At 39.8% G+C, this 57,671-nt stretch carries 47 protein-coding genes and 1 riboswitch (2 of these 48 cut by a window edge); of the genes, 20 read left to right on the top strand and 27 right to left on the bottom strand.

From position 1 onward, the window contains the following. On the bottom strand, positions 1-570 hold the beginning of the coding sequence (locus tag BN997_RS02395) for a cation:proton antiporter (protein WP_042529341.1). The gene continues 1,236 nt to the left of window position 1, outside the view; the window shows 570 of its 1,806 coding nt (coding positions 1-570); the start codon lies at positions 568-570; its stop codon lies off the left edge, out of view. A gap of 519 nt (positions 571-1,089) precedes the next feature. Here BN997_RS02395 and recQ point away from each other — a divergent pair. Further along, a complete protein-coding gene (recQ, locus tag BN997_RS02390) occupies positions 1,090-3,252 on the top strand; it encodes a DNA helicase RecQ (RefSeq protein WP_042529339.1) in 2,163 nt (720 codons plus the stop codon). A gap of 69 nt (positions 3,253-3,321) precedes the next feature. On the opposite strand, the gene BN997_RS02385 is transcribed toward recQ, so the two are convergent. After that, positions 3,322-4,560, bottom strand: coding sequence for an aminopeptidase (locus BN997_RS02385; protein ID WP_042529336.1), 1,239 nt, complete (start codon positions 4,558-4,560; stop codon positions 3,322-3,324). 225 nt (positions 4,561-4,785) lie between these two features. On the opposite strand from BN997_RS02385, the gene BN997_RS02380 reads away from it, so the two are divergent. From BN997_RS02380 to BN997_RS02370, 3 genes are all read left to right on the top strand, one after another. Beyond that, positions 4,786-5,118: a winged helix-turn-helix transcriptional regulator gene (locus tag BN997_RS02380; RefSeq protein ID WP_042529334.1), complete on the top strand. Its 333-nt coding sequence runs from the start codon at positions 4,786-4,788 to the stop codon at positions 5,116-5,118. A 794-nt stretch (positions 5,119-5,912) separates the two neighbouring features. Then, a complete protein-coding gene (locus BN997_RS02375) occupies positions 5,913-6,395 on the top strand; it encodes a PH domain-containing protein (RefSeq protein WP_042529332.1) in 483 nt (160 codons plus the stop codon). Beyond that, entirely contained in the window at positions 6,385-7,848 is a 1,464-nt protein-coding gene (locus BN997_RS02370) for a PH domain-containing protein (RefSeq protein WP_052484870.1), read from the top strand. Before BN997_RS02375 ends, BN997_RS02370 begins: the two co-directional genes overlap by 11 nt. A gap of 65 nt (positions 7,849-7,913) precedes the next feature. Here the strand turns inward: BN997_RS02370 and BN997_RS02365 are convergent, their stop codons facing one another. The 3 genes from BN997_RS02365 to megL all read right to left on the bottom strand — a co-directional run bounded on the left by BN997_RS02365 (position 7,914) and on the right by megL (position 11,263). After that, entirely contained in the window at positions 7,914-8,429 is a 516-nt protein-coding gene (locus BN997_RS02365) for an acyl-CoA thioesterase (protein ID WP_042529327.1), read from the bottom strand. Between the two features lie 29 nt (positions 8,430-8,458). Then, entirely contained in the window at positions 8,459-9,898 is a 1,440-nt protein-coding gene (gene cls, locus BN997_RS02360; RefSeq protein WP_042529325.1) for a cardiolipin synthase, read from the bottom strand. Between the two features lie 186 nt (positions 9,899-10,084). Then, positions 10,085-11,263: a methionine gamma-lyase gene (megL, locus tag BN997_RS02355; protein WP_042529323.1), complete on the bottom strand. Its 1,179-nt coding sequence runs from the start codon at positions 11,261-11,263 to the stop codon at positions 10,085-10,087. A 251-nt stretch (positions 11,264-11,514) separates the two neighbouring features. Here megL and rarD point away from each other — a divergent pair, with 251 nt between their 5' ends. The 4 genes from rarD (at position 11,515) to BN997_RS02335 (ending at position 16,422) form a co-directional block, all read left to right on the top strand. After that, positions 11,515-12,426 (top strand): EamA family transporter RarD, encoded by a 912-nt coding sequence (gene rarD / locus BN997_RS02350; protein WP_042529321.1) that lies wholly within the window; start codon positions 11,515-11,517, stop codon positions 12,424-12,426. Between the two features lie 196 nt (positions 12,427-12,622). Then, positions 12,623-12,721, top strand: a riboswitch (SAM riboswitch). 93 nt (positions 12,722-12,814) lie between these two features. After that, positions 12,815-14,473 carry an O-acetylhomoserine aminocarboxypropyltransferase/cysteine synthase family protein gene (locus BN997_RS02345; RefSeq protein ID WP_042529319.1) on the top strand — a complete coding sequence of 553 codons (1,659 nt, stop codon included), beginning with the start codon at positions 12,815-12,817 and terminating at the stop codon, positions 14,471-14,473. Between the two features lie 372 nt (positions 14,474-14,845). Beyond that, positions 14,846-15,745 carry an SGNH/GDSL hydrolase family protein gene (locus tag BN997_RS02340; RefSeq protein ID WP_244882322.1) on the top strand — a complete coding sequence of 300 codons (900 nt, stop codon included), beginning with the start codon at positions 14,846-14,848 and terminating at the stop codon, positions 15,743-15,745. 17 nt (positions 15,746-15,762) lie between these two features. Beyond that, positions 15,763-16,422 carry a YpmS family protein gene (locus BN997_RS02335; protein WP_042529315.1) on the top strand — a complete coding sequence of 220 codons (660 nt, stop codon included), beginning with the start codon at positions 15,763-15,765 and terminating at the stop codon, positions 16,420-16,422. A gap of 65 nt (positions 16,423-16,487) precedes the next feature. On the opposite strand, the gene BN997_RS02330 is transcribed toward BN997_RS02335, so the two are convergent. After that, positions 16,488-17,066, bottom strand: a complete 579-nt coding sequence (locus tag BN997_RS02330) for a hypothetical protein (protein WP_042529313.1) — start codon at positions 17,064-17,066, stop codon at positions 16,488-16,490. Between the two features lie 689 nt (positions 17,067-17,755). On the opposite strand from BN997_RS02330, the gene BN997_RS02325 reads away from it, so the two are divergent. Beyond that, a complete protein-coding gene (locus BN997_RS02325; RefSeq protein WP_042529311.1) occupies positions 17,756-19,381 on the top strand; it encodes an ABC-F family ATP-binding cassette domain-containing protein in 1,626 nt (541 codons plus the stop codon). 264 nt (positions 19,382-19,645) lie between these two features. On the opposite strand, the gene BN997_RS02320 is transcribed toward BN997_RS02325, so the two are convergent. Then, positions 19,646-20,794 carry a DUF418 domain-containing protein gene (locus BN997_RS02320; protein WP_042529308.1) on the bottom strand — a complete coding sequence of 383 codons (1,149 nt, stop codon included), beginning with the start codon at positions 20,792-20,794 and terminating at the stop codon, positions 19,646-19,648. 205 nt (positions 20,795-20,999) lie between these two features. Between BN997_RS02320 and BN997_RS02315 the strand changes: the two genes are divergently transcribed. Further along, positions 21,000-21,587 (top strand): TetR/AcrR family transcriptional regulator, encoded by a 588-nt coding sequence (locus tag BN997_RS02315; protein WP_042529306.1) that lies wholly within the window; start codon positions 21,000-21,002, stop codon positions 21,585-21,587. Positions 21,588-21,741: 154 nt separating this feature from the next. Here BN997_RS02315 and BN997_RS02310 read toward each other — a convergent pair whose 3' ends face one another. Together BN997_RS02310 and BN997_RS02305 are read right to left on the bottom strand one after the other, a co-directional pair. Beyond that, a complete protein-coding gene (locus tag BN997_RS02310) occupies positions 21,742-22,692 on the bottom strand; it encodes an L-threonine 3-dehydrogenase (RefSeq protein ID WP_042529305.1) in 951 nt (316 codons plus the stop codon). Between the two features lie 474 nt (positions 22,693-23,166). Further along, positions 23,167-24,357, bottom strand: a complete 1,191-nt coding sequence (locus tag BN997_RS02305; RefSeq protein WP_042529303.1) for a glycine C-acetyltransferase — start codon at positions 24,355-24,357, stop codon at positions 23,167-23,169. Positions 24,358-24,674: 317 nt separating this feature from the next. Between BN997_RS02305 and BN997_RS23035 the strand changes: the two genes are divergently transcribed. After that, positions 24,675-24,812: a hypothetical protein gene (locus tag BN997_RS23035; RefSeq protein ID WP_175296993.1), complete on the top strand. Its 138-nt coding sequence runs from the start codon at positions 24,675-24,677 to the stop codon at positions 24,810-24,812. A 562-nt stretch (positions 24,813-25,374) separates the two neighbouring features. Here the strand turns inward: BN997_RS23035 and BN997_RS02295 are convergent. Together BN997_RS02295 and BN997_RS02290 are read right to left on the bottom strand one after the other, a co-directional pair. Further along, a complete protein-coding gene (locus BN997_RS02295) occupies positions 25,375-26,259 on the bottom strand; it encodes a 3D domain-containing protein (protein ID WP_042529300.1) in 885 nt (294 codons plus the stop codon). Positions 26,260-26,516: 257 nt separating this feature from the next. Beyond that, positions 26,517-27,398, bottom strand: a complete 882-nt coding sequence (locus BN997_RS02290) for a DUF1002 domain-containing protein (protein WP_042529298.1) — start codon at positions 27,396-27,398, stop codon at positions 26,517-26,519. Between the two features lie 980 nt (positions 27,399-28,378). Here BN997_RS02290 and BN997_RS02285 point away from each other — a divergent pair. Both BN997_RS02285 and BN997_RS02280 read left to right on the top strand, forming a co-directional pair. Then, positions 28,379-29,587 carry an MFS transporter gene (locus BN997_RS02285; protein ID WP_042535674.1) on the top strand — a complete coding sequence of 403 codons (1,209 nt, stop codon included), beginning with the start codon at positions 28,379-28,381 and terminating at the stop codon, positions 29,585-29,587. Positions 29,588-29,663: 76 nt separating this feature from the next. After that, positions 29,664-29,909, top strand: a complete 246-nt coding sequence (locus BN997_RS02280; protein WP_042529296.1) for a YuzB family protein — start codon at positions 29,664-29,666, stop codon at positions 29,907-29,909. A 44-nt stretch (positions 29,910-29,953) separates the two neighbouring features. Here the strand turns inward: BN997_RS02280 and BN997_RS02275 are convergent, their stop codons facing one another. From BN997_RS02275 to BN997_RS02240, 8 genes are all read right to left on the bottom strand, one after another. Further along, the gene (locus tag BN997_RS02275) at positions 29,954-31,123 is read right to left on the bottom strand and encodes an iron-containing alcohol dehydrogenase (protein WP_042529294.1); all 1,170 of its coding nucleotides are present in this window, start codon (positions 31,121-31,123) and stop codon (positions 29,954-29,956) included. Between the two features lie 11 nt (positions 31,124-31,134). Next, on the bottom strand, positions 31,135-31,512 hold the full coding sequence (locus BN997_RS02270; RefSeq protein WP_042529292.1) for a RidA family protein: 378 nt from the start codon (positions 31,510-31,512) through the stop codon (positions 31,135-31,137). A 174-nt stretch (positions 31,513-31,686) separates the two neighbouring features. Further along, positions 31,687-32,349 (bottom strand): lysozyme family protein, encoded by a 663-nt coding sequence (locus tag BN997_RS02265; RefSeq protein WP_042529290.1) that lies wholly within the window; start codon positions 32,347-32,349, stop codon positions 31,687-31,689. Then, positions 32,339-32,770, bottom strand: coding sequence for a hypothetical protein (locus BN997_RS02260; RefSeq protein ID WP_042529288.1), 432 nt, complete (start codon positions 32,768-32,770; stop codon positions 32,339-32,341). The genes BN997_RS02265 and BN997_RS02260 overlap by 11 nt, the downstream gene beginning before the upstream one ends. A 17-nt stretch (positions 32,771-32,787) precedes the next feature. After that, entirely contained in the window at positions 32,788-34,128 is a 1,341-nt protein-coding gene (locus BN997_RS02255) for an MATE family efflux transporter (RefSeq protein ID WP_042529286.1), read from the bottom strand. A 171-nt stretch (positions 34,129-34,299) separates the two neighbouring features. Continuing rightward, entirely contained in the window at positions 34,300-36,294 is a 1,995-nt protein-coding gene (locus tag BN997_RS02250; RefSeq protein WP_084612813.1) for a TRAP transporter permease, read from the bottom strand. Continuing rightward, the gene (locus tag BN997_RS02245; protein ID WP_042529282.1) at positions 36,287-36,829 is read right to left on the bottom strand and encodes a DUF1850 domain-containing protein; all 543 of its coding nucleotides are present in this window, start codon (positions 36,827-36,829) and stop codon (positions 36,287-36,289) included. The genes BN997_RS02250 and BN997_RS02245 overlap by 8 nt, the downstream gene beginning before the upstream one ends. A 92-nt stretch (positions 36,830-36,921) precedes the next feature. Further along, positions 36,922-37,911 (bottom strand): TAXI family TRAP transporter solute-binding subunit, encoded by a 990-nt coding sequence (locus BN997_RS02240; protein WP_042529280.1) that lies wholly within the window; start codon positions 37,909-37,911, stop codon positions 36,922-36,924. A 271-nt stretch (positions 37,912-38,182) separates the two neighbouring features. Here BN997_RS02240 and BN997_RS02230 point away from each other — a divergent pair, with 271 nt between their 5' ends. Both BN997_RS02230 and BN997_RS02225 read left to right on the top strand, forming a co-directional pair. Further along, positions 38,183-38,971 (top strand): serine hydrolase, encoded by a 789-nt coding sequence (locus BN997_RS02230; RefSeq protein WP_042529276.1) that lies wholly within the window; start codon positions 38,183-38,185, stop codon positions 38,969-38,971. A gap of 57 nt (positions 38,972-39,028) precedes the next feature. Continuing rightward, complete coding sequence (locus BN997_RS02225) at positions 39,029-40,291, top strand: hypothetical protein (protein WP_042529274.1); 1,263 nt, start codon at positions 39,029-39,031, stop codon at positions 40,289-40,291. A 69-nt stretch (positions 40,292-40,360) separates the two neighbouring features. Here the strand turns inward: BN997_RS02225 and BN997_RS02220 are convergent, their stop codons facing one another. The 3 genes from BN997_RS02220 to BN997_RS02210 form a co-directional block, all read right to left on the bottom strand. Then, entirely contained in the window at positions 40,361-43,513 is a 3,153-nt protein-coding gene (locus BN997_RS02220) for a DEAD/DEAH box helicase (protein WP_042529273.1), read from the bottom strand. Between the two features lie 5 nt (positions 43,514-43,518). Then, positions 43,519-44,712: an MFS transporter gene (locus BN997_RS02215; RefSeq protein WP_139088981.1), complete on the bottom strand. Its 1,194-nt coding sequence runs from the start codon at positions 44,710-44,712 to the stop codon at positions 43,519-43,521. 166 nt (positions 44,713-44,878) lie between these two features. Then, positions 44,879-45,394, bottom strand: a complete 516-nt coding sequence (locus tag BN997_RS02210) for a DoxX family protein (protein WP_042529269.1) — start codon at positions 45,392-45,394, stop codon at positions 44,879-44,881. Positions 45,395-46,066: 672 nt separating this feature from the next. Between BN997_RS02210 and BN997_RS02205 the strand changes: the two genes are divergently transcribed. The 5 genes from BN997_RS02205 to BN997_RS02185 all read left to right on the top strand — a co-directional run bounded on the left by BN997_RS02205 (position 46,067) and on the right by BN997_RS02185 (position 52,014). Beyond that, on the top strand, positions 46,067-46,993 hold the full coding sequence (locus BN997_RS02205) for an ABC transporter ATP-binding protein (RefSeq protein ID WP_042529268.1): 927 nt from the start codon (positions 46,067-46,069) through the stop codon (positions 46,991-46,993). Position 46,994: 1 nt separating this feature from the next. Next, positions 46,995-48,224 carry an ABC transporter permease gene (locus BN997_RS02200; RefSeq protein ID WP_042529266.1) on the top strand — a complete coding sequence of 410 codons (1,230 nt, stop codon included), beginning with the start codon at positions 46,995-46,997 and terminating at the stop codon, positions 48,222-48,224. Between the two features lie 470 nt (positions 48,225-48,694). Beyond that, complete coding sequence (locus BN997_RS02195; protein ID WP_042529265.1) at positions 48,695-49,237, top strand: flavodoxin family protein; 543 nt, start codon at positions 48,695-48,697, stop codon at positions 49,235-49,237. Positions 49,238-49,476: 239 nt separating this feature from the next. Then, positions 49,477-50,631 carry an N-acetylmuramoyl-L-alanine amidase family protein gene (locus tag BN997_RS02190; RefSeq protein WP_042529262.1) on the top strand — a complete coding sequence of 385 codons (1,155 nt, stop codon included), beginning with the start codon at positions 49,477-49,479 and terminating at the stop codon, positions 50,629-50,631. Positions 50,632-50,754: 123 nt separating this feature from the next. Further along, positions 50,755-52,014, top strand: coding sequence for a hypothetical protein (locus BN997_RS02185; protein ID WP_042529260.1), 1,260 nt, complete (start codon positions 50,755-50,757; stop codon positions 52,012-52,014). A gap of 90 nt (positions 52,015-52,104) precedes the next feature. Here the strand turns inward: BN997_RS02185 and BN997_RS02180 are convergent, their stop codons facing one another. The 5 genes from BN997_RS02180 to BN997_RS02160 form a co-directional block, all read right to left on the bottom strand. Next, entirely contained in the window at positions 52,105-53,148 is a 1,044-nt protein-coding gene (locus tag BN997_RS02180) for a ribonucleotide-diphosphate reductase subunit beta (RefSeq protein ID WP_042529258.1), read from the bottom strand. Beyond that, positions 53,129-53,575 (bottom strand): flavodoxin, encoded by a 447-nt coding sequence (locus BN997_RS02175; RefSeq protein ID WP_042529256.1) that lies wholly within the window; start codon positions 53,573-53,575, stop codon positions 53,129-53,131. The genes BN997_RS02180 and BN997_RS02175 overlap by 20 nt, the downstream gene beginning before the upstream one ends. Further along, the gene (locus BN997_RS02170; RefSeq protein WP_042529254.1) at positions 53,560-55,788 is read right to left on the bottom strand and encodes a ribonucleoside-diphosphate reductase subunit alpha; all 2,229 of its coding nucleotides are present in this window, start codon (positions 55,786-55,788) and stop codon (positions 53,560-53,562) included. The genes BN997_RS02175 and BN997_RS02170 overlap by 16 nt, the downstream gene beginning before the upstream one ends. Before the next feature lie 1,220 nt (positions 55,789-57,008). After that, entirely contained in the window at positions 57,009-57,533 is a 525-nt protein-coding gene (locus tag BN997_RS02165) for a hypothetical protein (RefSeq protein ID WP_042529252.1), read from the bottom strand. A gap of 12 nt (positions 57,534-57,545) precedes the next feature. Beyond that, positions 57,546-57,671, bottom strand: the 3' portion of a protein-coding gene (locus BN997_RS02160; RefSeq protein WP_042529250.1) for a ParM/StbA family protein. It continues 1,041 nt past the right edge of the window; only the last 126 of its 1,167 coding nucleotides appear in the window; its start codon lies off the right edge, out of view; the stop codon is at positions 57,546-57,548.

Raw genomic sequence — 57,671 nt, 5'->3', positions numbered from 1 at the left:
GAAGAATAATAAAATCTGACTAGCTTCGGGATTAGATGCGGTGATAAACGTAATAATTTCAAAAGCAAAAACCGCAAGCAACGCTCCAATTGGATCAACAATAATCCCTTCCCACTTTAAAACCTTCGCCGGACGTGCTTTCAGCTTCGCCTGACGTAAAAGAGGCATAATAACGGTCGGACCAGTCACAACAAACAAACCGCCAATCACAAAGGCAACTGCCCAGGATAATCCGGCAATATAATGAGCGGTCAGCGACCCTAAAATCCAGGCAATAAATGCTCCTACCGTAGATATCCGGAAGATTGGTTTTCCAATTCCGCGTAATTCTTTAAAGCTTAAATTTAAGCTTCCTTCAAATAATATAATTGCTACAGCAACAGAGATAAGCGGACTGTACAAGTCCCCAAAATCCTGTTCTGGGTTAATTAATCCGAAAACAGGGCCAATGATTAGTCCTGTAGCAGCCATCACAACGATAGCCGGCATACGAAAGCGCCATGCGACCCATTGGGAAGCGACACCTAATAAGCCAATCAACATTAATTCAAACAGCAAAGAAGGTACCATATATCCTCCTCCTTTTCAAAAAGATATAGCATATTTTAAAGATGAAACAGGGAAATGTAAATTCATATGAAGTTGTCCATCGAAAAATTAACATTTCCTTACGTCATATTTGCTTTTTGACAGCATTTCCAGCTGTTATTTGCCCTTTTTCCTTACTTTACTTTCGGGCTAAAACGTTCTAGGATAGAAAGTAGAATAATGATGTAATTATCTAACATATACAAACTCGAAATAATAAACTCAAGCTATTCTTTCCTATATCAGCAATTCATGCTACAGCGGTTTTAATGGGGCTAGTAATCGTAGCAACGGTTTTAATAGACCGAGTAATCGCAGGTCTCAATGTTTTCAGGTTAATGCGGCCGCTGTGGAAAAACACTACGCTAGATAGGTTTTATTACTATCTAAATAATATTTAAGAAAATTCATTAACCTGACAACAATGGTAATCCCAGCCCCAGCGGTTTAATGGGATGAATATTCGCATCCTCAACCAACCTCAATAAGGGAGATTTATCTATGGAAAAGTATTTAAATATTTTACAGAATTACTTTGGTTACTCCAGTTTTCGGCCTGGACAAGCTGAAGTTATTGATACAATTGATCAAGGTGAAAATGTCCTTGCTGTGATGCCGACCGGTGGCGGAAAATCACTCTGTTATCAAGTACCCGGGCTTGCGATGAACGGAACAGCAATTATCATTTCACCGCTTATTTCACTGATGAAGGACCAAGTTGACGGACTGCATGCCCTCGGGGCAGCAGCAACTTATATTAACAGCTCCATTTCTGCAGGTGAGCAGTATCAGCGTTTAATGGCGATGCAGCAAAATCGCTATCAATTTGTTTATGTTGCTCCAGAGCGTTTTGAATCAGGGGCTTTTATTCAAGCCTTGCAGCAGACTAATATATCTCTGATTGCCTTTGATGAGGCGCACTGTATATCCCAGTGGGGTCATGATTTCCGTCCAAGCTACCGCTCTATCGTTCCTATTCTCCAGGAGATTGGCGGCAATCCAACGGTTATGGGGCTTACCGCGACAGCGACCCCTGAAGTAATTGAAGACATACAGGCTCTTTTACATATCGCTCCTGCAAATACAGTGCATACTGGCTTTGAAAGAAAAAATCTTTCCTTCTTTATCGAAAAAGGGGTAAATAAAATAGATTATATTCTTTCCTATCTGAAAAAACATCAGGGAGAAGTCGGTATTATTTATGCAGCAACACGAAAACAGGTCGAACATGTCTATGATGTCCTAAAAGGGAAAGGTTATGCTGTATCCAAGTACCACGGCGGATTGTCCGAGCAGGAACGGCAGGCTGCGCAAACGGCCTTTATCTTTGACCAGACAGAGTTGATGGTTGCTACGACTGCGTTTGGAATGGGGATTGATAAATCAAATGTCCGCTTTATTATTCATTATGCCATTCCGATGAATATGGAATCGTATTATCAGGAAGCAGGAAGAGCAGGACGCGACGGCGAGCCGAGCAACTGTGTCCTGCTTTTCTCTCCTCAAGATATCCATACTCAAAAATTTTTGATTGAGAAATCCGATTTGGATGAAGAAGGAACACAGCGGGAATATCAAAAATTGAATAAAATGGTGAACTACTGTCGTACACAAAACTGCTTATACAGTTATATTTTAAACTATTTCGAGATGGGGTCGGCCGCATCTTCTGTATCTTGCGGACGCTGCAGCAATTGCCTGAAGCAAGGAGAGTTAGAGGATATTACCGAAGAAGCGCAAATGATTTTATCCTGCGTGAAGCGCATGCGTGAACGCTTTGGCGCTTCCATGACAGCGAAAGTTTTAAAAGGTTCAAAGGATAAAAAGCTGATTCAGTTTGGCTTATCGAAATTATCTACTTACGGCATCTTATCCAAATATACGGAGAAGGAAATTACAGAAAGAATCCACTTCTTAATCGCTGAGGAATGCTTATCCGCAGAGGAAGGGCAGTTTCCTGTTTTAAAACTAAACCAGAAGTCCATGGACATCCTGACCGGAAAAGAGAATGTTACCATGTTTATCCAGGATGTCCCTGCTGTCAGTGAAACAGATTACAGTGATGATCTCTTTGAGTCACTGCGCCAGTTAAGAAGATCGATGTCTCAGGAGCTGGATTTGCCACCTTATGTGCTGTTTTCAGATATGACATTAAAAGAAATGGCCCGCTATCTTCCAGAAGATAAGGATGAATTCTTACGGTTAAAAGGAGTAGGACAAAAGAAATATGACCTCTATGGAGAAGCCTTCCTGGAAGCTGTTGCCGAATGGAAAGAAAAAAACCCGGATTACAAAGCCCCTACTGCCATTCATTATCAAAAGGCTGCGAAAGCAAAGGATGCGGATGACCGGCCGTCCTATCAAATATCATATGAGCTCCTGCAAAAAGGAAAAACGATTCGAGAAATTGCTTCCATCCGGGATTTAAAAGAGCTGACCATTGAATCACATATTTTTCAGGCTTTCCAAAAGGGATATACGCTGAATTGGAATCTATTCTTTAATACCGAGGAAGAAGGCAAAATTTTATCCAAGCACGAAGAAATTGATCCAACTGGATTGAAGGAGCTGAAAGAGGCTCTGCCGGAAGATTACACCTATCGCAAAATCAAAGCAGTTCTAGTAAAGAATGATAAGTTTATGGCGAAAGAAAAAAGCTCTTAAGCCATTAAAAAAGGCAGCAAGATATTTTAAAAAATCTTGCTGCCTTTTTTTGATTACTATTTTGTTTAATTACTTCATATCAAGCGCCCAAGTCCCGTTACGGAAAACCGGCTCTGATTTCCCATCTGCAGTAATTCCGTCAATGTCCATTTTATCTGATCCAATCATAAAATCGACATGGACCAGACTGTCGTTCACGCCATGCTTGTCTAACTCCTCTAAGTCCATTGTAGCTCCGCCTTCGAGATTCGTTGGGTAAGCTTTCCCTAACGCAATATGACAGGATGCATTCTCATCAAATAACGTGTTATAGAAAATAAGCCCGGATTGCGATACTGGAGATTCGTCCGGAACCAGCGCAATTTCCCCCAAACGGCGGGCTCCTTCATCCGAATCCAGTAAATGCTTCAAGACCTCTTCTCCCTGCTCTGCTTGAAAATCAACTACTTTTCCATCCTTAAAGGTTAAGGAGAAGTTATCAATTAAGCTTCCGCCATAGTTTAATGGTTTTGTGCTGGATACGGTACCATTAACCCCATATTTATGCGGTACGGAGAAAACCTCTTCTGTCGGCATATTCGGGTTAAAGGTGACTCCCGTCTCTGCTACGGCCGATCCGCCTTTCCAGATATGCCCCTCCGGCAGCTCCATTTCTAGGTCTGTACCAGGTGCTTGAAAAATTAATTTTTGATAGCTTTTCTTATTTAACACTTCTCTGGCGGTTCTTAATGTTTCATTATGCTTGTCCCATGCTGCAACAGGATCGTCCTGGTCAACACGGACAATTTTTAAGATAGCTTCCCAAAGGCTGGCAACCGCATCCTCTGCTGATTTATCAGGGAAGATTTTCTTTGCCCAATCCTTTGAAGGGATAGAAATAATCGTCCATGGAATCCGGTCATTCATTGTATATTTACGGAAGTTCACCATTGCTTCAGCGGCAGCTTTAGTTGCTTTGGCAACACGGGATGGATCAATATCCTTTAATAAATCCGGATTGGTGGAGCGAATATTTACAACGGCAGCGCCGTCTTCTGCAAATGTATCATGCAATTTCACTTTCCATTCCGGATAATTCGTAATTACTTCATCCGGTGCATTCTCGTATTTTAACAAGGTAAGCTCATCATCCACCCAGTTAATATGGACATCCTTTGCTCCCATTTCATATGCTTTACGGGCCACAATCCGTGTAAATTCTGCTCCTTCAATCGGGGCATTGATCATGACAGCTTGTCCTTTTTGTAAATTAACCCCTTTTTTCAATGTTAATTCTGCATATTTTTCTTGTACCTGTGCCTGAACCATTTATGCGTCCCTCCATATTTACAAATTTATTTTTCTTTCTTATCATACCCTATTATTTCATATCCCTTTGAATATTTCTAAAGAAAACATGGAATTCGTTATCCCCCATTCCGGCTTTCATTTACTACCTCTCCTATTTATGATACCCTATCATTAGATTACTTTTCGTAACTAATGTATATATCACGCATTTTAGATACAAGATTGTTTTATGGGGGTGGAAAAATGGATCAATTATGTCCACGTTTTGAAAAAGCAATGGTCTTATTAAGTACACGCTGGGTCGGTCTTATTTTATTTGAACTATTAAAAGGGGCAAAACGTTTTTCAGAGATGGAAGCAGATCTCCCAATCAGCGGCCGTTTACTATCGGATCGTTTGAAATTACTGGAAAAAGAAGGGATTGTCGAGCGGAATATCTATTCGGAATTTCCAGTTCGTATTGAATACACCTTATCAGAGAAAGGAAAAGCACTGGAGCCTGTTATTAAAGATATTCAGCGCTGGGCGGAAGAATATGTCTCAGCAGATGATGCAGCCGATAACGAAGTGAAGTAAACCTTTCTCTTATATCTAGAAATCTTTTATTTTATAAGAAATACAAGAACACCGCTTTGTCTTTAAATCACTAGTGTTCTTGCCAAAGAGATGTCCGCTCCGGAAAGTCGCTTTCCGCGGGCAACGGATCAGTCTCCTCGGAAGAAAACCACTTCCTGCTCAGGTCTACCTGTTGCCTTTCCCGCAGGAGTCGACTTCCCTCCGCTCCCATCTTTGAAGAAATATGCTTCATTTGCTTTCTTTCAAAGAAATAACGCAAATTCTAGCGACGGGTTTGATGGGGCGAGTAATCGCAAAAGCTCTTCGATGGGACGAGTAATCGCAGTCCCAGGCCCAGGGTGAAGACCTCCTAGAAAAAAGCGTACTTCTTTTTTTCTACCCGCGGGGCATAAGTGCGACTATGCTTCTGTCTGCGCCTGTCGGCTTGCCAATCAGCAAGTCTTCTTTAAAGGAGATGAGCTCGGGGCCCATGGAAAGCGTAGTGTTTTTCTGGGGTTGCGATTACTCACCCCACCATAACCCGTCGCAGCGGTCGCATTATCCTGACAACATTGAAGATTACTCCCTCCATGAAACCCGTTGGAGCGGCTATTTATATAAACATTCTTTTCTTTTTCTTTTAAAAAATCCAAATGTATGATGAACCTCTGTCCTATACTTCCTAAAGTAATCTCTATGGATAGACGGCGGTTCACTGATATATTTGGATTTTCTTAAGCTATTCTTAAATTTTTTTCTAAACCTCCCCATCTGTTGTATGATAGAAGCAGTCAAAAAACAAGGAGTGGAAATGCATGCGGGAACAGCCTAATGTAAAAATTGCTACAGATGCTATCAAAGCATGGCAGCTTACAGCACATATATATGCACTCATCTTTTTATTGATAACCATTGGAGCAATTGTTGTGTATATTATTTTCGATTTTCTGCCGCTCTGGATTGTTTTCATCATTGCCGGTCTTACCGTGGCGGAATGGATCATCACCGCTTTGATTATTCCAAAATTAAGATGGCGCAGATGGCGTTATCAGGTCTACGATCAGGAGATTTACATACAACATGGGATTCTTATAGTAACGCGGACAATTGTACCAATGATTCGTGTCCAGCATGTCGATACACAGCAAGGGCCCGTCTTGAAAAAATATAAGCTGGCCACCCTGGAAATATCAACGGCAGCGACAACACATCAGATACCTGCTTTATTAGAAGAGGAAGCATATGATTTACGCGATCAAATTTCTGAATTAGCAAGGGTGGAGCAAGATGATGTCTAATCCGAAACGACTGCACCCCGCTGCAGTAATATTTAATATTATTCAATCATTGAAACAATCTATCATTGGGCTTTTACCTATTGCTATTGTCATTATCAGAAACAGTAATACCTTTTATCTGATAATCGGTTTGCTTGTAATCATCGGATTAATTATTTTATTCAGCTTTTTATCATGGCTTCGTTTCACCTATCAATTAGAGGAAGACCAGTTACGTATCGAACGCGGAATTCTCATTCGTAAAAAACGCACGATTTCCAAGCATCGGATTCAGTCTATTGATTTATCACAGAATGTTATTCACCGCATCTTCGGGTTAACCAAAGTAGCCATTGAAACTGCAGGGAATGACTCCTCTACAGATGCCGCGCTGTCTGCGGTCCGTATGGAGGACGGGCGCATGCTGCATGATGAATTAAAATACAAGAAACACGTACCGGAAACCGGGGAGCTGGAAACCGAGGTATCAGATAACGAACAGCAGGAGCAGGATGAAGCTCACCTCCCTAAACGGACAATAACAATTCAAGCCCTGTTGATTACCGGCTCCACCTCAGCAAGCTTCGGAATTTTAATCGGGCTCTTCGGGGTTGCCTTTTCTCAGGTTGAAACTTTGATTCCAGACCAATTTTACGATGATGCGACACGCTGGCTTCTGTCTCTCGGCATGCAAATTATCATTATTTTAGCGATTATCGTTCTCATCTTTTTATGGTTATTAAGTATTCTATATACGGTGATTAAAGATTGGAATTTTACCATTACCCGTTATGAAAAAGAACTATTTATTACCAGAGGGTTATTAGAGAAAAAACAAACAACCATTCCATTAAAAAGAATACAGGCAGTGGGGATGAAGGAATCCCCTATTCATCAACTATTTGGCTTTGCCAGACCTTATGTTGAAATTGCAAGCGGAGAGATAAATAGCAGTCAGGAAGTAAATACGATTATTTTCCCGCTGCTCCGCAAGAAAGAATTTGCAGCTTTTCTAAGTGAATTTTTACCGGAGTATAGCTATCGTACGGAGAATCTGATTCATCCGCCGAAAAAAGCCTTACCTTATTATCTATGGCGGTCCATCAATCTTCCGTTATTAGCTGTTATCATTACAGGTATTTTCTTCGTATCCTATATCTGGATACCTGCAATTATTATGCTGGTCCTCGGGATAATGGGGTTTGCTGTATTCAAATCCATCGGCTATGCGATTGATGAACAGCAGATAACGATTCAGACACGAACAATCAGCAAGGATACTGCGATTATTCCGCATCGAAGGATCCAGGCCTTGCAGCAGAAACAGCATCTGCTTCACCGAAAGCAGTCCCTTGCAACGCTGGACATGGCTATTTTAAATAAAGGCGCAGGACGCCATTTTGTCATTAAAGAGCTGCGAACAGCGGATAGTTATTCAATTGCTGACTGGTATTCTTATCGGGAAAAAGTGTAATACAATATATAAAAAGCCGGTTAAAATCATATGTTGTGATTTTAACCGGCTTTTTACGATCTATCTTATTTTTCTGTTCCATAGACGGTTCCAAAGGTTTCTGCAAGCTGCTTAGATTGCTTTCTCCGCTCCGCACGGCGGTTGGCACGCAGCGGTGCACTTTCATGAAGCATCTTTTCATCGTCGGTTTCCGGATAAACGGATGGCACTTTAATCGGTTTGCCCGCTTCATCAATCGCTACAAACGTCATAAACGCTGTTGTACATGCTGTTCTTTCCCCGGTCCGGATATCTTCGGTGATTGCCCGGATAAATACCTCCATGGAGGTGTGATGTGTCCAGGTCACAAATGCTTCAATCGAAATATATTGGCCAACTTTTACAGGCGCTAAGAAATCTACAGAATCCGTAGAAGCTGTTACCACCGGGCTATTTGCATGCTTTACTGCTGCAATCGCACCGATATCATCAAGATGCGCCATTAATTTTCCGCCAAATAACGTATCATATTGATTCGTATCCGGCGGAAGGATATGTGTTGTTTTTAAAGCTAATGATGCGGAACAAGGTTTTGCTTTCATTTATATTGCCTCCTGCTGTCTAGTTTGTCTTATAAAACTGGTGATATTAAACGCGAGACGGATTCCTTAAAACGAATTCCGATAGAACGTTTGTCATATAACTTTTTCGTCATTTGTGTAGAATGCGCCAAATCTTTGTCGAAATCGACCATCAGCCGACGCACAACTTCAATATCATATAAAAATGCATTGACTTCAAAATTGAGCCGAAAGCTTCTTACATCAATATTTGCCGTACCGACAGAAGCTATTCTTCCATCGACAATAATGGTTTTAGCATGCAGAAATCCATTCTGGTAAATAAAAATCTCTGCACCGGCGCCAAGCAGATCCCCGCAATAATACATGGTTGCCCAGTAAACAAAGGGATGGTCCGGTTTATTGGGAATCATAATTTTGACATCTACTCCGGATAGCACGGCAATACGCAGTGCATCACGCAAGCTTTCATCTGGTATAAAATAAGGTGTCTGAATATAGATATACTCTTCTGCTTCCATAATCATCTTAATATATCCGTTTTTGATTTGCTCATACTCCGAATCGGGTCCGCTGGAGACAATCTGCATCCCTATATTCCCTCCAGAGATAGTTTGAAAATGCTCTTCTTCGTAAGGAATTTTCTGCTTCGAGGCCTGATTCCAATCCAATACAAAGCGTGTCTGCATACTTTGCACTGCATCACCTATCACCCGCAAATGAGTATCACGCCAATAACCAAATTTGCTTTTCATTCCCAGGTATTCATCTCCAACATTAAAACCGCCAATGTATCCGATTTCTCCATCAATAATCGTGAGCTTGCGATGATTCCGGTAATTGATTTTAAAATTAATAATAAATTTCGATGGGAAAAATGCTTCTACCAGAACGCCCGCTTCTTTTAATTTTTTTATGTAGCTTTTCTTAAGTGACCTGGAGCCCATATCATCATACAAAAGCCGGACGCATACCCCCTCTTTTGCTTTTCTTATTAATGCATTCGCAAGCCTGCTCCCTAGCCCGTCACTCCGCATAATATAATATTGTACATGAATATGATGCTTTGCCCGATTGATATCTTCTAAAAGAGCCTCAAATTTTTCATGTCCATCTGTAAAAATATCTACGCCATTATTATCTGTATAAACAGCATTGTCATTACGGAGATGAAGATAGACTAAATCCTGATGTTTTTTTAAATCGTCATGATTTAACAGGAAAGCGTCATCCTCAATGGCATTGATTTGTTTTTGTACAGCCTTCTTCACATCCATCCGGCTCCGCTGATCCCATTTGAATATCCGGCGATTGCTGATGGGCCGTCCAAAAATTAAATAAAGAATAAATCCTAAAATAGGGATGAACAGCAATACCATTACCCATGCCCAGGAAGAGGTCGGATCCTTCCTTTCCAGAAAAATAATGGATATAGCTAACGCAATATTTATAACAAAAATTAATCCAATTATGATTGAGTAAACGCCCATATATCCTGCTCCCATCACTTTTTTTCCAATAAAAAAGGGAATTCTGCTCTTATCATAGCACAAAACGAAACTTCATTCAGCGTGAAAGGGTTAATGAAGTTTCGTTTTACCCATAGCTTGCGTATCTGCTATTTCTTCTATATAAAACGTTCTTTTTCCGGCAAATAACTGAATCCCCTATTTTAATTATGTCAGCGCCTGCTCCAAGTCCTCCCAAATATCCTGCCATGCCTCTATTCCGACAGATAACCGAATCAGAGCGTCTGTTATTCCCATTTTCCGGCGTTGTTCATCAGGAATCACAGCATGTGTCATGGTTGCCGGATGCTGAATCAATGTTTCTGTATCTCCAAGACTGACAGCGATGTTTATAAATTGAAGTTTATTCAGAAAAGTCTGCGCTTCTTTCTTTCCGCCGTCTATCTCAAAAGATAAGGTGCCCCCGCCAGATTTCATTTGTTTTTTCATAATTGAATAGCCTTCCGCATCCGGATCACCCGGATAAAATACATGCTTAATCTTTGGATGCTGCTTTAGTTTTTCTGTAATTTGCAGGGCATTATCCGAATGTTTATCCATTCGGAGCGGCAATGTCTTCATTCCGCGAACAACCAGCCAGGCATCAAACGGCGAAAGCACACCGCCAATATCCTTTTGCGTCGTTGCTGCGATTTGCTCCATTAATTCGTTATTTCCTGCGGCGATGCCCGCAATCACATCACCATGACCGCTTAAATATTTTGTCGCGCTATGCACTACCACATCTGCCCCCAATTCCAACGGACGCTGCAGGTACGGTGTAGAAAATGTATTATCCACCACAACTAAAATATTATGCCGCTTAGCAATATCAATCACTAATTTCAAATCAATTACTTCCATTGTCGGGTTAATCGGCGTCTCAATATAAAATACCTTTGTTTCTGGCCTGATTTTTCCCTCTATACTTTCCGCATCTGTCATAGCTATATAATCTGTCTGGATATTATATTTTTTATCCATCATCGACAACAGTCCAAAGGTACAGCCGTATAGTCCGGACGAGCAAATAATATGGTCATTTGCTTTGGTGAGTGCAATCAAAACGGCAGATATGGCAGCCATCCCCGAGGCAAATGCCAGTCCTTTTTCAGCCTTTTCCAATGCGGCCAGCTTTTGTTCCAGTATTTGCACGGTCGGATTACTGACACGCGTATAGACATGTCCTTCTTCCTCTCCGGCAAAACGTGCCTCCCCCTGCTCCGCTGTGTCAAAGGTAAATGTAGATGTTTGAAAAATGGGCGGTGTTAAACTGCCAAGCAGCTCTTTGGAATCGTACCCTTCGTGAATCATTGCTGTTTCCATATGTTTAAACTTTTTGCTCATTTATATTCTCCCCGATCCTGATAAAGGTAATAATTCAGATAAGTCTCTCTCTCTTTATGATAAAGTATTCCTGTGCTGTTGGAAATGTTTCCGGCTCAAAAAAATATCTAATATTTCGTACAAATAAAACAAAGCTCCCGCTCCATGAAGCTTCGTTTTACGGAATACATTATTTAAAAGTTATTGCTTCCTGCCTCATAAAGTTTTAATATTGGTTTTAGTTTAATTTTTTCAGAAGGCAGGAATGGATAATGGAGGATAAATCTTTACAACAGGGAGCGGTTATTACCTTTGCTGCTTATTTATTATGGGGAATCTTTCCAATCTATTGGAAGTTTCTTGAACATGTTCCAGCTGGCGAAGTACTAGCCCACCGGATTGTCTGGAGCTTAATTTTCATGATTTTTTTAGTACTGGTGACAGGTAATTGGCGTGAACTGATTGAAACGGTCCACGAGCTGAAAAAAGATAAAAAGAAAACCATCGCTATCATTACAGCTTCCATCGTTATATCTATTAACTGGTTTCTATTTATTTTTTCGGTTCAGCATGGACATGTGCTGCAGGCCAGCTTAGGGTACTATATCAATCCTTTGATCAGCATTTTATTAGCGGTATTTGTATTGAAAGAAAAGACAACGAAAGGACAGGTCTTATCGTTCATCCTTGCCGGTATCGGCGTACTTTATTTAACACTGAGCTATGGTGTGTTCCCTTGGATTTCGCTGTTATTGGCCATCACCTTTGGCTTTTATGGATTGATTAAAAAAACACTCCATCTGCATGCAATGTATGGACTTACTATTGAAACACTTGTAGTGGCTCCGATTGCTCTATTGTATTTACTATTTGTTCCGTCAGAAGGATCTTTTACTTTTTCTCCTTTGTTTACATCGGACAATCTTTTACTTATAGGCGCGGGGGGTGTTACAGCAATACCTTTACTGCTGTTTGCTGCAGGGGCCAAACGGATTCCATTGGCAATGGTTGGCTTTTTACAATATGTGGCACCGACAATTATGTTCTTTCTGGGGGTATTTCTATATAATGAAACCTTTACGGTACATCATATGATTACCTTTGCTTTGATTTGGGCTGCACTTATTATCTATATGGCCAGTATTTACCGGGATGCACCGCGGAGAAAAAGAAGAAAGGCATAGTTTTCAGCCAGTAACGGCCCGATTCGTCCAAAGGCCTTTAGGTCATACTTTTGTGATAATTCCTTCAGTAAGGATGAAAGAAATCCCCGCTGAAGGAAGATTCACTTTATTTCATCTATTAATCCCTAGTAAAACACTTGACTTTTAACCTGTAAAACTATATACTCGCAAGTAATTTCAAAATATTTAGCAGAATCTCTTATGAAGAGCGGCGGAGGGAATAGGCCCTGTGAAGCCCGGCAACTTGAACATTCAGGTGCTCCATCCTACAGATATATCATCTGAAAGATAAGAGAGGGTTCTAAGTCAGTTATCAGAGCTCTCTTCATTATAGAAGAGAGCTTTTTTCAGGTAAAAGAGTGTTTTCAATAAAAAGGGAGGAAATACAATGTCAAACTATCCAGTACAGCAAGACGAAACGATTTTGTTACACGGGGGGCAGGTTCCAGACCCGACAACCGGAGCACGTGCTGTTCCAATCTATCAAACAACCTCTTATGTTTTTCGTGATACAGAGCATGCACAAAACTTATTTGGATTAGCAGAGCCAGGTAATATCTATACTCGAATTATGAATCCGACGGTAGATACATTTGAGCAGCGGATTGCACAATTAGAAGACGGAGTCGGTGCTTTAGGTCTAGCTTCCGGGATGGCAGCTATTACGATGGCGATTTTAAATATCACCCGTGCCGGTGATGAGATTATCGCGGACAGCAATCTATATGGCGGGACGTATAACTTATTTGCCAACACGCTCCCCCGTTATGGAATCAATGTAAAATTTGTAGATGGAACTGACCCGGATGCTATTGAGGCTGCAATTACAGATAAAACAAAAGCAATTTTTGGAGAAATCATCACTAATCCAAGTTTATATGTTTTTGATGTCGAAACGGTGGCTGATATTGCTCATAATCATCGCATTCCTTTAATTATTGATAATACATTTGCCCCTTATTTTGCCAAGCCGTTAACCTGGGGTGCGGATATTGTGGTTCACTCCGCCACGAAATGGATTGGCGGACATGGCACAACCATCGGCGGTGTCGTTGTCGACAGCGGCAGATTTGATTGGAATAATGATAAATTCCCTGATTTTATCGAGCCGGATGAGAGCTATAATGGCTTAAAATATGCGGATTTAGGTCCTGCTGCATTCATTACCAAGCTGCGCGTCCAATTATTACGTGACATCGGACCTGCGCTTAGTCCGCAAAATGCCTTTTTATTACTGCAAGGCCTGGAAACTTTACACTTACGCATCAGGAAGCATAGCGAAAATGCAGAAAAAATAGCAGCTTACCTGGAAAATCACCCTGCTGTAGAATGGATCAACTACCCGGGGCTGGAATCACATCCCTCCCATCAGCTTGCTAAAAAATACTTAAAGGGCGGTTTTGGGTCAGTTATTACATTTGGTATTGAAGGCGGACGAGAAGCAGGCCGTACTCTAATCGATAATGTGCAGCTCTGGTCTCATGTCGCCAATGTGGGGGATGCCAAATCGCTTATTATCCACCCTGCTTCTACAACCCATCAGCAATTGACAGATGAGGACTTGGCAAAAAGCGGTACAACGGAAGAATTGGTCCGTTTATCCATTGGTTTAGAGTCATTTGACGATATTGTAGCTGACTTGGATCAGGCCATTGATAAAGCAACAGGAAAATCACAGGGCAATCAAAAATCAGCCGAGGAAATAGCAGTGCAAAATTTACTTCAATCCCCATTTGACCGCAGCGAAGGTGTCCGCAAAAAGCGGATTATTACTGTCGGCATCGCGGACGAAGAAATTGTTCCTCTCTATAAATTAGGCTATGAGGTAATTCCTGCGGCAGATATCGATGAAGTGACAACAGATATATTAACAGGAGCTGATGCAATATGGCTGCAGGAAGGTAAACAGACACCAGAAGAAAACGCAGCTTATCAGGGCACGATTTTATTCACAGCTTCTGCTCCTGAAGTATCATCTGAAGTGTTTATTCTTTCGACCGTTCAGCCGGCGCAATTTGCTCTTGAATTACGCAGCTCCGGACGTTAAATACAAAAATAACATCCTTCCCCGCCTTTCTTTTATAGAACATTTCCATGTTTTATTGTTAAGAAAGGCGGGTAATTTTATCATGGAGAAAAACAACACTCCCACTGATTGATGTTTCGTTTTATGTTATACTATAATGTGGTTACGTCTTCTAGCTTAAAAATTAGAAGGCGTTTTTCATTTAATCTGTTTAGTATTGATTATCCTTGATTAAAATAAGACTATAAGAAGACGCATATATTCTATGAAACTTTACCAATCCATTTTGCAAATACACATATAACAAATTTAATTTCCTTTTCGTATTCTTAGGTAATTTTATTTGTTCCAACATAAACTAGAAGAAAAGAACACGTAGGTGTGATGATGAAAATGACGAAAAAGAAATGGTTTATTCTCATTAGCTCCACTCTGATTACCGCTATTGCTGTTTTTGCAATTTTACAGCTGCCCTATTTTCAATTAAACTCGGAACAACGGGAAAAAGAAGAAGCATTAAGAGAACAAATTACGCCTGAAGAAACAGAAAATGAGGAAGAAACACCCGAAGAGAGCGAAGAGGTTATGGGGGACGTTGAAGAGCAGGAAAATACTCCAATCGCTGTCGACGAAGATTTAGAAAATACATTTGAATTTGCTTCGGAGGAAGATGTAGATATTGTGGCACTCGGAGACTCCCTGACGCAAGGGGTAGGGGACGATACAGATCAGGGAGGGTATGTCGGGATATTAGACAGAACACTCCAGGTTCTTGATACCAACGTTCATTTTCAAAATTTCGGAAAGCGCGGAAACCGAACGGACCAGCTGCTTCACCGTCTGGAGGAAGAACCTGCATTAGCTGAGGCTTTAGAAGAAGCAGATATGATTATCATAACCATCGGTGCGAATGATATTATGCAAGTACTGAAGGAAAATATCATGGATTTAGAGATCAGCTATTTCAATGAAGAACAAACATCCTATGAAGAACGATTACATGAGATATTTGATACGATCCGTTCCCTTAATGAGGATGCTTCTATTTATCTATTAGGTATATTTAATCCTTTTAAAAATTATTTTGAGGATATCCCGGAATTGGATCAAATCGTTCTGAATTGGAATGATATCGGAAGAGAAATTGTCAGCGAAAATGAAAACAGCACTTTTGTTCCAATTGATGATTTATTTGATGACGATGCTGCAGACTTATTTGCAGAAGATAATTTCCACCCTAATTATGACGGATATTATTTAATGGCTGAACGTATTCTGGAATATTTTAATTAAGTTGGGATGAAAACATAATGAGAATAAAGAACAGACAAATAAAAATCAATAATAAATGGAGGGCCGGGTTTTTCGGTCTCCTCATCTTTAACGGCCTTATCCTGCTGGTTCTGCTGGTACTTATTTTTTGGCCGGTTTCCAATAATGCATTCCCTCCAAATACCATGATAGACGAGCAGGAAAGCTCTGAGTTTTATATTCAGACAACCAAGCAAAACTTAAATAATCTAGTCAATGCTTATATTGAAAAATTACTGGAGGGAACAGAGCATCATTACCGTATTTTGCTTGAAGATGATGTGCATCTGATGGGAGAACTGCCTGTTTTCTCCTCTACGGTGCCTTTATCCGTCCGTTTTGAACCGATTGAACAGGCAAATGGGGACCTTATCCTACAGCAAAAGTCGATATCCGTTGGACTGTTAGAGCTGCCGAACAAAAAAATCATGGAATATATGGATCGCTTTTTGCCAATGCCTGAATGGGTAACTATTGATCCAGACAGCCAGGAAATTTATGTAGCTGTTACTGATATGGAATTACAGGGGAATTTCGATGTTGCTGTACACCATATGGACTTAGAAGCAAATAATATTACCATGAAACTTGTCGTCCCTTATGAAACTCTTGGCATTCAAGATGTCAGCATGGACGCGATGCAGGACTTGTTTGAATGAAACCCAAAAAAGCACAGCGCCTCCAGTGAGACGCTGTGCTTTTTAGATGCCTTATCATGAGACATTTATAAATTAGAAATATAAGATAATGATGGCTGTTCTGTCAGTGATAACGAATCTATGTCTTTATAATGTAATAATACCCCTTCATAGATAAGCTTTAAATTAGGAGCACTCCGAATATCCTCTGGTGTTGTAAAATAAGGATCTTTTGTCAGCGGAAGGCTCGTTACATTTTGTAAAATGGTTGCCACAAACTGTGAGCAAAAAAAGGCTGTCTGCCGTGTAATTTTTATTTTCATCATAACCCCGAACAGACCGATAAAATTATAACGGTATTTCTCTTTATCAATCTCTATATGCTGAATAAAGGTTTTAATATATTCATATTCTTTTTCAGTGACTTTAAGCTCGTAAATTTCACACCTGGACTGATTTAAGTACGGCGAGAAAATATCCTCCTTCACAAAGCCGCCGATAAATGGGTTATTAGGCTGTTTTCTCCCAAAGCTATAAACTTCTGTTAATTCTCTATCTAAAGCTATAGAAACATGGTTTAAAGGCTCATGGGTATACAGATGAATTAATCGTGACAGATAGCTTCCTGTATCGGTAAACAGCAAATAAACCGACTTGCTTTTCATCTACGTGTTCCCCCTCTTTGGACATACCCCTTTTTATTAATATATACAAAAGCTTTTTAATATACAACAGCTGATACAAAAAATTAGGTAAACTAGTAAACCTAACGTTTTTCAGCAAAATTGCTTTTTTCAAATCACTGCATCCTTCATTAATGAGGAAATGTCGTGTTCATTTTTTTCTCTTCTATATAAATTGTTCTTCTACCATTTATTTACGTATTACATTTTAAAAAAGTTTCATTGGCTGTTCTAAATCGGCATGATTTTTTCTTAATATGCTTTCGATACGCCTTGTACTTTTTCATCGCAGCATCAGATTCCTTTCGGTCGCTTGCTTTCATCTATCGATATTTCTTCAGCATGTTCTTATTTCCTAGTATATGAAAATAATCTGAATTGGCATCCCGCTTGTGTACCATTTTTTGCTGGCATTCACACCTCTTTGCTTCCCAACCCGGTTTTAGAGGATAATGAATAACATATTTCCTTAACTTACTTTGATGATACCTGTTATTTTACCTTCCTGTAATAACCCAGCGTCATATTTTTGACTAAGCCTTCCGGTCTATTTCTCTGCTCACCTTAAATTATAGGATACGACATCAATTATTTAACCGTCTTATCTTGCATTGTTATCTCAAATAACGTAAGCTTATTCTGATAACGATTTTTTGGAGGCAATATAAAATATGTTAACAGTAACTAATGTTAGTTTACGATATGGTGATAAGAAGCTTTTTGAAGATGTTAATTTAAAATTCACCCCTGGAAATTGCTATGGTGTGATTGGAGCAAATGGTGCAGGGAAATCTACTTTCCTGAAAATTCTCTCAGGTGAAATCGAGCCGCAATCCGGTAATGTATCACTGACACCCGGACAGCGTCTGACAGTTTTAAAACAGGATCACTATGCTTACGAAGAGCACCCTGTTTTAGAGACTGTCTTGATGGGCCATGAGCGTTTATATAATGTAAAGCAGGAGAAAGATGCAATTTATATGAAAGCAGACTTCAGCGAAGAAGATGGCATTCGTGCCGCTGAGCTGGAAGGTGAATTTGCAGAAATGAACGGATGGGAAGCAGAGTCCGATGCTGCCGTGCTTCTGAAAGGACTTGGTGTAGAAGAATCTGTTCATGATTTAAAAATGGCTGAGATTCCTGAAGAACAAAAGGTAAAAGTATTACTTGCGCAAGCCTTATTCGGCAATCCGGATATTCTTCTTCTGGATGAGCCGACAAACGGATTAGACATTCAGGCAATTCAATGGCTGGAAGAATTTTTGATTCAATTTGAAAATACGGTTATCGTTGTATCCCACGACCGTCACTTTTTAAATAAAGTATGTACGCAAATTGCAGATGTCGATTATGGGAAAATTCAACTTTACGTTGGAAACTATGATTTCTGGTACGAGTCCAGCCAGCTTGCATCCCGTATGGCTCAAGAATCTAATAAGAAAAAAGAAGAGAAAATTAAAGAGTTAAAAGAATTTATCGCCCGTTTTAGTGCGAACGCTTCGAAGTCGAAGCAGGCAACGTCACGTAAGAAAATGCTTGATAATATTACGCTGGACGATATTAAGCCGTCATCTAGAAAATATCCATATATCGCCTTTACCCCAGAGCGTGAAATTGGAAATGATTTATTACAAGTAAAAGATTTATCTAAAACGATTAATGGTGTGAAAGTACTGGATAAGATTAACTTCACACTAAATCCGAATGATAAAGTAGCGCTTGTTGGCAAGGATGATATTGCCAATACCACGCTATTGCAGATTATTGCCGGAGAATTAGAGCCGGACGAAGGTTCTTACAAATGGGGAATCACGACTTCCCAGTCCTATTTCCCGAAAGATAATTCCGAGTTCTTTGACGGTGTAAACTTATCGTTAGTGGATTGGCTGCGTCAATACTCTCCGGAGGACGAAACAGAAACATTTCTGCGCGGTTTCTTAGGTAGAATGTTATTTTCCGGAGAAGAAGCGAAGAAAAAAGCAAATGTACTGTCCGGAGGCGAAAAGGTCCGCTGTATGCTTTCTAAAATGATGCTTTCCGAAGCGAATGTGCTTATTTTGGATGAGCCGACAAACCACCTTGACCTTGAATCCATTCAAGCATTAAATAATGGGCTTGTTAAATTCAAAGGATCTCTTGTCTTTACATCACATGACCATGAATTTATCAACAGTATCGCAAATCGTATTATGGAGATTACTCCGAATGGCATCGTGGATAAAGAAATGGCTTATGATGAATATGTACAGGATAAAAAGCTGCAAAAGCAAGTGAATGAAATGTATACAACGGCATAAATAGAAGCTTGTTATAAGAAACATTAGAAAAGAAACTGCTGCACAATCGATTACATGATTGTGCAGCAGTTTCTTTCTCTTTAGTACATATAAAAGCTGTTATTAGTAAATAACCTCTTATTTTAGAGTTAGAATTTATATGTTTTTCCCCTGCGTTATCCTAAGTAATTCAGGGAGTTAGCGCCCCTGCGTTTAAAGAGTCAACCCATTGCCTCATGTAAACTTTTAGTTATGCTTTGAAATTTGATTGTATAATGGATCACTTTATTTTTTAAATGGAGAATATGATAATTTTCTCCACAAGTATTCCAACGGACCTGTACCTAAATACTTCATAAAAAGTTCAGCAGTTATCATCATCACTATTGTAATAAGAATCCAATAAACAATTACAGTATAAGCGGAAGACACCGGAGCCACCCCTGCCCCCCAGCCATAAAAGATAATTGATGCCACTATATTTTGTAATATATAACAGCTTAATGCAGTTTTTCCTATAGATTCAAATCGATTAATCAGCCATGGAGCTATTTTTATTTTCAGTACCCAAGCGAATAAGCCAATATAGCCTAATGCCAAAATCGGAGCAAATACATACCGGGAGGCAATATCAAAATATCCGCCCGGTACTAACGTAAGTAAATTTAATGGTATTCCAATACCGAGACCATATATCATTAATTTTTTTCGGAGACGCTGCCCATTTTCGTTATTTGAAAATGCACCTGCACGAAATAACCGAATCCCTAAAATATACAAGGTGATATTCATAAAGATTATTAGAATAGCCTCTACCCTTAACCCCCAAAAGTCTCGGATTCTAAATTGTACTTGTTGCCAATAACTCTGATTGGAGTATAAATTACTTGTTTCTTGAGACATTCTCGCCATTTCATTTAGAAATGACGCTTCTTTTATTAAGAAGAACCATGCTATCGACAGCAGCATTACGCCCGTGAGATGAATAATTGCTGATACTATCATCGTTTTCTTCATCATTTCTTCACGATAACGAATAATGAAGGCAACGATCATTCCTGTAATTGCATAACTCATTAGAATGTCGTATTCAAACACAAAAATAAAATGTAATAAACCATCTAAAAACAGCAGAAACATCGTCCATAAATACAGGCGAATCCACGGAAGACCTTCTCTTGCAGCTTTACGATATTTCAACTCCAAACCAATTCCGAACATAATAGTCAATAAGCTTAAAAATTTACCATTAACAAATACAGATAGGAAAGCTTGCAGAAAAGACTCTAAGCTTTCCCACCAATTTGCATTTGAAAAAACAGTCATAATATTCCCCGGCTGAGCAAACAACCAGATATTCGTTCCTAACGTGCCGATAATCGCAAAGCCTCTTAACACATCTAATAATCTTATTCGATTTTCCTGCCCCTTCATCCCATCTGCCCCTTCGCTGTCTAAAGCTTTTTTGGTTGTTCTAAAATTCATTCCATCGTTTGACTTGAGTATTTAGCTAAGCAAACTTTTTTAGTTCAATTGAGCTAAAAAGATTTTATCATAGCTACAAACGAACGCGCAATTTTAATAACTCAATTGAGCGAAAAAATTTTGTTTTTCTCTTTTTATCTGATACAATTATTCTATGCCAAAAAAAGTTGACCATAGCAAACGTCGGGAACAAATAGCAAAATCTACATGGGAAATTATATCTCAAAAGGGGATTGAACATGCAACGACACGAAAAATAGCAGAAGAAACCGGAATTTCTCAATCCACTCTCAGGTACTATTTTCCTACTCGTAAAGAACTTCTTAAATTTGCAATGGAATTATTAAAAGAAAACGTGGGGGTTAGGATTAAAAAAATTATGGAGAAAGATCTGCCAGTTTTAGAAAAATTGGTTCAGCTTCTTATGGAGATAACTCCTTATAATGACATTTCAAGAAAGGAAATGGAGGTTTGGTTTGCCTTTATTACTCATGGTCGAAAAGAGGATGGATTTGATCTCAATTACGATGATGTTTTAAAAGTTATTGAATTAGTTTTAACGACTTTAGAAGAAAATGACTTATTGAAAAAAAATATTTCTAGAGATATTGAATTAGAGAAATTGTATAGTTTACTCGATGGGTTGGCTATCCATGCATTATTTAATCCAGAACGCTATACCCCATCTTACATCCGTAGTATTATTGAAAACCACCTTATGTCCATGGTCGTCATCGATTAACCTGGACATAAGGCGGTTTTTTTAATTATACTGAGATACTTCCTTTACAGCAGTCAAAAAATAGTAAAAAGGCTTCTGATATAAAAGAAGTAGTTTAAATGTTTGAAATATAAGTGCGTCTTTTTACTTGAAAGCCTGGAATCATTTTGTCCTGTTATGCACTATTCTTCTTTATTTTCTCACGAACTTTCTCCAGCATATCCACCGTCATTGCGTCCATATCATATGCTGCTTCAAAATCCCATTCTTCTTTCGCAGCATCTGCATTAATCGAATCCGGCCAGCTCTCTGCAATTCCTTGTCTGACCGGGTCTACCTGATAATCCATTGTAAAATCAGGAATGTGCTTGCGAATTGCTTCTTCAAAATGCTCCGGCGCAGCAGACATCGCAGTTATATTGAAGGCATTGCGATGCTTTAAGCGATCGGAATCTGCTTCCATCAGTTGAATAATCGCTTGTAAAGCATCTGGCATATACATCATATCCATATGCGTTCCTTTTGCAATATAGGAGGTATATGTTCCTGACCGAAGCGCTTCATAATACACTTCCACCGCGTAGTCTGTCGTACCGCCGCCTGGAGCAGTTACATAGGAAATTAAACCTGGAAAACGAACTCCTCTGGTATCCACCCCAAATCTGGAATAATAGTAATCACAAAGAATTTCTCCTGCTACTTTATTCACCCCATACATCGTCGTTGGACGCTGCAGCGTATCCTGCGGGGTATTATTTTTCGGTGTACTTGGCCCAAAAGCCCCAATTGAGCTTGGTGTGAAAAATTTTAAATCTAATTCCTTCGCAGCTTCCAGTGCATTTACCAGTCCGCCCATATTAATTTCCCAGGCGACTTTTGGAAAAGCCTCTGCCTTCGCAGATAAAAGTGCAGCTAAATGAATAATCGTATCCACCTTGTATTTTTTGGAAATCTCGTAAATTTCCTTTTCCTTTGTCACATCGATTTCTTCAAATATTCCTGATGGCTGCTCCGGTCTCCGGATATCGGAAGCAATGACATTATCCTCGCCGTATGTACTACGAAGCTTCTCCGTTAATTCTGATCCGATTTGCCCTAATGCACCGGTCACTAAAATTTTTTTCATCTCGGAAAACCTCCATTGAGAGGATGTTCAAAAAAGCTGTTGGAAAGATGCTCCGCCCTTCTATCAACCTTCTGAACATGCGCTCTTATTTTTAAATATATAAATTGAAATTAATAGCTACCGCTACAACGGGTTTCATGGGGTGAGTAATCTTAGGCCCCAGAAAACACTACGCTTTCCGCGGGCCCCGAGCTCATCTCCTTTAAAGAAGACTTGCTGATTGGCAAGCCGTCAGGCGCAGACAGAGCTAAAGTCGCACTTATGCCCCGCGCCTTCCCACAACGGACAAGACGTCCTAGTGTCGGTCGTTGGTCACAGGACGTGACCGTTCTTAGTCGACCAGGAGTCTCCGTGTTTTTCTTCTGGGACTGGGACTGCGGTTACTCGCCCCACCAAAAACCGTCGCTAGTTACCGTTTTCAATCATTATTTCGTCATTTTATAAGAAAAATAAAGTGTAATTTATTACTTCAATTTATATAAGTTTTAATTCCTTACCGATTTTTTCATAAATGCCAATAGCTCGATCCAGCATTTCTTTCGTATGCGCAGCTGTCGGCATATTACGAACCCGCCCGGTCCTCCTCGGCACTGTCGGAAACACGATTGCTTTCGCATAAACGCCCTCTTCATACAGTCTTTTACTAAATGTCTGCGCTTGTTTTTCATCACCGATAATACAAGGTGTGATTGGTGTTTCGCTGTCGCCAATATCAAAACCAAGCTTTTTCAAGCCTTCTTTCAAGTAATTCCCATTCTCCCAGAGCTTTTCATTCAGTTCTGTACTCTCCATGAGCATTTCAATTGCTCTTGTGCTTGCAGCTGCATCTGCTGGAGATACCGCTGTAGAAAATAAGAATGGACGGGAACGGACTTTCAGCCAATCTATTAATGATTGTTTCCCTGCAACATAACCGCCGATAACACCAATTGCTTTCGACAGCGTACCCATTTGAAAATCTACTTTATCCTGCAACCCAAAATGCTTTACTGTTCCTGCACCGTCACCAGTTACTCCTGAGCCATGCGCATCATCTACATAGGTAATCAAATCAAATTCTTCAGCGATTTCCACTATCTCCGGAAGCTTCGCGATATCTCCATCCATGGAGAATACGCCATCCGTAATTACCATCACTTTATTATATGTCCCTGATTCTGTCGCTTCCTTCGCTTTCGCACGTAAATCCGCCATATCTGAATGCTCAAATCGAATAATCTTCGCCTTCGATAAGCGACAGCCGTCAATAATAGAGGCGTGGTTTAAAGAATCCGATAGAATCGCATCATTTTTATCCATTACAGCCGAAATCGCTGCCATATTACAGTTAAATCCAGATTGATAAGCGATAGCTGCTTCTGTTCCTTTAAATGCAGCAATTCTCTTTTCCAATTCGATATGCAAGTCAAGCGTTCCATTAATCGTGCGGACAGCGCCAGCGCCGGCACCATGGGAATCCACAGCTTGCTTGGCTGCATCTTTTAATTCATGGTGCGTCGCAAGCCCTAAGTAATTATTAGAAGAAAGATTGATTAATGTTTCTCCTTTGATTGTAATTTCCGGGCCATTTGCACCTTCTACAGTATCAATTTCGTTATAGAGACCATTTTCCTTTAAATCATTTATATTTGATTCCAAAAAATGATCTAATTTTCGGCTTGTCATACCCTATTTTCCTCCTTTAAAGCATTGTAAAATGTAACTTTGCACCGCATGGGTCTACGGACAACTCTTTGTCAAAAATGTAATCCCTTTCAAGTATAACATATAAATAACCCAATCCAGTTATTCACAGAATTAGCGAATATATATGAAAATTAATGTTTTTCCTGCTAGCCAATTTGACCATATTGTCCTATACTAAGAGAGTTGAATATTATTAAAAAGGATGTTCAAAAAGTCTCTTAAAAAATGATGCTTCGATAGAGTGAACTTTTTTTGAACACATACTTTAAATATATGATGGAGGGTTGAAAAGAAACATGCGAAAAGTTCTACTTACTTTGTTTATTTTTGTCATTGCTGCAGTAGGAGCTTTAGGCTATTCAAGTGCTCATAACGATAGTAATGAAGAAATTGAACAAAGCCCGGCTGCCACTTCTACCGAATTTCAGAATTAAAGAGGATATTCCAAGGATTTGATAAAGATAACACTGCCGGCTTTCTGGGGTGTAAAATATATCAGCAAATGTTTATTCGTCTTTTTAAAATGTAAAGAAAAAATCAGATGATCGTTGATAATAGATGAAACGCATGTATATCAGAAAAACTCTGCGTGATAACTACGAGATACGGACAGCTAAATATCATGACTTCATGGGGTCTCATGCTTATATAATCAAAAGTATGATGCCTTTTTTATGGCTTTTCACCAAAATCTATGGGTAACATAGTAGATATAAATTTGCTGTAAGCGGCCGCTACGGAAATACACTACGCTTTCCATGGGCTTGTCTTCAGCCTCCTCGAAAAAAGAAGACCACTTTTTCTGCGGGGTCTTCACACTGCGCATTCCCATAGGAGTCTACGTGTATTTCCTTCGCTTGGTAACTGCTATTATCATATTTAATTATATTTTCCAACCATAGATTTTGGTGTTGACCCTTTTTTATTATATTTATTTTCTCAACTAAAAAAAATAGCTTAAGAGTTTTATAGACTCTTAAGCTATTTTTATATGATTTATTCAACGATTGTTACGTTAACTTGTTGTCTTCCAAAGTTTACTGCTTCGTCTTGGGATGGTACGTGAAGGTCAATTTTGTTTCCATTGATTGCACCGCCAGTATCAGCAGCAGTTGCATAGCCATAACCTTCTACATAAACTTCACTTCCCAATGGAATAACATTTGGGTCTACTGCAATTACTTTCGCATTAGGATCTTGATTTAGATCTACACCAGTTGCAGTTACTCCGGAACATCCATTACAATCTGCTGTATATGCAGTCGCTTCTACAGAAATTGTTTCGCCTTGTGGAGAACCATTATCTGAAGATTGTTCTTCTGATTCAGAAGCAGCTGCTTCTTCATTAGAAGTTTGCTCTACAGCAGGTTCGCTTTCCTCTGCAGCCGGCTCTTCAGCTGCCTCTTCTTCTACTGCTGGTTCTTCTGTTGCTTCTTCTTCTGCTGCAGGTTCCTCAGCTGGTTCTTCCTCTACTGCTGGTTGCTCTGCTACAGCTTCTTCAGCTGTTCCATTTATTGATAATTCATTACCGATTACGATAATATCAGATGAAAGGTTATTCCATTCTTTAATATCGCTGACAGATACATTGAATTCTTTAGCAATAGCTGAAAGGGTGTCCCCTTTTTCTACTGTGTATACTGTTTCTTCTCCATCTTCACCAGATTCACTTACCTTAATAACATCTTTCGGGTGAATTACCTCTGATTTAAGATCATTTATATCAAGTAAGTTTTGCACGCTTGTATCATATTGAGCTGCAATCTTCCATAAGCTCTCTCCTGATTCTACCTTGTGTTCATTTGCGTCAGCGGAAACTGTTGTTGCAGCTGTACCGGTTATAATAATTCCAGCAGATAATGCTGCTACGAGTTTTCTCATCTGATAACCTCCTTATGTTTTTTCACAATGACTATCCTATCACAGGAATCAGAAGAATACAGTTACAGAAGGGTTAAGTGTAAATTACAATGATTACATATGCCCTGTTTACTATTACATTTGTAACATATTTGTTATAGAAGAGCGGTAAAGCGTATGCATTATGACAAACCCACGTCGAAGGCTCGTTTCTGTAATATAAAAAAAGAGCCCTCTATGATTAGAGAGCTCTTCGTCAACTGCTTGCCAGTATTCAATTAGCTGCTGAAAAAGTTCGCAATGGAACGGAAGATATCACTAAAGAAGTTCGCCACTCTCTCCCAAAATCCCCTGTCTAAACCTAAATCCTCTGCTCTTTCGACAAGGTCATTTGTAATACTCTCGAGCTGATCTCTCATTGCTCCAAAATCAATTTCTAAATCCCTCATTCGATTTACTAAATCAATAAGCATCTGCCTGTCGGCGTCATTCAGCTGAATGTCCAGATTGTTAAGCTGCTCATTAACGATTTGTTCTACTTCTTCTCTGGTTACTGGATTCTGTTCAGCAATCATTTTTTTGATTTCTGTTAAAAGTGTACTTACGTCTTCATCACTAATATCTTCATTATCTGCTAAATCAGTTGCTACTTCTAGCTCATCGTTAGCTAATTCCATTCGTTCCGGATCTAATTCTACTCCTTCTACATCATAGGCTTTGTATATTCCTGTCAATGCAGAATGACCAGATACTCTGACTGGAGAAACAACATCTACCGTCGCATTTTCCGCTCCGGCTGTTAACAGTGCGTTCATATACATTTCTCTGGTTACTTCCGTAATATTATCGGGTGTTAATATATTCACTTCCAGGCCGGAACCGCTTGACTCCAGCGTAATTCCTGCAGAAGAATACATATTTGCATCTGGATTTCCATTTATAAAATCAGCATAATCTTGTCCTGTAACGTCATGTTCTTCATATGTGTCATCATCTGAGATTTCCAAAGCCTCCCGAACTTCCGCCCGCTGACTGTCACTGAGTTTTTCCCCATAGATAATCGTCGTATTAGAAGCTGCTGAAACTGGCAATAGGATACTAAAAAATAATATGCAGCTTAGTGCCACGTATTTCAGCACGGATACTACCTTTTTATTCATTCTGTTTACTCCTTTTCTTCGTAAGCGTTTTTTAACTCCTACGTTTGATATTTATGATGAGCATCTATCGTCATCTATTATAACCCGAAGGAAAAATGTTTACATGTTTTTAAAACATTAATTTCATCTGCCGGCTAAATACAATCTGCAGAAAAAAACATGCTGCCAGCTCCCGGGCCTTCTAACAGTTGATTTATTTCTATAGGAAAAGCTTGGAACTATATTTTATCATATAGGATTACTGTCTATGTATCCTTGCTGATTCCCTGTCTTTTTTATGATAAAACGTTTTTTTATGACGTTAACTCAACTTTCACACTTAAGAATAAGCATATATATCTTGTATTCCAGGATGAACTTGTTTTCGATTACCACGCTTGCTTTTGGGTTACATATTCGGCCTTTTTGGAATTGATGATGGTGCGTAGCTCCGCTCCGGCCAACCACTCCGCTTTTCGCCGCAGCGGTGCTTTACACTTCACCTTCTATTCTTTGTCAATGGAGTTATCGAAGGAACGGTCAACCCCTGTTTCTATGGAAATGAAGTTACTTTTTAATGTGCGAAAATGGAAGCATTAAAATAAATCCTTTTTGTAAGCAGATACCTTTTCATTTAGTTCGTGTTAGTGTATATTTGGAGTAACGAAATAAATGTAGGATTATTTATTGGAAATTCGGCACTCCTTTTTTTAAGATTGCAGGAATTCCACAGATGGTGATAGCGTAATGCATTTATGCAACTTAAACGGACAGCTGCAGATTGTTTTAGAGAAGGTATGGGTCATTGGCACTTATGCCTTTTTCATATGTACTAAAGGCGCTTATCCCATTTCAAAACGAAAATGCATACAGCAAATTGGGTTTTCCCTGCTGTATGCTTGAATCAATAAGTGTACATGAATCTGCAGTTCTTACAATGTCAGAAAGAAGGTTTGAACGTTATTAATACACACCCAGGAGTAAAACGTAACTTAGTGATTATGTGGTTTGCTAATTTCTTTATTAGCGGAAGCATGACGATGGTTGTGCCTTTTATTTCCTTATATATTCAGTCCATGGGAAACTTTTCTGCGTCCTATGTGCAGACATGGTCTGGATTAACCTTTGCCGTTACTTTCATCAGTGCATTTATCTTTGCCCCGATTTGGGGAAGAGTCGGCGATCGCTTCGGCAGGAAGCGTTTAATGGTGATGTCTGCATTAGGAATCGGAATTTCCGTATTTTTAATGGGATTCGTCACAGCCGTATGGCAGTTATTTCTCTTGCGCTTTTTAATGGGAATCGTCACAGGATTTATTCCAATGTCTCAGGCGTTTATTGCAACCCAGACACCTAAAGAAGTTGCCGGAAAAGTGTTAGGCACCCTGCAGACCGGAACTATCACCGGTTCTTTGATGGGCCCCTTATTAGGCGGGGCGCTGGCAGATGCATTTGGTTATTCCAGCACCTTTAAATGGGTAGCAATCACTATCTTTATCTCCGGATTGCTCGTTATATTTGGAGTGAAAGAAATGAAGGTGACCTTTTCAAAAGAAGAGGATACAAAGAATTATTCCAGGAAGGAAGTATTGCAGTATATCCTGCGTAAACCAATCTTATTGATTGTTTTATTAATGTCTGCACTTGTACAGATTGCTCACTTCAGCGTCCAGCCGATTTTATCATTATTTGTTGAAGAAATTCATGGGCCGGTCAATCTGGCATTCTTTGCAGGAATTGCCTTCTCCGCCACAGGGGTAGGCAATCTGTTGATGACCAGACGCTGGGGAATGATCGGAGATAAGCACGGCTATACGAAAGTATTAATTATCATGCTGTTTGTTTCCGGCTTGGTCTATTTGCCGGGTATGTTCATTACGAGTATTTGGCAATTAGTCATTATGCGATTCTTACTCGGTTTGTTCCTTGGTGGAGTTATCCCAATCCGTGTGGCTTATATCCGGAAAGAAGCACCGCTGTCTACACAAGGAGAAGTACTTGGCTACGATACAAGTTTACGCTTTTTCGGAAACATTATCGGTCCCATGCTTGGCGGTACCATCGCTGCAACCTGGGGATTCTCTTCCGTCTTTTTAACAACCGGCCTGCTGCTTATTCTTTGCGGCTTTATCATGCTTGTTGTCTGGTTACGTTATGAACATGAACCGAATACAAAGCATTCTCATTCGCACACTTTCTCATCCAGATAAAAATATTGATTTGTTTCTATAATTATGCTAAAACTAACAAAGTAGCGTTAATTATTATAGAAAGAAAGTGATAGCAATGGGTATCGTTGTCGTAGAAATATGTGACGGAAATGCCATCACTACTATAGATATTGAATCCATCTTAGAGAAAGAATTCCCTGAGGTAGCGGTTCTTATGAATGAATGCCTGTCGTTTTGCGGACTTTGTGCCGTTCGACCGTACGCATTAGTAAATAATAAGCGTGTGTTTGGCAAGACACCGGAAGAATGTCTTGATAAAATACGTTTGCAAATTAAAGAAGAGCTTGCAGTTTATGAATAACTGCAAGCTCTTCTTTGTATAGTCAGACATGATTTCCCGGGAAATTACAGACTTTCTTTAAAAATCTCCAGAGAATCCTTCTTCGTTAAAGCACGATAGTTGCCGAATGTCGGGTTTGCCACCACGGTTTTCTCCGCCATTTCTTCAAGCGTGGACTCGTCTATATCATAATCTGTCAAACTGGATGGCGCACCAAGTTCATTCCAAAATTCACGCAGTTTGTCAATTCCTTCTAAGGCAACTACTTTATCTGATTTCCCTATGGTATCTACGTCAAAGACCCGGACAGCAAGCTGCTTAAAGCGATGTACATTATTCTCATCCAGTACATGCCGCATCCAATTCGGGAATAGGATAGCTAAACCGCCGCCATGCGGAATATCGTGGACAGCAGAAACCGCATGCTCTAAATTATGCGTTGCCCAATCACCCCGATAACCTAAATTCAGCATATTATTTAAGGCCAGTGTTCCGCCCAGCATTGCTGTAGAGCGATAGGCATAATTTTCAGGGTCTGCTAATAGTTTCGGCCCTACATCAATCAGGGTCAACAGAATACCTTCACACCATCTGTCTTGAATCGGTGTATTTTCTTCATGATGAAAATAATGCTCTAATACATGCGACATCATATCTACCAATCCATAAATGGTTTGATCCCGCGGTACAGAGAAAGTATGCACAGGATCCAGAATAGAAAATTTTGGATAGGTATACGGAGACCCCCATCCATGCTTTTCATTGGTTTCCCAATTGGTAATAACAGAGCCCGAATTCATCTCAGAGCCTGTAGCAGCTAAGGTGAGAATCGTTCCAAATGGCAGTGCACCTGCCGGCTTTTCCTTTTTCGTCACTACATCCCACATATCTGCATCCGTTACGGCGCCGACAGCGATTGCTTTGGAGCAGTCAATAGTGCTACCTCCACCGATAGCCAAGATAAAATCAATTCTCTGTTCGCGGCAAATACCTACGCCTTTCCGTACTGTAGAAATACGCGGGTTAGGTTCTACACCAGAAAGCTCAAACACCTCCGCATTGATTTTTTTCAATTCTTCCAATACACGATCATAGATGCCATTTCGTTTAATACTTCCTCCGCCATATACAATCAGAATACGGCTTCCGTAAGGCTGAATTTCGCCAGCCAGCTTTTCGATTTGTCCTTTTCCAAAGATAAGTTTCGTTGGATTGCGATAGATAAAATTCTCCATATAATCACTCCTTATGCTTTACGGTATGCTACAATATCCATTTCTACAAGAACGTCTTTCGGAAGACGGCTCACTTCCACACAAGCACGTGCCGGATATGGCTCAGACAACGCTGCTCCATAAATTTCATTCACTGTCGCAAAATCCTCCATGGAATTTAAGAAAATCGTAAATTTCACTGCGTTTGCAAAGCTTAACCCCGCTTCATCTAAAATAGCCTGTAAATTTGCTAATACTTGCTTCGTCTGCGCTTCAATTCCTTCTACGACATCCCCTGTTGCCGGATCAATCGGAATTTGTCCGGAAATATAAAGAAAATCTCCTGCTTCGATTGCTTGAGAGTATGGTCCAATTGCTGCTGGTGCATTATTTGTCTGAATAGCTTTCATAAAAAATCATCCTCCGCCTTGTTTTTTTAGTATCCGCTGTTGTCATAATCATCAGTTAATTGCTTGGAAATATGCATTGTAGAACGATTCTTTTCATGCACAAAAAAGATATGACAACACTTCTGTATGTAAAAGCTGCTCTGAATCAAGAGCATTTCACATACTGTTATCATATCAGTTTTCCAGTTCCATTTCTATTGCTTCCTTATAGGACATGACAGAAGAAACATAATAAATGTCTCCATAGCATGCATCTAGTTCTTCTGCTTCTTCTCTCCGGCAGGCATAAATGGAAGCCTCCCTTCCCGCCTCTTCATACATATACTGCGAATAAGCAATGGCAGCGTCCTCCGAATAAGGTTCTTCCGTTTCCTGTAGATAGTTAATAAAGCCGGGACCAAAATTATAAGCTTGAACTGCTAAGGCTGTGTCGCCCTCTGCTTGTTCATACACCCAGGCAAAGAAGGATACGCCCTGCTCAATCGAATGCTCTGGATCATCAATACAGCCTATTTCCCCGCACAGGCTTTCCGAGGATTGCATCGGATCGGTACCGCGTCCACCGGATTCCTGCATCATCATGGCAAGAATTGTATTGGTCTGTTCTTCAATTCCATGCTGTTCTGCATATTTTTCAACAATCGGTTTATATTCCCATATTTTCTGGTTCAAGGCTGGCAGGGGACGTGGCCCTGACTCTTCCAGTTCTGGTTCAGATTGCTCTGCAACATAATTGACTAATAAAGAAAGGGAAACTAAACCGAAGAAAAACACAAGACATATAACTATCAAATATTTCAGCAGCTCTGCCAGCTGGCGTTTTTTCCTACGTTTCATATTTTTTCTCCTTTACCCATTCACCTATCCTCAGCATCCCCCATATAGAAATACCATATACCATATGTCCGGCCAGCCAGATAAGCCATGCCTCTATACTGCCTATTTCTGGAGTCCGGTCAGATAGCATCGTTGTCGGGAAAATAAGCAGGCCAATCGCAGCATTACAATATATATAAGACATCAGCTTCTGCTCCAGATGTTTCTTTGTTAATACGCGATAGAGAATCCAGACAATAGCCACAGAAACACCCAAATGGAAGGAAAACTCTACCCAATTAGGAAAATTCATTCCGCCAATTACGGGAAAATAATCTACATTCATCAGCAGGATGTAAACAGGAATCGCTGTCCATTGCTGCAAAGCATATAAGAAGCCGCCAAGTACAAGGCCGGATACGAAACCGACAATCCAAATCATCCATGATCCTCCCCTGTTTAAGCATCTGCGAATAGCTTCTTCTCTCTCCATTTCCCGAAACGATAATATAGAATAGCAACCGCGCTGCTTAGGATAAAGCTTGCCCCTACACCAATTGCAATGCCAATTTCACCAAACAGGCAAGAGAATAAGGCAGCCAGGGGATAACGCAGTATCCAGAAAGAAATGATATTTAATATAAGAATCGGATACATTGCGCCTGCTGCCCGGACAACACCGTTTAAGATAAAATTAATCCCTAAAAACGGATAGCATAATGCAACAATCTGAAGATATATTGTACCAAATTGGACAGAAGCTTCGTCCTGAATAAACAACCTTACCCCATATTCAGCAAAAATGGCGACGATAATACCGATAAACAGCATAATAAGAAAATTATATATCACCCCAAACTTCGCCACTTCTCTGACTCTTCCCCAGTTTTGTGCACCGATATTCTGCCCAGCCATACTGGAAATGGCAATACTTAAAGCATGTGCAGGCAGCATTAATAAACTATCCAGACGCTGTGCTGCACTATACCCTGAAACAACTGCTTCTCCATGTACAGCCACTACCCCGATAATGGCAGCTGCACCAGCAGAAATCACTGCCATCTGCAGGCTGGATGGGATGCCGATATGCAAAATCAATTTAATTTCTTTCCATTTTGGCAGACTTGGAATCGTAAACGGAGCTAAATCCTTCTTCAGAATATAAAAGAATCCAATTAAAAAGGAAACACCTTGTGATATCACTGTAGCATAGCCTGCGCCATTGATGCCCCAGTCAAATACATGAATAAATAGCGGGTCCAATACGGTATTCAGCAGGACTGCTACTGTTACAAAGTAAAGCGGTGTTTTACTGTCTCCAATGGAACGCAGTACTGTACTGATAAAGTTATAGCCAAACAGTAAAAGAATCCCCATAAAGTTAATCCGCAGATAGGCAGCGGCATCTGCTGCCATTGCTTCCGGTGTTCCCAGCATGGTCAGCAGCACCTCTGCAAAAATATACCCGGAGACGCCAAGTAATAATGCAACCGATGTCATCAGAACAACAAATGCATTCAAATAACGCTTCAGCCCCTCTTCATTCTGCTTCCCCTGCTGCTGCGACAAAATGGTCAGAGCAGCATTATTTAAACCAATAATTAATGAGAGCACCACAAATATAATGCTCCCGGAAATGGCAACTGCACCTAGGGCGTTCGCACCAAGCAAATTTCCGACCCACAAACTGTCTACAAATTGATATGAGGTTTGCAGCAGATTTGCCAAAAGAATGGGTCCGGAAAAATAAAAAAGGCTTTTGCCGATACTTCCTTTTGTAAAATCATATTTCTTAGCCATTGATTTGCACTCCTGATTTTTCTCACCTTATTCTTTGCTTTTATTATAAAGGGAAAGCATTAGAAAAACCTGTATTTGCTCTTCCACTGTAAAAATTGCTAAAATATCATCCTATAATGTAAAAAAAGAAGCTCTTATCTCAAAGAACTTCTTCCCCATTTTTTTATTTTCTTAACTTACTTGCGTTTTACTGCGCTTCGCATTTTTATCCCTCGACATAAATTGAATCACAAGCTGAATAGCAAATAATACAAAGCCTATTGTATCGGAATACCCTTCCGGATAAATCAGCATCAATCCAGTTGCAATAGCTAAAATACGCTCAAACCATTTGATTCTGCGGTACCAGTAACCAATCATTCCGGCACCAATCGCTATCATCCCGAGGATAGCCGTGAAAAAGGCAAATATAATCTCGAACACGTTCGCATCTATCATAAGGAGTGTCGGATTCAAAACAAACATATACGGAATTATAAATGCTGCGATAGCCAACCTTGCTGCATTTGCTCCGGTACGTATCGGTTCTCCCCCAGAAATCCCGGTTGCCGCGAAGGCAGCTAATGCTACCGGCGGAGTAATATCTGCCACAATTCCAAAATAGAATACAAACATATGTGCAGCCAGAAGCGGAATTGCTACATCCAGATTGTCATTTAGTGCTACAATTGCCGGCAGAGCAATTGTAGACGTGATAATATAGTTGGCGGTTGTCGGTGAGCCCATGCCGATAATAATCGATGTAATCATGGTAAATACCAATGTCAGCATCAATTGAATTTCCGGTGTAGAAGCAATCGTACCAGCAATCGATACTAAACTGTTTCCAAGCTTTAGGCCTAAGCCTGTTCTTGTCACTACCCCTACAATAATACCAGCACATGCTGTTGCAGCAGCAACACCTAATGCTGTTCTGGCCCCTTGTTCCAAGGCAACAATAAATTTAGCCGGTGTAATTCTCGTATCTTTTCGGAACAAGCTGACAATAATCGTCGTTAAAATCCCATAAATAGCTGCTCTCTCAACGCTCACACCGATAAATAAGAAATAGACAATGGCTAAAATCGGCAGCAGCAGATGAATCTTTTTTAAAACGGAGAGTTTACTTGGAATCTCTTCATCCGGGAGACCTGTTAAGCCTGTCCGTTTCGCTTCAAAATGTGTCATGATCCAAATCCCTGCAAAGTATAAAGCTGCGGGAATAACTGCTGCTTTCGCGATATTCCAATAGCTTTCTCCTGCAAATTCAATCATTAAAAAGGCGGCTGCTCCCATAATCGGCGGCATAATTTGACCGCCTGTAGAGGAGGCTGCTTCTACCGCTCCGGCAAAATTCTTCCGATATCCCAGCTTTTTCATCATAGGAATCGTATACGAGCCTGTTGTTACTGTATTTGCAACAGAGCTCCCCGAGATAGTTCCATTTAATGCACTTGAAAAAATAGCTACTTTTGCAGGCCCGCCTACTCTTTTACCGGCGATGGATATAGCTAAATCATTAAAATAATTTCCTACCCCTGTCTGCACTAAAAAAGCGCCAAATAAAAGGAATAAGAATATATATGTAGACGATACCTGCAAAGGAGTTCCTAAAATTCCTTCTGTCGTAAAGAACATCGATTGAATCAACTGCTCCAGCGACAGACCGGCATGCGCAAACATTCCAGGTATATTTGGACCGAGTAGTGCATAGCTAAGAAACAATAGTGCAATAATTGTAATCGGCAGACCTACTGCACGTCTGGCTGCTTCCAACACAAGCAGGATTCCAAGCCCGCCCACAACCATTTGCATGACAGAAATGCCGCCAAACTGCTGAACTAATGTATCATAATACACCGGCCAATAGCCGCAGACAAGAATGGATAACAGCATTAAAATATAATCATACCAAGGGATTTTATCCTTTCTCATTCCACGGGCAGCCGGGAATAATAAGAAAATAAGTGAAAGTGCAAATCCTAAGTGAATGGTTCGTTGAATATAAGCAGTCAGCTGACCAAAAATTCCGGTATATAATTGAAATACAGAAAAGGCAATTAACCCAAGAAAGATAACGTGATATATCTTACCCTTTACATTTCTGGTCTTTGCTTCTGCATCATATTTCTCCAACAACTCCTGCTGTCCTTTTTCTGAAAGCTGATCCTTCTCTTTTTCACTCACTGATTTTCTCTCCTTTCCAATAATCAAGCAATGTTATTTCATCTATTTTTACTCTATACCAATCTCCCGGCACAAAGTAGTCATTAAAAGGAACTTCACAACACTCCTTGATATCCTGATGATCTGCCCAAGCCAGCCGATGATTCGAAACAACTTCTCCATTCCGGATATTTAACGATTCAAATCGATGTTCCATATTTTTTATATGGTATTTTCCATCCTCATAAACAAATTCTTCGCCCTCACCCGCATTATTGGGCATACCAATACCAAACTCTTCATAAATTATTTCATATTGCTCGATCATCAAATCCTCTGTCACCCTGTATTTCTCCACCACATCTGTTAAATGGATCGAGTGAGTGAACGTAATCGAGAAATGGTCATTCTCTTTTAAAGGTAAAAAAGCCGTCAATTCTCCGGATTCGCCGTCGTTAAAAACTAACGCTGTCTGAATCGGATAATTCACGCCAAGTCCAATTCCTCCTCCAATCAAAAGAAATAAAAGAAGGAATTTTACCCACTTTCTCCGCATTTTAGCATCACCTAATTTTACAAGCTGTGCTTAAAAAAAGCCGGCAGCCTATCCCTGCATTCTCTGGGGTGGAGCCGGCTTATTCTATTTATTTATTCAATACCCTCTTCGTCAAAGTACCTCTGTGCACCTGGATGCACTTCAATATCAATTCCGTCTAACGCAGTATCCAGTGTGATGAAGGATGCTTTGTCATGCGCCATCCCTTCTGCATTTTCATAGATTGCTTTGGTCATCTCATAAACAAGGTCTTCAGATAAAGAACTGTTTACAGCCAATGCCGCTAATACAGCAACTGTTTCTACATCTTCACTTAGACTATAAGTACCTTCTTCAATCGTATCTGCAGCATAGTAAGGATATGCTTCCGTCAGCTCCTCAATCTTATCCTGTGCAATCGGAACAATAGCCACATCTACAGAAGCAGCCAACCCTTCTACCGCACCGGTAGGCGTTCCTGAAGTGATAAACGCAGCATCAATATTGCCATCCTGGATTCCTCCGGTAGATTCACCAAAGTCCAGATTTTGAGCATCAATATCGTCTATTGTCATATCGTGAACCTCCAGGATTTGTTCCGCATTGATAAATGTACCTGATCCAGGAGCACCAACGGAAACAGTTTTTCCTGCCAGGTCTTCGACAGATTCAATTCCAGAACCCTCTGTTGTAACGATTTGAACCGTCTCCGGGTATAAAGAACCCATTGCCTGTACATTTTCGACAGGCTCATCAAAAGCATTAATTCCTTCCTCAGCATGTGCTACCACATCTGTTTGTACAAAAGCAATTTCTACATCGCCATTCTCTATGGACAGAACATTTTCTGCTGAAGCATTAGAGGAAATCGCATCCGCTGTTACATCTGTATTACTTGAAATAATGGTTGCCATTTCTCCTCCAAGCGGGTAGTATGTTCCACTTGTTCCGCCGGTAGCAATCTGAATCATTTCCGGATCTGTACCCGGATCTCCAGCTTCCTCGCCGCCATCGTCTGCATTGCCGTCGTCACCGCCGCAGGCTGCTAATAATAACAATAATGCAAAAATAAGTGCCAGTGGGCTTAACCAATTCTTTTTCATCTAAAAGTCCCCCTTTTACAAAAAAGTATCGTACTTGTAATAAGTTTACAATATTAGTAACACAAACGTCAAATTATTCTCAAAACAGGAAACGATTACATAAATAATATTAAAAAAATTCATCACTTTAAACATTCCTTTTACTGTATGCTTTATAGCGCCAAAACATGCTGTATATTCTTTTTTTAAGCGATTTTCAAGTATTTCTTGACTACTTTTTGAATATTCCATAATATTAATGTAACCCACTTTCCAACGAGGTGATAAAACATTGTCATTAAAAATGTTAAAGCATGCTATTTATTCCATAAAACCTTTACCGCCAGTAAAAATATGCTATTTGATCCAATCCGGAGAAAATGAAATTGCTTTTAATGAAAACAAGCCGCTGCGTTCCGCCAGTATTATTAAACTGTTTATCCTTGCCGCTGCCTATTATGAAGAAGAAAAAGAAAATATTGATTTATCTAAACAGGTGCATCTCTCCCCCTCCGATATGGTTGGCGGTGCGGGAGTTATTCCTTATTTATCAGATAAGCAGAACTATACCTATCAGCAGCTCCTTGAATTAATGATCATTGTCTCTGATAATACCGCAACAAATGCATTGATTGATTTCATCGGTTTAGATACTATCCATGCATTTATTCAACAAATAGGCGGAAAGCACACGAAATTAGAGCGAAAACTGATGGATGAAGAAGCCATAAAGCTCGGATTGGAGAATCGGACGAGCTGCTATGATGTCATGCTTCTGCTGGATTTATTGACAGAGCCAAATAACATACTGCCGAAACATCGTCAGGAGCAAATGCTGACTATCTTGGAAAATCAGCAGTTCAACAGCAAACTGACTGCTTTTTCTGCCTATGATTCCTCCATCAAGACATTTCATAAAACCGGGGAACTGACCGGGGCAGAGCATGATGCGGCTATTTTTCAAACAGCTGATAAACAGCTCAAAGCAGTTATGCTGACAGAGGGATGGACGAACAATGGAGAGGGACAGCAATTTCATCAGAGAGCAGGAGCACATATCTATCATTATTTGAAAGGTTAAGCAGCCATGCCTCTCCTTTTCTATAAAAAATACAGGTATCTGTAAGGGGGGAAACAAATGAATATAACACTAGGGGTTTTAGGAGAAAAAACAATCGTTCAAAGAGTACAAGAAATCGCAGAACAATTTCCATCTATCGACGTCCTCCCTTTTGTATTGTCCGAATCATGCAATGCTGCAGTTCGAGCAGAGGGAGCCATGATGTGTGACGCACTTCTTTTCACTGATTACAGTGCCTACAGTGAAGCTTTAAAACAAAAGCGTCAGCAAATCATGCTTTATATCGCTTACGATGAATATAGTATTTTGTCATCTATCTTACGTATCGGACAGCTTTCTAAGAAAAAATGCATATCCATCGATTATCCGGAAGATATCAAGCACATTGATTTCAAGGATGATATCGCCATGACAGAATATGATTTTATTTCAGCCAGCTATACCAAGCAGAGTTATTTCAATGTGCAAATGCTGATTGATTTCCATAAGGATTTATTTTTGCAGAAAAAAATAGATTTAATTCTGACCTCGAGAAGAGATGTCTATAATAGGCTTTTTCAAGAAGCGTTACCTGTTCATTATATTCCAATACCTGATAAGCGTATTTATCAGGCATTGGAAAAAGTAGTACAAACACTGGAGGTACAGAAGCATTCAACCGGCCTTGTAGTAACAGGTATTTTATTTTTAAAAGAAAGCCTCCCTATCCATATGCATCATCAAATACATACAGAAGTCAGAAAATATGTCAGTACATTTTGTCAAAAGTATGAGGCTATACTTTTACCGAATAAAGATAATCACTATTTTATCATCGGTACAAGCAAGCTGATTAAAGTGATTAAAGAAAACTATCGCGACTTTCCCTTTATCGAGGAGGTAGAAAAGCTTGCCGGCTGTTCTATTGGACTGGCATTTGGACTGGGATTGAATCCTCTTTCTTCTCAAAAAAATGCGTTTATGGCCCTGGAAGCCTGCCGGAGTGATCGGCATAGCCTCAGTTATCTGGTTAATGAATGTCAGGAAATCATTGGTCCTATCGGCCAGCGGAAACATATCGACACCAATAAATTATTTCATGAGCTTGTTCATCAAGCCCGCTTAAACAATGAATTATCTTATCTTTTTATTCAATTTATTGTTGAACGCAATAATGAACCATTCTCATCAAACGATATTGCAATGTTTTATCAGGTCAGCAAGCGCAGTGCCGAACGGACTGTAAAAAAATTGCTGTCCGGAGAGATTATTAAAATTTCCGGAAAGGAAAGTCCCTATTCGAAGGGAAGACCCAGAAAGCTGTTCAGTTTAAATCAATAATGCCAAACAAAAAAGACGGAGCATGGCCGTCTTTTTTGTTATTTAGAAAGGAATATTCTACATTGATGTCTACAAACTTAAAAGTTCTTTAATATCATCTTCGCTTAGAGAAGAAAGCATCGTTTCTCCAGGCTGGATGACCTGATCAATTAATTCTCTTTTCTTTTGCTGCAGCTCATAAATTTTTTCTTCAATCGTGCCTTCTGTCACCAGACGGATAACCTGCACCACATTCTTCTGTCCGAATCGATGCGCTCTCCCAGTCGCTTGGTCTTCTACGGCCGGGTTCCACCATAAATCATATAAAATAACCGTATCCGCACCAGTCAAATTCAGACCAGTCCCTCCTGCCTTCAGGGAAATAAGGAATATTCCTTTTTCTCCCTGATTAAACCGTTCGCTCATTTCGACACGATTTTTAGAAGGTGTTTCGCCACTCAGATAAAAGTAGTCATGCTCTGCTGCCTCTAACCGTTCGCGAATAATGTCTAACATGCTGGTAAATTGGGAAAAGATAAGCAGTCTTTTTCCATTATTAATTGCTGTTTCCACTGTTTCCATCAGCTGCTCCAGCTTGCCGGATCTTCCTTCATAATTTTCGACGAACATGGAAGGATGACAGCAGATCTGGCGAAGTCTCGTTAACCCTGCTAAAATCTTCATTCTATTTTGCTGGAAAGAATCCTCCTGCATGGACACCGCGGCTTCCTGCTGCAGCTTCCTTAAATAACCGACATATAAATCCTTTTGATCATTTGTTAATTCGGAAATATGAACGGATTCGATTTTTTCCGGAAGCTCTTTGAGCACATCCCGCTTCAAACGTCGTAAAATAAATGGTTTTGTAATGGCAGCCACTTTGCTGGAATCAAGCTGCCTAAACGTCTTCTGGTCAGGCATTAATCCAGGCAGGACTACCTGGAAAATGGACCACAGCTCCTCAATTGAATTTTCAATTGGTGTGCCGCTTAACGCAAACCGCCGTGTCGCATGAAGTGTACGGATGGCTTTTGAAGTTTTCGTCTGGTAGTTTTTAATATACTGCGCTTCATCCAGCAATAATGTTTGGAACATAATCTCCTGATAATAGTCAATATCCTGGCGTAAGGTTGCATAAGAAGTAATCCAGACATCCGTCTCTGCGGCGCTTTCCATTCGCTTATGCCTCTCCGCCGGCTGCCCGGTCAAAATAACCGAGGTTAAGTGCGGAGCAAACTTCTCCAGCTCACTTTTCCAGTTATATACTACAGAAGATGGAACTACAATCAAATGCGGGCCGACAGGATTCCCTTTGGATTCAGACGCAATATAGGCGATACTCTGCAAGGTCTTTCCCAGCCCCATGTCATCTGCCAGAATTCCGCCGAGCTGATACTGGCTAAGGGATTTAAACCATTGATAACCAACCTTCTGATAGGTTCGCAAGGATGCCTGCAGGTTTTCAGGCAGTTCATAAACCTGTTCCTCCGGCGACTTCAAATGGCTTAACAATTCTCTGAAATTCGAATCATACTGTTTTTTTGTATCGAGCAGCTCATCCAGTTGGGCGCCGCGATATACCGGCATCTGTACCTGACCGTCCTGAACGGCATCCTTATCCATTCCCAATCCGTCAAAAAACCGCTGAATGGAAGCAAATTCTTCCGTATCCAAATCCAGCATTTGACCGGAATTCAAACGAAAATAGCGTTTCTTTTCAATCACTGCCTGAAGAACTCGATTAATTTCATTATCATCTACTCCATCAATGGAAAAACCTATTTCTAATAAATTATTTTGCCCCTCCATGCGGACACTCGTGCTCGGCTGCGGATCATAATCAAAGAACAGCCTTTTAAAATCGCTTGACAGAAACAGTTCTACATCCTTATCTAAGGAAGGTAAAATCTTATATAAGAAATAATAGAGGTCTTCTTCATCCACAGACATATAAAGTTCTCTGCCATTATATTTGAAGTTTGCTTCTTCGATATGCTGCATAATCAGACTTTCTTTATCCACGTCCCGGATCAGCATCACATCCGAATCTTTTTTTCCTTGAAATGGATCAATCACATGTGTGCCATAATGATATTCCAGACGGCCAACAATTAAATCCTCCCGCAATTCCAAGTAGCATCTTGCTTTTAACGGCTCCTTGATGACCTCATCTGCAATACGTTCATCTAATTGAACCTGGCCGACTGTCTCCAGCGCCGGCATAATTTCAGAGAGAAAGGTATCTGTCTGTTCAACAGGAACATCAAAGTAAATATTCTCTAAACGAAACATTTCCAATTCCTTCAAAACAGGGACTTGCTCTCGTTTAGGAAAATAGAAAACACCATCTAAAAATAATACATCATAGTTAGGAAAGAATGTCATTTCATTTCCCTGCTGCAGATTAAGCGAGATATGCTGGTCGTTTTTCATAACGTCAAATTGAAAAGGCAGTTCCCCATCAACGATTTGCACCTCTTTATATTCTTCCCGCTCCGTTTTCACAGCCGCTTCTCGTTCCATTAATTTATATAATAAATTTTTTGCAAGCACCGGCGGAATCAGAAGATACCTTTCACTGCTTCTTTTCCCTGCATAATTATAGGAATCATACAGGTCAGCACTCTTGCTTGCCTGATACAGCAGCTCAAAAATCTCTTGATCTGCTTCTTCCACGACATGCTTCCCTGCTTGAAATGTAAACTTTTTAGAGAAATAATGATCTCTTTTTCTAAAATAATTTTCTAAGAAGTCCGCTGCATTCTTTACCACATAGCGGTGCTTCTCACCAATTTTCAATTCTACCTGCAAGTGTCTCAAATAAGACCAGCTTACAATATACTCTACCTTTACCGGGTGCTGATAAGAAGCGTTTTCTGTGACACTTCTCGTTCCCCGGATAGCTTCCATAAAACGATTTAAACGATAGTGATTTACTTTTGGCTTCACATCACTGTTTTCATAGCTTTGAACTGCTAATAAAGCGGCTACGATGTGCTTGCAATAGCCGTACACCTCAAATGCAGGACAATCGCAATGCATGTCGATGGAACCCTGCTGCAAATCATTGGTATTCACTTCTACAAAGTAATCCTCTGTACCCTGGACTGTTGCCGACCAGGTCAACTGATTCGGATTATACATTAAATCCTTTACTTTATTGGTTCTAAAGTAATTCAGACCACGACGGTAAAAATTATCAGGAAACGCATTTTTTATATTGATATCTTTAATTTGTTTCAAATCTGTTAACCCACCTTTATGTTGTCAGATGATTTCCCAAGGGCAGTAAATACATAAATCAGGATGGAAATAACGATAGAGCCTGCTGCTGTTAAATAGATAGATGTATAGTTAAGCATTGCTGCAATCTGCCCGAACAAAATTGCCCCAACGCCGACTCCGAGATCAAAACAGGAAAAGAAGGTCGCATTTGCCATTCCTTTCCGGTCAGCTGGCGCCCGATTGACCGCCCATGCCTGCAGGGCAGGCTGAACTGCCCCAAATCCCAGCCCAAATAAAGCTGCTGCTGTCAATAAAACAGTTATGTTGGGCAGCCAGGCTAAGAGAAGCATAGACAGGAATATAAGCGAAACTGCCGGCAGAAAAATCATTTTATGACCTTTTCTATCGTATAGTCTGCCCGAAAACAGCCGCGAAACCATAATAAATACTGCGAAAATAAAGAAATAGATTTGAATCCCCTCTACGCCTCTTTCCTGCGCATGCAGAGGCAGAAAAGTCGCTATTCCGCCAAATGCAAAGGTAATAAAAAATAGCAGAATTGATGGCTGCAGTGCGCTTTTTTCCAGTACGTCAAAGCGCGCAACCTTTGTTTGATGAGCCGGATCAACTTTTTTATAGCGGATGCGCATGGCAAAAAGAAACGCCACTACACCGCAAAATGCACATAGTAAAAAAAGCTGCTGATAGGAGATAAGCACAACCAGTGTCAGGCCTAAACTTGGCCCAAAAGACAACGCAATATTTCCGGATAAACCAAAATAGCCCATTCCTTCCCCTCTCCGCTTTGGCGGGATCAAATCGGTTGCTATTGTTCCTCCGGCTGTTGTTGAAAATCCCCAGCCGATACCTTGAATAATTCGTATTATAATTAAAATTAAAATGCTCGCTGTAAACGCAAATGCTCCTACAGAGAGAACAAAAATCCCTAATCCGATTAAGTAAACAAACCCTCTCCCCTTATTTTCGAGCGCATGCCCGGCATAGGGACGTATCAGGAGGGCAGAAAACGTAAAAATACCTACAATAATACCTACCATTTGGTCGCTTCCGCCAAGATCCTTCACAAATAGCGGTATGGTAGGGATAGTCATTTGAAAACCTAAGAAAATAAAAAAGTTCGCTATCCAAATATATAAAAAATCCCGCGAAAAAATCTTATCATCCTGCGGGACGTTTTGCGCTTGAACCGACGACATAAACATCCTTCTCTCATTTTGTCATTCCTAAGCTATTATACAGGAGTTTCTCAGCAAATAACATGAAAAGAATTTAGAGGAGGTTCTTCCTTCTCATAAAAAATACAGGAGAGCGGGGGTTATCCCGCTCTCCTGTATTTTTTATATTTTTATTTAATCCACTGCTTTAAGCTGCATTGGTTTCAGGTTGTTTTCCTTTTCTTACGCGTTGATTCCAGGTTTCTTTAAGATAAGGCATTACCCAGCGGTCCAGACCATATCTTCCAGCATTTGCACCAGCGATAGCAATGAAGATTCCTAAGATAGCCATTTGCGGGTTTGTAGAGAACGTTCCGCTTAGCAAGAAAGAGAAGTTCATTACAACGCCCATAAGTGCAGCAAGGTTTGTAAAAATACCTAAGATTAGTCCAAGTCCAACCAGTACTTCTCCCCACATAACGAATACAGAAAATAGTCCAGCGTTCGGAATTGCTACCGTTTCAAGAAACGTTGCCCACCAGCCCTGTACAGCCGGATTTTCTCCAGTTGTTTGTGCAATAGCACCTTGCAAATAACCACCTGCATCAAATTCACCGCCTACAATTTTGCCCCAGCCAGAGGTCAGCCATCTAAATCCAAGATAAAGTCGAATAATCACCCAAAGCCCCGCAACGTACTTGTTTGTTCTTAAAAAGTTCATCATGTCAATCTCTCCCTTTATTTAATAAAATAATTTGTTTTTAACTTGTTCATTGTTTCACATTTATTTAAAGAGGATATCCTTTAGTACACTTTTATAATATCATGCAGATATGTATCCGTAAATACTAATTTGTGAATTTGTTCACATTTTATTCCGAATATGAACAAATGATGAAGGTAAATTATGGATAATCTGTATTTGTGTGAACACGGATATTTATAGCTCTTTTCTTTTACTTTTCAAACTGAAACACACTCCTCATGAATTTTAAATATGTACATTTCCCTACACCATTTCATAGTAAATTAAAAATACCGCATATTAATGGGCTAACACCAAAATCTATGATTGGAAAATATACTTAAATGTGATAAAAACAACTAGCTAGCGACGGTTTTGACAGGATGAGTAATCGCAGAGGTCGCACTAACCTGGCAACATTGCCACGATTACTCATTCCATCGAAAAGATTTGTACGTCGGAAAGCGGAGTGGTTGGTTGCAGGAGCTGTGCACAATCATCAATTCCAAAAAGGCAGGAGGATGACGGACAATTCTCCGTAATAAATTACCAGTAATAATTAATTTTTTGAAACCATTCAAACAGTGTTTCCGTACAATAAAATAAGAAGAATTTTCCGTTTTTATAATGGGATGAACGAGGAGTGTTTATATGAAGACCTTATTAACCGTTCAGAACCTTAAAAAATCTTTTAAGGATAAGGAAGCTTTAAAGGGAATTTCCTTTGAAGTAAATCGCGGCGAAATCATGGCTATATTAGGGCCAAACGGGGCAGGTAAATCTACCACGATTCGTAATATTATGGGTATCATGTATCCGGACAGCGGGGAAGTTCACTTCCATCAGCAGTCGGGAGAAGCCATTCCTAAATCTAAAATTGGTTATCTCCCTGAAGAAAGAGGCCTCTATAAAGATGTCAAGGTGATGGATATTCTCTTATACCTTGCTGATTTAAAGAATTACCCTTTAGATAAAGCAAAGGAACGCATCTTAACCTATTTAAAGAAATTTGATTTAGAAGGAAAGGAAAACACCTCTGTCGAAGAGCTCTCCAAAGGAATGAGTCAAAAAGTACAATTTATCGGTTCGATTCTTCATGAACCAGACCTGCTCATTCTGGATGAACCTTTTTCCGGTCTCGATCCAGTCAGTCAAGAGATTTTCAAAGATGAAATCGCTTCTTTAGCTGCAAATGGAACGGCCATTCTGCTTTCATCACATCAAATGAATCTTGTGGAGCAGATGTGTGACCGGCTTTTTATGATACAGCATGGCCAGAAAGTAATTTATGGCACTTTGGACGAAGTTAAAAAGCAATATGCCAATTTCAAATGCATCTTGCATGGTGAGAATCCGCCCGCTCTACTGGAGAAGATCCCTGAAGTCGACCGGATTGAACATCATGGCAGCCGTTCGATTCTCCATCTGCAAAAAGGAGTTATTCCTCATTATTGGCTAAAGCAATTACCTGCAGAATTAGATGTACAAGAGCTACATATTAACCGTATTTCTCTGCACGAAATTTTTATTGATATTGCTACAGATAAGCATCTTCTCTCTCAGGAAGGAGGTGCCTGAAATGCAGAACTCGCTGAAAGTAGCAAAATGGGAAATAAAACGAAATTTAAAAAATAAAACATTTGTCATTGGATTATTTATTACACCGGCTTTATTTATTTTATTCTTCTTCCTCGCCTCTTTATTTTCTTCAGATTCAGATGAAGCTGAAAATATGACAGTCTATGTAAATGATGACATAGGAATATATGAAGACATCGAGGCGATTAATGAAGAACGTGATTTTGGCTGGGAGCTTCACCCTACTGATACATTAAAATCCGAAGTAACAGAAGTGAATGAGCCTTATACAGCGTATCTGTTTATTAATGAGCAGTCCTTGGAGGAGAACCGAATCGCCACTTATACAAGCGAGGAAGCTGATCCATTATTTCCTGGGCAATTACAGGCGTTAAGCGGACCAGTCCAGGTAATGAAAGCGAAAGACTCTGGTCTCAGTGAACGGGAAATAAACCAGCTGCTTGAGCCTGTGTCCTTTGCAGAGGGCACCAATCAGGATGAAGCAGCGACAAGCGAAGGCAGTGCGATTGCTTCCCTGGAGGATCCTTGGGAAAGTATCCTGCCAGGTGTTTTTGCCGGGGTAATTATGCTTTCCATCACTTTTACAGGGATGGCTATTTTTCAAAGTGCTTCCCAAGAGAAAAAAGATAAGATTGCAGAAATTATTTTATCCTCTCTAACACCATCCGAGCTGATGCAGGGGAAAATTATCGGTTATTTTATCTTAGGTCTTATTCAAGTTACAGTCTATATTGCGGTCCTGCTGCCATTTATTATCTGGCAGACAGATATCCCGATTTTAGAATACCTGCTTGTTCCAAGAACGCTTCTATTTGTATTTATCGCTCTTTTGAGTTATCTGATGTTTGCAGCCATTTTCGTCGGTGTCGGCGCAACCATGTCGGATGTGTCCAGTGCTGGTAATCTGCAAGGGTTTGTAATGATGCTTCCATTTTTGCCATTTATCATTATTGGACCGGTACTCAGTAATCAGGATGGTATCCTTGCTACTGTGAGCACCTACATTCCATTCACAGCACCTTCTGTATTGCTCATGCGGTTGACCATGCTGGATGATTGGCCTTGGATAGAAATTATGATTGCCTTTGCTGTGATTATTTTAAGTATCCTTCTTTTTATGAAGATTGCCGGAAAAATTTTCAAAGTCGGAATTCTTTTATATGGAAAGAACGCCACACCAAAAGAGATCTGGAAATGGATTCGTATGTAGAAGCTAATTTCGAGTTCACCACCATGGCAGCACCCTTTTTCAACGCTAGAACGGAATGCAGCCGATTCTAATTAAGAAAGAAATATCACGCGATGATAAAACAGAGACAGAAGCAGTTCATCCTGCTCTCCTGCCTCTGTTTTTTTCGTTCATGCATACACTGACAAGGTCATACATATTCTTTATCATATTGCTTTTTTAAGTGAAAATCTAAAAATCTTCATACTAAATAAATGATAAAATCACTTCCATTCATTGCAAGCTGCTATCTTTAATTCCTCTCCCCCGCTTCTTCATTTATCATGGAGAACTGCCCGTAACCCCCGCCTCACCATAAAGAGTGAATTTAAATTTATTCAAGCGGGAGAGAACAGATATGGACTCCCTGAATCACTCAGGCTAATTCAGCTGGAGAGGAGCAACAACTCCTGCTGCATGAAGTTTCGTTTTATTATAGAAGGAGGATGTTTATGAGTACGATTGTGTTCCATGGATCCACCCGTAAAAACAGTAATACAGAAATATTAACCTATGAAGCTGTGCCTAAAAATCAGGGCACGCACGTTTATTTACGTGATTATATTATTCATCCCATCATTGACCAAAGACATGACAGAAATGGATTCACACCAGTAAATGATGATCATACAAAGCTTATTGATATGCTTTTAGAACATGATACACTTGTTTTTGCCACCCCTATTTATTGGTATAGTATGTCTGCCCTTATGAAGCTGTTTATTGATCGATGGTCACAAATCTTAAGAGATTCCGATTATCCTGATTTCAGAGAAAAACTGTCTCAAAAGAAGGTATATCTAATTATTGTTGGCGGTGACAACCCATTTATTAAAGGACTGCCGCTTATTCAGCAATTTCAATATATATGTGACTTTTATAAAATGCACTTTGCAGGATATGTAATTGGAAAAGCCAGTAAACCCGGTGACATATTATATGATAAAAAAGCTTTTAAAGCTGCTTCCACCCTGCTTTCTTTTACGGATGACTAAGTTTACAATCCTTACCGATTGATGTCTCCAACGGATATTTATCAATCATATATAAATAATTCCCTTAATGAGAGAATTATTATTATTTTCCCAAAATAACTACTTAATCCTAAATAAATCTAAAAATGCTAGTCTTATTTAATTATTTTTCCCTTTCCAGGTTTAAACTCTTCTATGTTTAGGCTATTCTATTAGTATCCAATCATGTAATTCATTTTAGTCATCTAGAGGAGGATTCAATGGAAAAGAAAACAAAGAAGATTTATCTATTGGCTGCAATATTATTTATACTTAGTTTTTTCTTGCCGAATGCAAGCTTGGCAAATGGCGACAGTTATGAAGTAAGTTCTGCTGTGTTAAACATCCGAAGCGAGCCGTCTAACGATGCGTCTCTGGTTGGTCAGTTTACAAAGGGAGATAAGGTGAATGCGTTTGACGAACAGCATGGTTGGGTTCAAACTTATTATGGCGGTGAACCTGTATGGGTCGCCAAACACCATCTGATTTCAACTGGCGACTCGAGTCAGGAAGCAGCTCCAGCTGCAGAAGAAACAGTAAATGAGGAACCGGCTGCAGAGCCTGCTGTAAATTCTTCCGGGTCAGTGACTGTTTCTGCTGACAGCATTTATGTCCGGTCCGGCCCGAGCACATCAGATACCATTATTTCCTATGCTTATCAGGGAGATTCCTTTGATGTCAACGCTGCTTCAGGAGATTGGATTGAGATTTCCTTAGGCAACGGCGAAACAGGATGGATTGCTTCCTGGCTGACAACGGACGGAAGCAGCAATGAAGAAGCAACAGAAAATACTGCTCCAACTGTCGAAGCAGCTCAGACACAGTCCAGCAGCTCTGGTTCTCTATCCGGACACACCATTGTCATTGACCCTGGTCATGGCGGGAAAGATCCGGGAGCCATCGGATTAAATAATATCTATGAAAAAGATGTTGTCACCTCTACAGCAGATTATGTTGTGCAGCAGCTGGAAGAAGCCGGAGCAAATGTAATCGTGACCCGAAATGGTGATTATTTTGTTTCATTAGATGAAAGAGCACGAATCAGTAACAGCTATAATACCGATGCTTTTATCAGTTTACATTATGATAGTTTCTCTGCTGTGCCAGTGAGCGGAGTAACAACTTATTACAATTCTGATTCTGACACTGCTTTAGCCAGCTCACTTAACAGCACTCTGTCTTCTACTGTTTCTCTGCCATCCAGAGGCACACAACAGGCGGGATATAAAGTGCTCGAAAACACAAATGCGCCATCTGTGCTGATTGAACTTGGCTATATTACCAATCCGCATGACCTGACCGTTGTGCAGACGGGTGACTATCAATCTAGCGTAGCCCGCGCAATTACCAATGGACTTATTAATCATTTAAATTAATTAGGATGAAATGGCTTCGAAAATACTTCGAAGCCGTTTTTTCATGCTGATGCATTTCTTTAGAATGAGAAGATAGCATGTTATACTTTAATCAATCTATAAGTCAAAAAGCGAGGTATACCTATGCATCCTGCTGCAAAACAAATAATTGAAACAACACGTGAACAATTTCAACTGACTGATTTTTATTTAGAAAGCTATGATTTCCTTCCACATGAAGCGAATCAGATTCATTTAAGTATGACCTGGATTCCAAACGGCTTAGCAATAACCGATGATTTAAACCCAAATGGAACTGTCGTAATAGCTGTGGATATCAAATCTAAAAAACTGACCGAAATTATTTTTGTAGGGAAAGAAAACCGGTTGTCTGCTGAATTATTTCCACAAGTGGATAACATGGAATCAATGATTGAATGGATAGAAGAGCAGACTCAATTAGAATATGGCAGACAGTTTAAGCTTGTAAATGAAACAAAAGAAAAAATCGTTTTCCACGCTGCTGTGGATAATATCAGACTTTTTCCTGGAGGAACAGTCACGATTTCTTTTAATGAAGAAGGAATGTTATCAAGCTTTTACGTACATGGAATGTTTGCAGATGAATCACAAATTCAATGGGAGCCCTTTAATTTAGTAGATGAGGTTATCTTTCCTTTGGCAATGCAGCATTGTAAGCTTATTGAAGTCCCAGACGAATCGACTGCTGCTTGGAAGCCATACTATGTTATATCCAGTTTCCTTGTTTCCAATCAAAATCCGGATACTATTATCTATTTCGATCAAGTAGAGAATAATCTTTCTTATACCCCTCTTGATACAATTTTAACTTGGGAGGAGCCTTCTACAGAGAAATTCGAGAAAAAGGAAATCGATTTAAAACATGTATTTACCGAAGAAGAAGCTTTTCAAAAGGAAAAAGTCACCGATAATAACCTGCCTATTCCAGATGATACCGCAGAGAAAATGGTGATTGAAATCACGAATATGCTGCAGAAGGAGTTTCCAAATGACAGCGGTCGTTGGCGCTTAACTTCTGTAAAACGGGAACGAGGCTATTTATTAGCAAGGTTGGATCCTGCAACACCTACACCAAGGGTTCTTTATCCATCCTTGAAGCTGTTAATTCATCCAGAAACATTACAAGTTGATAATTACGTGGATACAGAGGCGCTATTGGATGCTTTTGATTTCCTTGCAGATGCGGAGGCCGTAAAAGTGGATGTCGAAGCAGCTGCCGGACATTTATGCGAGCATATCGAAGTAGAACCTGTATATGTTTATGATAATCAAACGAAAATGTATCAATTATGCGGAAAGGTAACAAGCGGTTCCTATGCTATCGATGCCGTTACAGGAGAACTATCCACGATAGATGAGTAATGTTGTGAATAAGTTATAACTTTATCCACAGGTTATCTTTCTGAAATACGAAAGAAGCTTTTACGCTATATAACGTAAAAGCTTCTTTTCTTATAAGTCATCAAAACCATTTAAATCACTAGTTTTCGTATATTGACGTGATTTCTGTTCAAAGAAATCCGTTTTTGTTCCATCGACGTTATCCACATATGCACGAATCCATTTCATAGGATTATCCACATGTTCTGGATAAAGTTCTTCTAATCCCATCATACGCAGCATTTTATTAGCACGGTATTTGACATAGCCATCCAGCTCATCCATATCAATTCCTTCCACACCCGCAAGCGCGTAATGTGACCATTCTAATTCTAATTCAACAGATTGATGGAAATGGTCATAAACCCATTGAATGAATTCTTTATTATTATGTTCCGGGTTCTCAGCTAAGGTGGCACGGAACAATTCTGTAATAAAGCGGCCATGCTCCAATTCATCACGGTTGATATAGCTGATCATCGTGGAGGTTCCTACCATTTTATTCTGTCTCGCCAAATTATAGAAGAAAGCAAATCCAGAATAGAAAAACATTCCTTCTAACAGTGAAGTATATACTAATGTTTTAAGGATATTTTCTATTGTCGGATTTTCCACAAACGTATTATATTGCTCTGTTAACAGTTCGTTCCGTTTCATCAATAATTCATCTGTTCTTCCTAATTGGAATGATTCATTCTGTTCATTCCAGGAAACGACAGAGGATAGAACATAAGAATAACTTTCATTATGCACTGCTTCCTGTTGCGCGATAACCGCCATAATTGATTGGACAGAAGCATCTGTTGCATAGAGTGAAATCAACAATGCTGTTCTTGTTTGCGGTGCGTCTAATGTGGATAACAGCCCAATTATTTTCAAATACGCATCCTGCTCTTCTTCAGACAGGGTAGGAAACTGTTTTACGTCACTAGACATATTTATTTCATCGGCCTGCCAATAGTTTCCGACAAGTCGTTTATATATTTTATACCAATGTGGATAAGCAATATCATTCCAATTTAGAATGCCACTTGATTGGCCTCCAAATACGCCGGTTGACTTATTTGGAAAACGCGGTTCTAACGTTTTAGCACGCTCAAGCGTAACTTTTTGCATGATTCAGCACTCCTTCTAACCACTGTTCAATCTTATTCTCCTGTGATCCACGCGGCGATTGTTCGATTTTAAGAGCCGGATAACTGCTTCCATAAAAATGGGCTAATTTATCTGCTGCTTTGCAAAACAAATCATCCCCGCCAAATTGTGTATCTCCAGTTCCGAAAATAACCATATTTTCAGGTTTATATCCTACTTCCAAAACAAAATCCTTTACCTCATCTGGTGTAGCTCCTCTTTCCCAAGTGAAGGTACCCAAAAATACAAGGTCGTAATCAGCAGGATCGCTGAGTGCATCGATGCCGATTCGATGCCACTCAACTGTTATCCCTTCTTTATTTAAATAATCCCCAATATACGCAGCAACCTCTTCTGTATTACCACTGTAGCTTAAATACGCAATGAGAATCCTCAACTTTGACACCACTCACACTCTTCGACATCGTTGGATGTGGAACGGACATAATACGTCGTTTTTAATCCTTCATTCCATGCCTGTAAGTGTAAGTCGAGTAATACAGATGCGCGAATTGTATTCGGTACATAAATATTAAATGATAAACTTTGATCAATATGACGCTGGCGTTTTGCATTCTGGCTCACAGAATAACGCTGGTCTACAATATACGCAGAACGGCGATAAATATTATACGTGTTATGGTCTAAAGCCGGTGCTGTAACAGGTATTTTAAAATCCTTCTTTTCTTCATGATAGAACACTTGGAAAATCGGATCGATACTTGCTGTCGAACCAGCAATCATCGCCGTTGTAGAATTCGGTGCAACAGCCATTAAATAACCATTACGGATACCATTCTCTTTGACTTCTTCTTTTAATGCAGTCCATTTAGAGTCAGTATAGCCTTTTTGGTCAAAATAAGCACCTGTGCTCCATTTACTTCCTTCGTAAACAGAATACGCACCTTTTTCTTTACTTAGCTCCATACTGCTTTTAATCGTTAAATAAGCGATATTTTCGTAAAGCTCATCCGCATATTGAACAGCTTCTTCTGTTTCCCAGCCGATTCCTTTTAGCGCAAGAAGATGATGCCACCCAAACGTTCCTAGACCAATAGCGCGGTATTTTTGGTTTGTAATGGTTGCCTGCATGATCGGCAGTGTATTAATATCGATCACATTATCCAGCATTCTTACCTGAATCGGTATCAGACGCTCTAATACATCATTGGAAACAGCTCTTCCAAGGTTCACCGAGCTCAAATTACAAACCACATAGTCTCCAGCCTGATATTTTCTTACAATGGTATTTTCACTTTCTAAAAACTCTTCAACAAATTCAGTGGGTGACTGATTTTGTGTAATTTCTGTACACAGGTTCGAGCAATAAATCAAACCTTCATGTGAATTTGCATTTTGACGGTTTACTTCATCACGGTAGAACATGAAAGGCGTGCCAGATTCTAACTGAGAACGCATCAAACGCTTCATAATTTCAATCGCCGGTACTTTTTCTTTTGATAAATCTTCATTTGCGACACATTCTTCGTATTTTTGACGCCATGAACCATTTCCTTTTTCTTCATCATAAAAGTCCTCTAGAGAATAGCCCATTACCTGACGTACTTCATGCGGATCAAATAAATACCAATCGCCGCGGTTTTCAACCTGTTCCATAAAGTAGTCCGGCAAGCATACGCCAGTGAAGATATCATGCGCACGCATGCGATCATCCCCATTGTTAAGCTTCAAATCAAGGAATGATTCGATATCACGATGCCATACATCTAAATAAATCGCAATCGCACCTTTACGGGTTCCAAGCTGATCCACGCTGACTGCTGTATTGTTTAACTGTTTGATCCATGGCACAACACCGCTGGACATTCCTTTAAATCCTTTGATTGAGCTGCCCCGTGCACGAATTTTACCCATGTAAACACCGATTCCGCCGCCGTTTTTAGAAAGCTTGGCAATATCGGTATTACTGTCATAAATCGCCTGCAGGCTGTCATCTACAGTATCAATAAAGCAGCTGGAAAGCTGGCCATGTGTTTTTCCGGCATTGGTTAAGGTTGGTGTTGCTACAGTCATATATAAATTACTCAACGCCCAGTAAGCTTCCTGAATATATTCCACCCGTTTATTTTGCGGTTCATCCTGCATTAGGTGCATCGCAATAATCAGCCAGCGCTCCTGAGGAAGCTCAAATACACGCTTCTGATGATCCGTTGCTAAATACCGTGTAGCAATGGTATAAATCCCTAAATAATTAAATAATCTATCTCTTTCCGGTACAATCAGGCTTCCAATTTGATCAATTTCTTCTTTTGAGTATTTTTCCAGAAATGAAGGTGTATAAATGCCTTCATCGGTTAACATGTTAATTAAATGATAAAAGGAACCATATTTTTCTCTTTCGTCATAGCCGCGGTTGGCAGCAGCTTCTTTATATAAATTCTCCACGTAAATTCGTGCAGCTGCATACGTCCAATCCGGATTTGCTTCATCTATATTTTCAAGGGCTGTCTGAATAATGGTATCATTCACTTTCGTACTGGAAGTAACCCCCTGTGTCTGCTTTTCTGCTTTTTGAAACCAAGCATCAGCATCTACTTTCAAACCTTCTGATGCACGATTGATTTTTTCTTGAATCGATGTCGGATTAATAATAATGGTCATTTTTATGCCTCCTATAATCATATGTATCTATTTAAAATCAATTTATTTATCATAATAAAAATAAACTTATACTTTTCCAACGGCTTTACTGCTTATTTCTCCAAAATAATAAGCGTCTAGTGAGGTAAATCTGCTGATGAATGAAATGATGAAAAGTAATCTGTTATCCGTACTATATATAGTAGATTACTCCATTTTAAATACAATCAGTTGATGGAGGAAACCAAGGTTACAGCAGGCTTCACCATTTCAGCAATTCAGACATTACCTTGACAAGACACAATATGTAGTGCTAAACGTTTTTCGTTTCGCCTATATCTTGTATTAAACACTATCATAGATTATTCAACTACGCAAGATTTTAATTCGAGATAGGATGTTATAACTAAAATCTGTTTTTGTCCAAAAAAACAGCTGATTTCTGCACTATCTGCTTAAAATAACAAAGGGAAAACAACGTATGGTTAACGTTATTTTTTGAACTGTTCATACTTTCGATTCATTTATCATGATGCGAATAAGTTTTTTTAATTGAATATAACATGATATATTTAGTTGAAATAAAGATTTTGGCTTCTATATTGCACTCTGGAAATACGCTACGCCAGTTAGAGTGCCTCTTTATAGAAAAAATTTATTTTGTCAGATGCAAAAGATAGTTTAAATAATTAAACTTAAATGGACAGATATACAATTTCAATCAAAAATAAAATCCGCTATTTTTTATTAAACTCAAGTTCTCATTATAGCTTAATTTAATAGAAATAAAAGTATTTAGAAACGATTTTTATTGGCAATTTTTTATCCACATTCACCCCTGTGGATAATGTGTAGATAACCAAAAAGTTATCCTTTAGATTTCCACAGGATTATCCCCAGATATGCATAAACAAAAGCGGGTTTTATGAGAGCAAAAAAATCAAGAATACTACCTGGTCTTTAAAATATCGGTATTTTAGCCGAGCAGGCGTCCGCTCCCACCTAAGAAGAAATATAAGTGCGACTATGCTTCTGTCTGCGCCTGTCGGCTTGCCAATCAGCAAATAGTCTTCTTTAAAGTAGATGAGTTCGAGGCCTATGAAAAGCGCAGTGTATTTCCGGGGTCTAAGATTACTCTCCCTATGAAACCTGTTGGAGTGGCAATATTCAGCATTTTTTATATACTTTCTTACTCTTATAAAAAAAGAACAGCTCCATATTTCATGGCAGCTGTTCCTTTTTTATTTATTCATACTTGAAAAGAAGTCACCTAATGGGTCGGGTTCTTCTTCCTCTTTCTCCTCTTCTTCAGCAGGATGAATCATTAAATCACCTGCACTTAAATCGTCCATACTCCAATCTTCCTGAAGGCTTTCTTCCTCTATTTCCGGTACAGTGCTGCTTGGTTCTTCTATCTCTTTAAATAGAGTTTCCACTCCGCTGTTCATAGAAGTTAATAGTGCCGTTGCCCGCATAGGATCGGATAATAATTGATATAGAATCGTCCCGATCAGAGCTTCTGAGTGCTCATGCTTTAACCAGCTTTTTTGTTCCTTTGTCAGCTGTCGGGGGAGCGGAATCGTAACCGTCTCCTTTTCCCTTACTGTCATTTCATTGACACCCTTTAGAACGAAGCTCGCAATTTTACTGGAGAAGTTTCTCCGTTCGGTTTCCTTCAATTGCTGCAGTTGTCTTAGTAAGTAGTCAGGAGTATCTGAAGGAATTCGAAATGTGATTGTTTGTCCTCTTTCGATATTCTTTCCCATAGAATAATCACCTTACTTCGTTTTCGTAGTCTTCTCTTCCTTCTCAACCTTTTCGTTCTTCTGCACAAAATCGGTAATTAATTTATAATACGCATTAGCCATCATCCAGATGCTTTCATTCTCATCTTCAAAGAATTC

It is taken from the genome of Oceanobacillus oncorhynchi (genome assembly GCF_000821065.1).
In the GTDB taxonomy this organism is placed as follows: Bacteria; Bacillota; Bacilli; order Bacillales; family Amphibacillaceae; genus Oceanobacillus; species Oceanobacillus oncorhynchi.
The sequence above is the reverse complement of the archived record's forward strand: the minus strand, read 5'-3'. Positions and strand labels throughout refer to the sequence as shown.

What these genes read in the sequence shown, in the direction of transcription:
- recQ (WP_042529339.1), top strand. Translation starts at nt 1,090, where the DNA reads ATGGAAAAGTATTTAAATATTTTACAGAATTACTTTGGTTACTCCAGT.
- BN997_RS02385 (WP_042529336.1), bottom strand. Translation starts at nt 4,560, where the DNA reads ATGGTTCAGGCACAGGTACAAGAAAAATATGCAGAATTAACATTGAAA.
- BN997_RS02380 (WP_042529334.1), top strand. Translation starts at nt 4,786, where the DNA reads ATGGATCAATTATGTCCACGTTTTGAAAAAGCAATGGTCTTATTAAGT.
- BN997_RS02375 (WP_042529332.1), top strand. Translation starts at nt 5,913, where the DNA reads ATGCGGGAACAGCCTAATGTAAAAATTGCTACAGATGCTATCAAAGCA.
- BN997_RS02370 (WP_052484870.1), top strand. Translation starts at nt 6,385, where the DNA reads ATGATGTCTAATCCGAAACGACTGCACCCCGCTGCAGTAATATTTAAT.
- BN997_RS02365 (WP_042529327.1), bottom strand. Translation starts at nt 8,429, where the DNA reads ATGAAAGCAAAACCTTGTTCCGCATCATTAGCTTTAAAAACAACACAT.
- cls (WP_042529325.1), bottom strand. Translation starts at nt 9,898, where the DNA reads ATGGGCGTTTACTCAATCATAATTGGATTAATTTTTGTTATAAATATT.
- megL (WP_042529323.1), bottom strand. Translation starts at nt 11,263, where the DNA reads ATGAGCAAAAAGTTTAAACATATGGAAACAGCAATGATTCACGAAGGG.
- rarD (WP_042529321.1), top strand. Translation starts at nt 11,515, where the DNA reads ATGGAGGATAAATCTTTACAACAGGGAGCGGTTATTACCTTTGCTGCT.
- BN997_RS02345 (WP_042529319.1), top strand. Translation starts at nt 12,815, where the DNA reads ATGTCAAACTATCCAGTACAGCAAGACGAAACGATTTTGTTACACGGG.
- BN997_RS02340 (WP_244882322.1), top strand. Translation starts at nt 14,846, where the DNA reads ATGACGAAAAAGAAATGGTTTATTCTCATTAGCTCCACTCTGATTACC.
- BN997_RS02335 (WP_042529315.1), top strand. Translation starts at nt 15,763, where the DNA reads ATGAGAATAAAGAACAGACAAATAAAAATCAATAATAAATGGAGGGCC.
- BN997_RS02330 (WP_042529313.1), bottom strand. Translation starts at nt 17,066, where the DNA reads ATGAAAAGCAAGTCGGTTTATTTGCTGTTTACCGATACAGGAAGCTAT.
- BN997_RS02325 (WP_042529311.1), top strand. Translation starts at nt 17,756, where the DNA reads ATGTTAACAGTAACTAATGTTAGTTTACGATATGGTGATAAGAAGCTT.
- BN997_RS02320 (WP_042529308.1), bottom strand. Translation starts at nt 20,794, where the DNA reads ATGAAGGGGCAGGAAAATCGAATAAGATTATTAGATGTGTTAAGAGGC.
- BN997_RS02315 (WP_042529306.1), top strand. Translation starts at nt 21,000, where the DNA reads ATGCCAAAAAAAGTTGACCATAGCAAACGTCGGGAACAAATAGCAAAA.
- BN997_RS02310 (WP_042529305.1), bottom strand. Translation starts at nt 22,692, where the DNA reads ATGAAAAAAATTTTAGTGACCGGTGCATTAGGGCAAATCGGATCAGAA.
- BN997_RS02305 (WP_042529303.1), bottom strand. Translation starts at nt 24,357, where the DNA reads ATGACAAGCCGAAAATTAGATCATTTTTTGGAATCAAATATAAATGAT.
- BN997_RS23035 (WP_175296993.1), top strand. Translation starts at nt 24,675, where the DNA reads ATGCGAAAAGTTCTACTTACTTTGTTTATTTTTGTCATTGCTGCAGTA.
- BN997_RS02295 (WP_042529300.1), bottom strand. Translation starts at nt 26,259, where the DNA reads ATGAGAAAACTCGTAGCAGCATTATCTGCTGGAATTATTATAACCGGT.
- BN997_RS02290 (WP_042529298.1), bottom strand. Translation starts at nt 27,398, where the DNA reads ATGAATAAAAAGGTAGTATCCGTGCTGAAATACGTGGCACTAAGCTGC.
- BN997_RS02285 (WP_042535674.1), top strand. Translation starts at nt 28,379, where the DNA reads ATGTGGTTTGCTAATTTCTTTATTAGCGGAAGCATGACGATGGTTGTG.
- BN997_RS02280 (WP_042529296.1), top strand. Translation starts at nt 29,664, where the DNA reads ATGGGTATCGTTGTCGTAGAAATATGTGACGGAAATGCCATCACTACT.
- BN997_RS02275 (WP_042529294.1), bottom strand. Translation starts at nt 31,123, where the DNA reads ATGGAGAATTTTATCTATCGCAATCCAACGAAACTTATCTTTGGAAAA.
- BN997_RS02270 (WP_042529292.1), bottom strand. Translation starts at nt 31,512, where the DNA reads ATGAAAGCTATTCAGACAAATAATGCACCAGCAGCAATTGGACCATAC.
- BN997_RS02265 (WP_042529290.1), bottom strand. Translation starts at nt 32,349, where the DNA reads ATGAAACGTAGGAAAAAACGCCAGCTGGCAGAGCTGCTGAAATATTTG.
- BN997_RS02260 (WP_042529288.1), bottom strand. Translation starts at nt 32,770, where the DNA reads ATGATTTGGATTGTCGGTTTCGTATCCGGCCTTGTACTTGGCGGCTTC.
- BN997_RS02255 (WP_042529286.1), bottom strand. Translation starts at nt 34,128, where the DNA reads ATGGCTAAGAAATATGATTTTACAAAAGGAAGTATCGGCAAAAGCCTT.
- BN997_RS02245 (WP_042529282.1), bottom strand. Translation starts at nt 36,829, where the DNA reads ATGCGGAGAAAGTGGGTAAAATTCCTTCTTTTATTTCTTTTGATTGGA.
- BN997_RS02240 (WP_042529280.1), bottom strand. Translation starts at nt 37,911, where the DNA reads ATGAAAAAGAATTGGTTAAGCCCACTGGCACTTATTTTTGCATTATTG.
- BN997_RS02225 (WP_042529274.1), top strand. Translation starts at nt 39,029, where the DNA reads ATGAATATAACACTAGGGGTTTTAGGAGAAAAAACAATCGTTCAAAGA.
- BN997_RS02215 (WP_139088981.1), bottom strand. Translation starts at nt 44,712, where the DNA reads ATGTCGTCGGTTCAAGCGCAAAACGTCCCGCAGGATGATAAGATTTTT.
- BN997_RS02210 (WP_042529269.1), bottom strand. Translation starts at nt 45,394, where the DNA reads ATGATGAACTTTTTAAGAACAAACAAGTACGTTGCGGGGCTTTGGGTG.
- BN997_RS02205 (WP_042529268.1), top strand. Translation starts at nt 46,067, where the DNA reads ATGAAGACCTTATTAACCGTTCAGAACCTTAAAAAATCTTTTAAGGAT.
- BN997_RS02200 (WP_042529266.1), top strand. Translation starts at nt 46,995, where the DNA reads ATGCAGAACTCGCTGAAAGTAGCAAAATGGGAAATAAAACGAAATTTA.
- BN997_RS02195 (WP_042529265.1), top strand. Translation starts at nt 48,695, where the DNA reads ATGAGTACGATTGTGTTCCATGGATCCACCCGTAAAAACAGTAATACA.
- BN997_RS02190 (WP_042529262.1), top strand. Translation starts at nt 49,477, where the DNA reads ATGGAAAAGAAAACAAAGAAGATTTATCTATTGGCTGCAATATTATTT.
- BN997_RS02185 (WP_042529260.1), top strand. Translation starts at nt 50,755, where the DNA reads ATGCATCCTGCTGCAAAACAAATAATTGAAACAACACGTGAACAATTT.
- BN997_RS02180 (WP_042529258.1), bottom strand. Translation starts at nt 53,148, where the DNA reads ATGCAAAAAGTTACGCTTGAGCGTGCTAAAACGTTAGAACCGCGTTTT.
- BN997_RS02170 (WP_042529254.1), bottom strand. Translation starts at nt 55,788, where the DNA reads ATGACCATTATTATTAATCCGACATCGATTCAAGAAAAAATCAATCGT.
- BN997_RS02165 (WP_042529252.1), bottom strand. Translation starts at nt 57,533, where the DNA reads ATGGGAAAGAATATCGAAAGAGGACAAACAATCACATTTCGAATTCCT.